Consider the following 53,378-nt stretch of genomic DNA (forward strand, 5'->3'; position numbering starts at 1 on the left):
GCGCGACGGCATCACCGTCAGCGAGCTGGCCGCGGCCGAAGAGCTCAAGGCGCTGCCCCAGTTCCAGGTGGACGGCAAATACAGCCCGGAAAGCTACCGCGTGACGCTGGCGGGGCAGGGCACCAACCACGCCCAGTTCATGGCCGGCATGCGTGCCGACATGGCGCGCCGCACGGTGCCGGCCCAGATCATCGACACCGCGCTGACCAGCGACGCCGAGCTCGAGGCTTTCCTCAAGCTCAGCCGCCAGACCCGCGACGTGTCCCTGCTGGACCTGCCCACGCCCTCGTTGCCCGCCGAAGCGCCGTCGGACGCCGACCTGCAGGCCTGGTACGACGCCAACGCCTCGCGCTACCGCAGCGAGGAGCAGGTCGCGCTGGAGTACGTGGAAATCGACGGCGCCACGCTCGAGGTGCCCACCACGGTGGACGAGGCGACGCTGCGCGGCCGTTACGAGGATCAGAAGGCGCGCTACACCACCGCCGCCAAGCGCGTGGCCTCGCACCTGCTGGTGGCGGTGCCGGCCGATGCCGACGCAGCCGCCGAGGCGGCTGCGCGCGAGCGCATCGACCGCCTGGCCGAACAGGCACGCCTGCCCGGCGCCGACTTCGCGGCGCTGGCGCGAGAGAATTCCGACGACCTGGGCTCCAAGGCCGAGGGCGGCGACCTGGGTGAGATCCAGCCGGGCGTGTTCCCGGCCGAATTCGAGGCCGCGCTGAACAAGCTCGACCAGGCGGGCCAGGTTTCCGAGCCCGTGCGCACGCCGGACGGCTGGCACCTGGTGCAGCTGCGCGAGTTCACGCCCGGCACCGGCCGCAGCTTCGAAGAGGTGCGCGGCGAACTCGAGACCGAGTACCTGGCCAACGAACGCGACCGCGTCTTCAGCGACCTCACCGGCGAGCTGATCGACCTGGTCTACCAGGACCCGACCGCACTGGCACCCGCCGCCGAGAAGTTGGGTCTGCCGCTGCAGCGCACGGGCCTGTTCAGCCGACGCGAGGCCACCGGCATCGCCGCCCTGCCGGCGGTTCGCGAGGCCGCCTTCAGCGAGGCCCAGCGCGTCGACCGCCAGGTGAGCGACACCATCGAAATCGGGCCGAACCAGGTCGTGGTCATCCATGTCGTGGACGTGAAGCCCGAGGCCGCCATCCCGCTGGCTGACGTGCGAGACCGCGTGCTGTCGGACTACAACGCCGATCGCCTGGCCAAGGCGTCCAAGGCCCAGGCCGAGGCGCTGCTCGCGCGTGCCGAGAAGGGCGAGACGCTGGACGCGCTGGCCACCGAAGTGGGCCGCACCGTGGCCACGCTTCCGGGCGTGAACCGCGAGGCGCAGCTGCCGCCCTCGCTGATCGCCGGCGTGTTTCGCCTGCCGGCGCCGGAAGCGGGCAAGCCCAGTCTCGGCGTGGTCGAGCTGGCGCCTGACCGCCACGCCCTGGTCTCCGTCACCGCGGTGACCCCGGGCGACCTGGCCCTGCTGGACGACCAGACGCGCCTGCTGCTGCGCGGGCAGTTCGCCCAGGCCCGCGGCCTGGTCGAGTACCAGGATTTCATCAAGTCGCTGCGCAAGACCTACACCATCACCGTCGCCGAAGACCGGCTCTGAGGCCATCGCGCGGATGAAGAAAGGCCCGGGATTCCCGGGCCTTTTCCATTTAGGAACTGCGTCGTGGGGCAGGCATCAGTCGGTGCTGATGCCGGTCATGCCCAGGATGTTGTAGCCGCAGTCCACGTAGGTGACCTCGCCGGTGACGCCGGCGGCCAGGTCCGAGCAGAGGAAGGCGCCGACATTGCCCACATCCTCGATGGTGACGTTGCGGCGCAGCGGCGCCGTTTCGGCGACGTGGCTGAGCATCTTGCGCAGGTTGCCCACGCCCGACGCCGCCAGCGTCTTGATCGGGCCGGCGGATACGCAGTTCACGCGCGTGCCTTCCGGGCCCAGGTTCATCGCCAGGTAGCGCACGTTGGCCTCCAGGCTGGCCTTGGCCAGGCCCATCACGTTGTAGCTGGCCAGCGCACGTTCGGCGCCCAGGTAGCTCAGCGTCAGGATGCTGCCGTTGCGGCCCTTCATCATCGGCCGCGCCGCCTTGGCAAGCGCCGCCAGCGAATAGCTGGAGATGTCGTGGGCGATGCGGAAATTCTCGCGCGTGAGGTTGTCCAGGAAGCCGCCCTCCAGCGCCTCGCGCGGCGCGAAACCGACCGAATGCACCAGGATGTCCAGCCCGTCCCAGTGCTTGCCCAGTTCGGCGAACACGCTGTCGATCTGGGCGTCGTCGCCGACGTCCAGCGGCATCACCAGGGACGAGCCGCACTCCTTCGCCGCGTCTTCGACCCGGGACTTGAGCTTGTCGGTCTGGTAGGTGAAGGCCAGCTCGGCGCCTTCGCGGTGCATCGCTTCGGCGATGCCGCTGGCGATGGAACGCTGGCTGGCCACGCCCACCACGAGGGCACGCTTGCCGCTGAGGAAACCCATGATCTTCTCCCTTGGCCGCCAACGCGGCGGCACCCTTGGCCCTTAGTTTGAACCGCGCCGGGCCATACCGCCAAGCATGGACGCCGCGCGCCTCAGGGATCGATACGGATCACCTGTCCCACGCGGAGTACCGACTTGCCGCTCAGGCGATTGAGCCGGAACAGCTGCTGCAGGTCCACGTCGTAGCGCGCCGCCAGGCGCGACAGCGTGTCGCCGCGCTCGATGCGGTGCGTCCGCGGTTCGCCGGTGTCGGCACCGGACGGCGTGGCCTCGGCCCGCGCCGTCGCCAGCGTGGCCAGTGCCGTCACCGGCACCAGCACGTCGCGCGGCGCGCCTGCGACCACGCGGCCCTGCCGGTAGGCGGGATTGAGCTCGCGCAGCTTCGCCGCGTCCACGCCCATGCGCACGGCGGCCTGGTCCAGCGAGGTGACGCCCTCGGGCAGCGTGCGCCGGGCCAGCGGCACGAAGCGCGCCTCGCGCGGAAGCACCAGGCCGTGGCGCTCGGGTTTGGCGAACAGGCACGCCAGCGCATGGATCTTGGCCACATAGTCGTAGGTGGTGCGCGACAGCCCGCGCGGCAGGTGGCTCTCGCCCGACACCCGATGGTCCTTGCTGCTGCGGAAGGCGCGCAGGATGCGGTACTCGCCGGCGTTGTAGCCCATCGACATTGCCCGCCACTCGCCGTCGAACATGCCGTCCAGGGTCTGCAGGTAGTCCAGCGCCGCGTCGGTGGATTCCACCGGCGAGAGCCGGCCGTCGTAACCGGACTGGATGCGGATGCCGTGGTTGCGTGCCGTGCTTGAAATCATCTGCCACATGCCGGCGGGGCCGCCCGGACCGATCGCCGCAGGGCGGTACCAGCTCTCGACGATCGGCAGCAGCGCAAACTCGCCGGGCAGGTCGCGCCGTTCGAGCTCTTCGACCACATAGCCCATCAGCGGCAGGATCTGCTCGACGTGGCGGGCGAAGCTGGCCGGGTAGCCCGCATAGCGCTTGCGCCAGGCGCGGTTGTGCTGGCCCTTGACGCAGATCGGCGGCGAGAAGCGCGCCACCATCCGGTCGATCACTTCGGCACCGGTATCGATGGGGTCTGGAGCCGCCAGGTCCGGCTGCGCCACTGGCTTCGGCGGGGCAGGCACGCTTGCGGCAGGGCGCGGCGTGATGGTGACAGGCGTGGCCGGTTCGGCGGGCTCCTCCACGTCCGGTTTCACCGGAACCTGGCAGGCGGACAGCAGCAGTACCAGCAGGAAGCCGGCGAGCAAGTGGAAACGGGAGGCATTCATGCGGCGAACGTGTCCTTCCAGTGGCGCAGCGTGGCGAAGGCCTCGATGCGGTCGGCGGGCGCACGGCCCAGTCGGTGGCTCAGGCTGGCCTGCACGCCCGGCTGGTCCAGGCGCAGGAAAGGATTGCAGTCGCGTTCGCTCGACAGCGAGACGGGCAGGCTGGGTTGCTGACGGGCACGGCGGGCACGGACCTCGTCGAGCCGGTGGTCGCGGGTCGCGTTGTCCGGTTCCACCGCCCGGGCGAAACGGCCGTTGGCTTCGGTGTACTCGTGGCCACAGCACACCTGCAGGTCGCCGGGCAGGGCGGCCAGCCGGTCGAGCGAATCCAGCATCTGCGCCGGCTGGCCCTCGAACATGCGGCCGCAGCCGAGGCTGAAGAGGGCATCGCCACAGAACAGGTGTCCGCCGCCGTGGAAGGCGACGTGGCTGCGGGTGTGGCCATGCACCTGCATCACCTGCAGCTGCAGCGACAGCGCCGGGAAATCCAGGCGGTCTCCCTCGGCCACGCGCACCTCCGCGTCGGGGATGCGCTCCTCGAACGGCGCGTGGCGCGGGATGCCCAGGCGGCGGGCCAGCTCGGCCGCGCCGCCCTGGTGGTCGGGATGGTGGTGCGTGATCAGGATGGCGAGCGGCCGCAGTCCCTCGGCCACCGCCTGCAGCACCGGTCCCGCCTCGCCGGGATCCACGACCAGCGCCGCGCCATCGCTTCCGGCGAGCAGCCAGATGTAGTTGTCCTGGAGGGCAGGCAGGGCGTGAACGCGCAGCACGGGGTGACCAGGGGCGCGCCAATGACGCAGAATCGCGACCATGCCCCCGGCTCCCGCCCGCCGTCAACCCGATCTGCCCGCCGACGCCTGGTTCCGACGCGAGGCCACCCTGCGGCTGGTGCAGGAGGTCCAGCGCCAGGCGGTGCCCGAGCTGACCCGGGTCTTCGGCCACACCGGCCTGTACCTGCGGCCGTGCGCGGCCCTGGCTCCGACGCTCTCCGGCAACCTGCTGGCCAGCGTGCTCAGCCTGCATCGCGAGCAGGACGGCCTGGCCGGTGAGCTGCGCTGCCGTGACGACCGGCTGCCCCTGGCCAGTGCCAGCCTGTCCCTGGTCTACGGGCTGTTCGTGTTCGAGAGTTCGCCCGACCCGCGCGCCCTGCTGGCCGAAGTGGCGCGCGTGCTCAAGCCCGACGGGGTCGCCCTGCTGGTCACGCTGAACCCCTACAGCCCGGCGCGATTCCGCTGGGCCTTCCGGGGCCTGCACAGCGTGGATCCGGCCGCCTTCGAAGCCCAGGTCCGCGACAGTGGCCTGGACGTGCAGCGCCGCCGCTACCTCGGCCCGCGATGGTCCCTGGCCAAGGCCGTCGACATCGATCCCCGCCGCGGCGGCGGACGCGGCTCGCGCCTGCGCATGGCCAGCCTGGTGGTGGCGCGCCGTCGCGACGCCGCGCTGACGCCCCTGCGCGCCACCGCGCCCGCCCTGAAGTTCCGCCCCGGCATGAGTGCCGGTTGAGTCAGCCCCAAGCATGGATGCCCTGATGAACCCAGATTCCCCGCCCCTCCGAAAATCCGTTGAAATCCACACCGACGGCGCCTGCCTGGGCAATCCCGGCCCTGGCGGCTGGGGCGCGCTGCTGCGCCATGCCGGCACCGAGCGCGAGCTGGCCGGCGGCGAAGCCAACACCACCAACAACCGGATGGAGCTGCTGGCGGCGATCATGGCCCTGGAAGCGCTGAAAACGCCCTGCGACGTGGTGCTGTCGACCGACTCGCAGTACGTGCAGAAGGGTATCGGCGAATGGCTGCCCAACTGGATCCGCCGCGGCTGGAAGACCGCCGGCGGGGAACCGGTCAAGAACAAGGACCTCTGGGAACGGCTGCAGGCCGCGGCGCAGCCGCACCGCGTGCAGTGGAAGTGGGTCAAGGGCCATGCCGGCCACGTCGAGAACGAGCGCGTGGACCGGCTTGCCCGCGCCGCCGCCGAACGTTTCAGGAGCTGAGGCCGCCATGCGCCAGATCGTGCTGGACACCGAAACCACCGGCCTGTCCTGGGAAAAGGGCAACCGCATCGTCGAGGTCGGCTGCATCGAGCTGCTGGAGCGGCGCCCCACCGGCCGCCAGTTCCAGCGCTACTTCAACCCGGGCCGCGAGATGGAGCCCGGCGCGCAGGAAGTGACCGGGCTGAGCCTGGACTTCCTGCGCGACAAGCCGCGTTTCGAAGACGTGCTGGACGAACTGCTCGACTTCATCCGCGGCGCCGAGCTGATCATCCACAACGCCAGCTTCGACGTCGGCTTCCTCAACTACGAACTGTCACTGGCCGGCGCGCACTACGGCCGGCTGGACCAGCACGCCAGCGTGCTCGACACCCTGGCGATGGCGCGCGAGCGCTACCCGGGACAGCGCAACTCGCTCGATGCGCTGTGCAAGCGGCTGGGCGTGGACAACGGCCATCGCAAGCTGCACGGGGCCCTGCTCGACGCCGAACTGCTGGCCGAGGTCTACCTGGGCATGACCGCGGGGCAGGGCGACCTGGGCCTGGCGCCGGCGGGCGGCCCGCGCGCGGCCGCGGCCACGTCGCTGCGCATCGAGGCCGGCAGCGGCCAACGCCGGGTGCTGCGCGCCAGCGAGACCGAACTGGCGGCACACGAAGCGCGCCTGGCCCGGATCGCGGCCAAGGCCGGCAAGCGGCTCTGGCCGGAAACGGCAGCCTGAGCGGCCTTGGTGGATAATCGGCCCCGATCACCGGTCATGAGGTTGCCTTGAACGCCACCGTCCTGCTCACCTCGGTCGACATCAACATCCCGGGCTATCGCATCGTGCGCCCGATCGGCGAGGGCGGCATGGCCTCGGTGTTCCTGGCCGTGCAGCAATCGCTGGACCGCGAGGTGGCGCTGAAGGTGATGTCGCCGGTGCTGGCGGCCAATGCCGAATTCGCCAGCCGTTTCGTGGTCGAAGGCAAGATCACCGCCAAGCTGCAGCACCCGAACCTGGTGACGGTGTACGACATCGGCAGCCACAACGGCGTCTATTACCTGGCCGCCGAATACATCCCCGCCGGCACGCTGAAGGAACGCATCCACGACGGCGGGCTGAGCGTCGCGCACATCCTCGACATCGCCAGCGACATCGCCCAGGGCCTGGACTTCGCGCACCAGAAGGGCTTCGTGCATCGCGACGTGAAGCCCGGCAACGTGCTGTTCCGCGACGATGGCCGCGTGGTGCTGGCCGACTTCGGCATCGCCAAGGCGATGGACGGCAGCAACAGTTCCACCGTGGCCGGTGCGTCCATCGGCACGCCCGACTACATGAGCCCCGAGCAGGCGCGCGGCGAGCCGGTGGACGGACGCTCCGACCTCTACAGCCTGGGCACCGTGCTGTTCGAGATGCTCACCGGGCACGCGCCCTACCAGGCCAGCGATCCGTTCACCGTGGCCCTGATGCACGTCACCCATCCGGTGCCGGAACTGCCGGAAGAGTTTGCCTGGCTGCAGCCGCTGATCAGCGGCCTGATGGCCAAGGAGGCGGGCAAGCGCTTCAATACGGGCGCGGCCTTCGTCGAGGCGCTCAACCGGCTGGTGGCCAGCGCGCCGCAGGGCGCCGTGCTGCAGGAAACCAGCGTGCGCAAGCAGGGCGGCGGCAACCGCCATTCCGGTGGCGCCGCCACGCAGCAGCGCACGCGCATCAGCGTCAAGCAGCAGAAGGACCGTCCGGCCTGGCTTTGGCCGGTGCTGGGGGGCGGCGGCGCGTTCGCGCTGGCGCTGGCCGCCTGGTGGGCGCTGTCGCCCGCGCCGGAACCGACGCCTCCCGTCGTCGCCGGACCGGCGGTCACCACGCCGTCCTCGGATCCGGGGACGGCGGCCGATGAACCCGTCCCGGCCGGCTTCGAACTGCCCAAGCCCGTGGATGCGCCCGACAGCGACGAAGTGGAACGCCTGCTCAACGCCGGCGACCAGCTGTTCGAATACGGCACCCAGGTCGAACTCAGCCGCAAGCTGACCCTTCCCGACGACGACAGTGCGCTGGGCTACTACCGCCGCGTGCTGGCGCTGGATCCGGACAACGCGCGTGCGCATGCCGGCATCGCCGGCATCGTCGCGTTTTACCGCGGCTTCGCCTACCAGGCCTGTTCGGCCGGCAAGTGGGTGCAGTGCGGCGTGCTGGCACGCGCGGGACTGGCGGTGGATGGCAGCGATGCCTACCTGCTGCAGCTGCAGGACGCGGTCACGGCGGCGGAGTCCGGACCGGCGCCGACGCTGCCGCCGCCACCGCCCAAATCCTGAGCCGGCTCAGGCGCGACGCAGCAACAGCACGGTGACGTTGTCCGATCCGCCGCCGTCGAGCGCGGCGGACACCAGGTGGTCCACGCACTCCTGCGCCGACAGCTCGGCGCGGCCGAGCAGGGCGGCGATGCCGGCGTCGTCGACTTCCTCGGTCAGGCCGTCGCTGCACAGCAGCAGCTGCTGGCCGGGACGCAGCTCGCCCGCCAGCGTTTCCACCTTCAGGTTCTGCGGGTCGGTGACGCCCAGGGCCTGGGTGACCACGTTGCGGTGCGGGTGCGCACGCGCCTGCTCGGCGGTGATCGCGCCCTGGTCGATCAGTTCCTGCACGTAGCTGTGGTCGGACGACAGCTGGCGCAGCTGGCCGTTCCACAGGTAGGCACGGCTGTCGCCGACCCAGGCCAGTTCGAACCGGTGGTCGTGGATGCGCAGCGCGACCACGGTGGTGCCCATGGGCAGGCTTTCGGCCCGCTGACGGCTGTGGCGGATGATGTCCTCGTCGGCGCGCCGGATCGCGTCCACCAGCGGACGGCCGGCGCGCACCTCGCGCACCACCGCATCGCGGGCCAGGGCGCTGGCGACTTCGCCGAACTCATGGCCGCCCATGCCGTCGGCGACCAGCCACAGGCCCAGTTCGGCATCCCCGTAGTAGGTGTCCTCGTTGAGCTCGCGGCGCAGGCCCACGTGGCTGAGGTGGCCGAATTCGATCATGCGGGCGACCTGGTCGGCCGGGGCGGGGGAAGGCACATGGCACGCATCATGCGTTCGGCCCCGTGCGGCCCGCAAGCGCCGCCCGGCGCCAGTGGCGCACCGGGGGCGACAGGCGGGCGGCTGGGAGGGGCAGGTCAGAACTCCAGCCGCAGGCCCAGCGCCAGGCTGTACTGGGACATGCCGTCCCGGCCCAGCAGGTGCTCGTAGTACAGGAAGCCGGAGCGGCCGCGGCTGAGCACCATCGACAGGCCCAGGCCCAGGCGGAAGTAGTCGGTGTCCAGCGGGTCGCCGCGCACCAGCATCGCGCTGCCGGTCGGATCGTTGAGGAAGCGTGCCTCGATCGCCTGCGGGTCGTCGCGGAACTCGTGTTCCCATTCCAGCTGCAGGTGCGGCATCAGCACGCCCCAGTCGGTGCTGTGGGTGTACGTGAACTTGGTGCCCAGCACCGAGGCCAGCGAGCTCAGGCTGCGTTCTTCCACCCGCAGGCCCAGGCCGCTGCCGGGCAGGCCGGGAAGCAGCTCCTCGTTGATGCTGTCGAAATCAAGGCGCGTGTACAGCACGCGGGCATAGGGGCCGATGCCGAGCGCGCCGCGGTTGAAGTCGCGGCCCACGGTGAAGGCCGTGGACAGCAGGTCGCCGTCGGAATCCGAGCCGGCTTCCTGGTCGATCGTTCGGGTGCCACCGCCGGCCGTCGGCACCGTGTAGGTGATCCGGCGCAGCATCTCGAAGTTGTTGCGGCCCCAGGTCAGCACGCCATCGGCATACCAGCTGTCCTGCTGGTAGAAGGTGGAGTAGGCCGACACGCTGAAGCCGCGCGTTTCGACGCCGCCGCGGCCATCGGGCAGGTCGGTGTCCTGGCGCGTGTAGCCCAGCGAGCCGCCGATGATCCACTTGTCGCTCTGGCGATAGTCCACGCCCAGGGTGATGCCGTCGATGTCGTAGTCGTAAGCGGGATTGATGTCGCCCGGGTCCATTTCGCCGCGACCGATGGTGCCGGCGGCGAAGAAGCCCCAGCGGCTGAAGTCGGTGCCGACCTCGGTGGCGCTGGACTCGGGCGCCAGCGCGCCGGCCAGCATGCCCAGCGAGATCGGGCCGGCGGACGTGTTGAACGCCAGCCCACCGAAGTCGGTGCCGTTGGTGCCACTGCGCAGCGCGGCGATGCGGGTCTTGAGGTTCTGGAACTGGGACTGCGCGGCGCTCATCGAGGCATTGCCCTGGGCCAGGGCCACGTCGGTCATCAGCTGGTTGATGGCGTTCACCGCGGCCCCGGGATCGAGTCCGGCGGCGACGATCAGCTCCTGGCAGCGGGCGTACAGGTCCTGCTGGCCTGCGGTACGCGTGGGCAGCGCCGCCAGCGCCGGACAGGCGCTGTCGATGGCTTCGGCGATGCTCTGCTGTTCCGGCGTGAGGCCGCTGAGGCTGGACAGTTCGCCGTTGAGCGCGAACACCGCGGGCGCCGTGGACAGCGGCGAGCTGGCCGTGACCTGCAGCGAGCCGGCACTGGTGGTGGTCACGGTGTTGCTGGCGATGCCGGCGGCATTGGTGGTGCTGGTGGCGCTGGCCAGGGTGCCGCCGCTGGTGGTCCAGCTGACCACGGCGCCGGCGACGGGATTGCCCGCGGCGTTTTCCAGCGCGACCTGCAGCGGCGCCGACGTGACGCCGGCCCCGAGCAGCTGGTTGTCGCCACCGACGATGGTCAGCGAGCCCAGTGCTTCCACGGTCAGCGTGAACGTGACGGTGGCGGCGGGATCGTCCTGCCGCGTCGCGGTGATGGTGAGCGGGCCCGGGGTGGCGCCTGACGTGACGGTGATGTTCGCGGCGCCGGTGGCGCTGGTCACGGTCGCGTTGGAGGACAGCGTGCCGGCGCCGCCGGTGATGGCCCAGTTGATCGTGACGCCCGGGGCCGCGATACCGCTGTTGAGCGCGGTGACCTGCAGCGGCAGGGCATACGCGGTGTTGACCAGCGCGTTCTGGTTGTTGCCGCCGGTGATGCCGAGGCTGGCGACGAAGGCGATGTTGGCGTCGTAGCTGACCGTCAGTTCGTCGCCGCTGGCGGGGATGCCGTCGGGATCGAACAGCGCGGTGATCGCATTGGTGAAGTTGCCGAAAGTGGAGGGCGTGAAGCTGGCGGTCGCATCGCCGTTGGCGGCGTTGGTCAGCGAGGTGGTCGCGGCCGGCGCGAACGGCGCCGTGGCCGTCCACTGGATGGTCGCACCCGCGACGGGCGCGCCGCCCTGTTCGAGCCGCACCGTCAGCGGCATCGGCACGCCCGCCGTGCCGCTGGCGGGGCTGGCGGTGACGGGCGTCAGCACGAACGGCGGCGCCGTGACATTGATCGTGAAGATCTGCGAGCCGGGTGCGCAGAAGGTGCAGCCGCTGTTGGCGAACACGGTGTAGGTGCCGGGCACGGTCGCCGAGAACGTCGCGGTGGCCTGGCCGGCACCGCCGGCCACGGGATTGCCGGTCAGCACGCCGTCCGAGCCCGAGGGGCCGCTGAGCGTCCAGGTGATGTTGCTGCCGTTGGGTGCAGGAATGCTGGCGCTGCCGTAACGCACGATGACGTTGACGGGGGTGCCGGAGGTCGTGTTCGCCGTCAGCGGCGAGATCGCCTGCAGCGATACCGGTTCGACCACCACGGTGAAGTCGATCGGCGGCACCGCGGCGCAGCCTTGAAGCACGAATGCCGTCGGGCAGACGACGCTGCCCCGGACCGTGTAGGTGCCCGCAATCGCACTGCTCTGTGTGGTGGTGGCGGTGCCGGCGGCATCCGGGGTCGAGGTGCCGTAGTTGGCGCCGTTGCTCAGGTTGTTGAAGGCAATGCCCAGTCCGGCCGGACCGCCGTTCAACTGCAGGTTGGTGCCTACCGTGAATGGCGTGATCTGGTTGGCGGTGATGTTCACCGGCGTGGCGGCGGTATGCACGAACTGGTTGTTGGTGTTGAAGGTGTAGACGATGGTGTCGCCGGTGCAGCCGCCGGTGAGGCAGGTGACGGTGACCGTGCCGGTGCCGCCCGGCGTCGGGCCCAGCGTCAGCGTGAACGATTCATCGGTGTCCAGCGTGGCGGTGAACGTGGTCGGTGCCGTCGCGCCGCCGGTGGTGTCGGAGGTGATCGCGATCGTACCTGTCACCGTGGGCGAGCAGGCGGTCTGCGCCTGGAAGGTGTAGGTAAGCGTGCCGCCCGCGGGACCCGACTGGCTCAGCGAAGGATCGACGTTGACGAAGTCGCAACTCTGCGCGAGCGACTGGCCGCTCCACGCCATGCCGAACAGTGCGAGCACGACCAGCGCGACGAGGTTGAACCACCGCGACGCGACGGTGGAAACCGCCCGTCGGCCGATTGCCGCGTTGCTGCTGCACGTCATCGCTTTTCCCCTGGATTACGGCTATAACTCCGGCTCGAGTATAGCGGCTGGCGCGCCGCTGCAAGGGCCTTGGCGCGGGCCGCATGCTCCCAATGGAGCCATGCCAATGATCGCGCGCAAAACATGTCCGGTTCGTTCCCGACTTCTCGTTAGTGTTTCATCTTGCCTGGTGGTGCTGGCGGCCGGTTGGCCCGTCGAAACCCCGCTTGCTGCGGTGCGCAACGCCGAAGACCTGATGATCGTGGACTGCCTGTTGCCGGGCCAGATCCGCAAGCTCGGACGCCAGGCCACTTACCTCAGCGCGCGCCGTCCGGTGCGCACCACGCAGGCCGACTGCGAGATCCGCGGCGGCGAATTCGTCGCCTACGATCGCGCGAACTACCAGACCGCGCTCAAGGTGTGGCTGGAAGGCGCGATGGGCGGCAGCGCCGAGGCGCAGAACAACGTCGGCGAAATCTACGCCAAGGGACTGGGCACCGAGCCCGATTACGGCATGGCTTTCCAGTGGTTCAAGAAGGCGGCCGACCAGGGCTACGGTCGCGCCAAGATCAACCTGGGTTTCCTGTACGAGCAGGGCCTGGGCGTGGCGCAGGACCAGGCCGCCGCACTGAACCTGTATCGCGAAGCCTCCGGCATCCAGGACGAGCTGCTGTATGCCTCGGTGGTGCAGGTGCAGATCAAGGCCCGCGACGAACAGATCAGCGGGCTGCAGCAGGAAGTGGCCGAAGGCGAGGCGCAGCAGGCCGAGCTGCGCGAGCAGGTGCAGCAGCTGCAGCGTGAACTCGCGCAGCGGCGCAGCGCGCTGCAGGCCGCCAGCCGCGAGCTGGCCGACACCCGCGCGAAGCTGGTGCAGGCGCAGCAGCAGCAGGACAACGACCTGGCCAAGGTGCTGGAGAACCAGCTGCTGGCGCAGGAAGAACAGATCAACAGCCAGCGCACGCAGCTGGCGTCGCTCGAGCAGCGCGCGGGCGCGGGTGCCGGGGGCAGCTATGCCGCGGTGCCCACGCTCGAGATCCTGGATCCGGTGTTCGTCGCCACGCGCGGCCGCAACACCGCCGTCTATCGCGGCGGCCCCGGCAAGCGCCAGGTGGTGGGTCGCGTGACCTCGCCGCAGCTCGTCAGCGCGATCACCGTCAACGGCCAGCCGGCGCCGCTCAATGCCAACGGCGGCTTCAGCGCGCAGGTCGACGTGCCGGCGGCAGGCGCGCAGGTCCAGGTGGCCGCGGTGGACCGCAAGGGCGGTCGCGCGCAGCTGGACTTCACGCTGCTGCCGCAGGCGGCGTCGGCGTCCGCGTCGGCCAGTTCGCCGGCCGGCGGCGATGGACGCCTTCCGGGCGGCGTGAAGCTGGGCAAGTACTACGCGGTGGTGATCGGCAACAACGCCTATCGCGATGCCGCGTATCCGGCGCTCAAGAGCGCGGCCAACGACGCCAATGCAGTCGCGGCCATGCTCAAGTCGCGCTACGGCTACCAGACCACCCTGGTGCTCAACGGCGGCCGGCTGGAGATCCTCACCGCGCTCAACGAGATGCGCGAGAACCTCAAGCCCGAGGACAACCTGCTGATCTACTACGCCGGCCACGGCGAGATAGACAGCCGCGGCCAGGGCTACTGGGTGCCGACCGACGGTGCGGCCAACGCCGAGAAGACCTGGATCTCCAACGCCGCCATCAGCGACATCCTCAACACCGTGCCGGCCCGGCACGTGCTGGTGGTCGCCGATTCCTGCTACTCGGGCACCATGACCCGGGCCTCGGCGCCCACCTTCGACGCGGGGGCGATGGCCGGCGACAAGTGGGCGGGCTGGGTCAAGGCCATGGTCAACGGCCGTTCGCGCACCGCCCTGACCTCGGGCGGGGTGCAGCCGGTGCCCGATACCGGTACCGGCAAGCACAGCTATTTCGCCCGGGCCTTCCTGAACGTGCTGCAGGACAACAACAAGCTGCTCGAGGCCCAGCGCCTGTTCCGGGAAGTCTCGACCTCGCTGGCCCTGGGGGCGATGGACTCCCCGGTGCCGCAGGTGCCCGAATACTCGCCGATCCGCTATGCCGGCCACGAAAGCGGCGAGTTCTTCTTCATGCCGCGGGGGGCGGGCGCCGCGACCGGGCCCTGAGGCTGGCGGAGCGGCGCGGGGCCGCCTATAATTCGCGGCCCCGGCGGTGCGACCGCTACGCCGGGGTCCGGAGAGGTGGCAGAGTGGTCGAATGTACCTGACTCGAAATCAGGCGTAGGTGTGAGCCTACCGTGGGTTCGAATCCCACCCTCTCCGCCATACCGATGCAAAAAGGGGACCCCGGCGGGGTCCCCTTTTTCTTGGCGGGCCAAGGCCTTCCCGGCCCGCGCTAGACTTGGCCCACCCCGAAGCGAGCCGCCCCATGTCCGAAATCCACGCCCCCGTGTCCTTTGGCGAGTTCCTCGACAAGATCGCCATCCTGCAGATCAAGTCCGAGCGAATGAGCGACCCGGCCAAGCTGGCCAACGTGCGCAACGAGCTCAACGCGCTCGAGGCCCTGTGGCTGGCCCATCCGCTGGCGTCAAAGGACATCGTGCGGCTGCGCGCCGAGCTGAAGGCCGTCAACGAACGGCTCTGGGTGATCGAGGACGACATCCGGCTCAAGGAAAAGGCCCAGGCCTTCGACGCCGAGTTCGTTCGCCTGGCGCGCGCGGTCTATTTCGAGAACGACGAGCGGGCCCGCATCAAGAAGGACATCAACCTGGCGCTGGGCTCGGCCTACGTCGAGGAAAAGTCCTACGAGGACTATCGCGCCAAGCCCGGCGCCTGAGCGCCGGGCCTGGCCGAATGCCTTACTTGCCGCCGCCGATCAGGCGCCGGTCGAAGTCCACTTCATTGAGCAGGCGGTTGCTGCTGGCCAGCATCGGCAGGTAGTCGGCGCCGGTGCCGAAGTTGCGCAGGTTGGGGAAGATCTCCATCGCATCGCCGTAGCGCAGTCCGAACCAGCGCGCCATCGTGCTGCCCAGCTGCTCGATCGCGGTGGTCGGGATCATGCGGCCGCGGCCCACGTCCAGGTCGCTGCCCAGCCGCATCTCGGCCACCTGGCCGTAGATCTTCCGGCCCACCACGTCGCCGCCCAGCATCCAGCTGTGGCCGCCCCAGCCGTGGTCGCTGCCGTCGCCATTGTTATTGAGCGTGCGGCCGAAGTCGGACAGGGTGAAGGTGGTGACCTGTTCGGACACCCCCAGCTCGACCGTGGCGCGGTAGAAGGCGGCCATGGCGGCGCTCAGGGTGCCGAGCAGGCGCTCATGGTCCACGATCAGGTTGTCGTGCGTGTCCCAACCGCCCAGGCCCACGAAGAAGACCTGGCGCTTCTGGCCCAGCGCCTGCCGTGCCGCGATGGTGCGGGCCACGGTGCGCAGCGGATCGGACAGCCGGTTGCTGCTGGGCGTGGGGAAGGCGGTGGTGATCGCCGGCGCGCTGTTGATCGCGTTGTACGCGAACTCGCTGAACTCGATCGCACGCCGGCTGGTGCGTGCGTGCTCGCGCGTGAACACCGAGGCGTCGCGCTGGGCCGAATCGAGCAGTTTGTAGAAGGCCTCGCGGCGCGGGATCGTGCGGGTCCAGGTGGAGTCGCGCAGGGTGTCGTTGATGCGCGACGGGCCGGTGCTGCCCATCGTGTAGATGCCCTGGCCGGCACCGGCCTGCCACATGTTCGAACCCGACAGCGAGATGCTGGCCGGCAGGCCTTCGCCCGACACGAGGCCGTAGTCGCCCAGGCGGTCGGCGATGCGCGCCCCCCAGCCGGTCTTGGCGGCGGTCTCGCTGCCCATGGACAGGCTGTAGGCCTGCTGGTCCACGTGCGAGAACAGCTCCGGCGGGAGCGGCACGCTGCGGTTCTGGTAAGTGGCCTTGGTGGTCGGCGCCACCAGCGGCCCGACGTTGGCCAGCAGCGCGGCCTGGCCGCCGTTGAACAGGGCCTGCATCTCGGCCATCGCCGGGTGCAGCCCCCAGTCCACGCCGCCGGTACCGCTGAGTGCATTGAGCGGCAGCAGCGAGGCCTGCGGGATCGACAGCGCCGGCCGGGCGGCCTGGTATTGCGTGTACGCGCTGGCGGTACGGGGCACCAGCATGTTGAAGCTGTCGTTGCCGCCGAACAGGTAGATGCAGACCATGGCCCGGAAATCGTCGGGCTGCGGGCGGGTGGCCGCCTGCACCAGCTGCAGCTGGCCCATCGTGGCCCAGGCGGCGGCGCTGCCCAGGGCGATCTGTGCGGACTGCGCCAGGAAGCGGCGGCGCGACGGAGAAGGATGTTCGCTCATGGCCTACCTCTGCGCCGCAAATTGGGAGGACGAGGCGATCAGGAAGATCATGTCTTCCACCCGATCGCCGCCGCCGTCGTTGAGCGGCGTGGCATAGGCCGCGTCCACCAGGATCTGCCGCATGGCCGGGGTCATGCGGCCCGCCATCAGCAGCAGGTTCAGGCGGTCGGCCAGCGCGCCCGGCGACACCGCCAGGCCCTTCTCGACCGACAGGTTCAGGCGCATGCGCGCGGTGTAGAAGCGCGGATCGCTGACCGTCGCCGCGAGGCTGGTGTCATCGCGGTCCATCTGGAAGAGGCGCCCGTGCCAGTGGTTGTAGGTCGACATGGCCGAGGCTTCGTTGAGGATCTGCAGCTCGGGGGCGTACAGGCCGCGCCGGCGCATCTCACCGGGCGGCTGGTAGTTGGGCCGGTAGAAGTTGAATACCGACGGCGAGGACATCACCGTCTGGCCCATCTCCGGGCCGGCGCCGCGATTGCGCAGGAAGGCGCGCGTGGTGGCGCCGGCGGGCGTGGCCACCGCCTGGCCCTCGGTGGGGAAGGCGCGCCAGATGGCGGTCTGGCGCAGCATCGGCTCCTTCACCTTGCCGAAGTCGTCGCGGGCCGCGATGGTCATGTCGCGCGCCTCGGTGTCGAGCAGGATGGCCCGCACGACCGCGCGCAGGTCGCCGCGCACGCCCGAGCCATTGTTGTTGAACACGGTCGCCACGCGCTGGATGTAAGCCGGGGACGGGTTGCTGGTCACCAGCCGCTGGATCAGGTGCCGCGCCACGAAGGGGCCGACGTTGGGATGGTTGGCCAGGTTGTCCAGCGCCGCCTTCAGGTCAGCCTGCGCGGTGCCGCCGGCCGGCACGCTGGCACCGTTGAGCAGGGTCTTGGCGCCGGTGTCGTGGTAGTTGGCCCAGGGCGTCATGGACTGGATCAGGCCGGGCAGCTTCACCGTGTCTTCCCATGCCCACCAGCTGGTGGCCCCGCCGAAGTTCCATCCGGTCAGCGCGCGCGCCATGTTGGTGATGACGGCGTTGTTGTAGGTCGGGATCGGATTGCCGGCCGGGTCCAGCCGCGGCGTGCCGTTGGTGTTGAGTTCGACCAGGCCGATCGAGAACAGCTGCATCACTTCGCGCGCGAAGTTTTCGTCGGGCTCGGTGTTCTGGCTGGCATTGGCCTTTTCGTTCTGCAGCATGCCCAGGTAGCGGCCCATCAGCGGGTGCAGCGTCACTTCCTCCAGCAGCGTGCGGTAGTTGCCGAAGGCATTCACCGCCAGGGTGTCGTAGTAGTCGCTGACCGCCAGGTGCGAATAACCCACGTTGTCGCTGACGTCGGAGATCACGAACAGCTGGCTCAGCGCGAACGCCACGCGCTGGCGCAGCTGGTCCTCGCCGGTCACCGCGATCTGCATCCAGGCGTCGTGGCGGCTCAGGTTGCAGCCCCAGGAGAAGGTGCAGGTCCGGTCGCTGGCATCGGTGTAGTGCGGCATCAGCTCGTTCTGCATCGCCGTGTGCACGGCCAGGTGCAGGGTGGCGGGTCGCGTGAACTGGTTGTCGATCCAGCCGGCATACCCCAGCGACACCACGCGCTGGATCTCGGCCGGGGTGGCACCGTAGGTGGCCTGCTGCAGGAAGCGCGAGGCCTCGGCCTGGTTCGCCGGCACCGGCAGGCTGGTGGTGAAGCCGCCTGCGCTGGCGCCGCCCATGCCCCAGTTCTGGTTGCGGCCCGACGTCGGCGACTGGCAGTCCCAAAGTTGCACGCGGCCACCGGCCTGCTGCGAGCTGCCGCTGATTTCCATGCAGCGGCCCGAACTCATGTGCCGCAGCCGGTACGTGGTGGACGCGTTGATGGCCTCGAGGCGGAAGTTCTGCTCGGCGCCGGCGCTGCAGGCCTGCTGGACGAGGGCGGTGCCGTTGGCGGTGGCGGCCGCACGCGGTCCGACGCAGGCATTGGTCGACGTACGCAGTTTGACGCCCTGCACCACGCCGGAGACGGGCTCGAAGCGGAATCCCTGCTCGGGGCGGCCATTGCAGGTGTTCTGCACCAGCTGGATGTCCAGGGTGGCCACGGCACCCGGCAGCTCCATGCAGCGGCCACTGTGCTGGGCGACCGCCGTGCTGGCGAAGGTACGCAAGGCAGGCAAGGTCTGGGCGGAAGCCGGGACGCAGGCCAGCGCCAGGGGGAAGGCCAGGCACAAGACTAGGTGTAGGGGGCGCATGCCAGCGACTCCAGGTACCGCAGTGGGGGGGGGGCGCCGTTGGGGAAGCGGCGTTCAGCGGAAATTTACACTAAGGCCAAGGGCAAACTGTGCAGCCGGTCACGTTTCCGCAGTGCGGGGCGCCGGGTGTCAGGCCGGTTGCCAGCCTGGCAGCCGTCCTCGGCGGTCGGCCGCCGCGGCATAGGCCTCGAACAGGCCGATCACTTCGTCCACCTCGATCAGGTCCATCACCCCGGGAAATTCGATGCGACGGCCCCAGCGGACCTCGTTGACCGGCTTGTGCAGGAAGCGCTGCGCCGCCTGGGCATAGTGGTTGGTGCACCAGCGGCGGTCCCGGTAGGGACCCGAGCGCTCGGCATCGGTGCAGGCGTGCAGTCCCAGCACCGAGCTGCCCATGGCGTCGGCCAGGTGGGTGGGGCCGGCGTCGGGGGTCAGCACCAGGCTGGCCCGTGCAAGCAGGGCCAGCAGCTGCTTGAGCGTGTCCTTGCCGACCAGGTCCAGGGCCGGCGCGCGCATCGCCGCCAGGATGCGGTCCGTGGTCTCCCGTTCGATCCGGCTGCGCCCGCCACACAGCACGACCCGCCAACCGCGCGCGGCCGCGTGGTCGGCCACGGCGGCATAGCGTTCGGGCCGCCAGTTGCGCAGCGCATGGCTGGAGCAGGGCGACACCAGCAGGGTGGGCTGGTCACCGGGCAGCTGCGCGGCCGCCCAGTCGTGCGCATCCTGCGGCACCGGAAAACGCCAGGGCGCAGGCGGGCCGGCGATGCCCAGCGGCGCCAGGAACTGCAGAAAGGCGTCGAGCACGTGATGTCCGCCCGGCGCGATGCGTTCGTTGATGAACAGCGAATGGCCTTCCTTGCTGCGCGCGCGGTCGTAGCCGATGCGCCGGTCGGCGCTGACCAGGGTCGAAAGCAGGCCGGCGCGCAGCGCCAGCTGCAGGTTCAGCAGCACGTCGAAGCGGCGTCCGGCCAGCTGCGCCCGCAGGGCCCGCAATCCCGCCAGCCCGGACTTCTTGTCGTAGACGACGAACTCCACGCCCTCCAGGCCCTCGAGCAGCCGGGCCTCGCCTTTGCCGATGATCCAGGTGATCGGCAGCCCCGGGCGATGCTGCTGCAGCGTGCGCACCAGGGCCAGGGCGTGGGAGGCGTCGCCCAGCGCCGACAACCGGAGCAGGCAGAGCGATTGCGGCGCGGGCTTCACGGGCATTGGTTAAACTGGCCTGGAATGGGAGTCAGTGCCGCCGCCGTCGAGCGCCAACAGCAATTCCGCGATGCCCGCGGTCCGGGGGCGATTGTGTTCGACCCGGTCCGACTGCGGCAAGCAGACGCGCGTCTGCTGGATCCGGCGCACTACGGCGCCGCGGCGCAGCCGGTGCAGCAAGGCGGCCGCGGCTCGGCCTGGTTCGTTCGCGGCGAGTTCGGCGAAGGCGTTCTTCGGCACTATCGGCGCGGCGGCCTGGTGGCGCGGATCAGCCGCGACGGGTACGTCTGGACCGGCGAGGCCGGCGTGCGCAGCGTGGCCGAGTTCCGGCTGCTCTCGGCGCTGCGTGCCGAGGGCCTGCCGGTACCGGTGCCGCTGGCGGCCGGCTATTGGCGGCAAGGCCTGGTCTATCGCGCCGCCTTGCTGGTCGAGCGCATTCCGGACGTGCGCACGCTGGCCCAGTGCCTTCAGGCCGATGTGGCGACGGCGCCCTGGGAAGCCGTGGGCCGCATGCTGGCCGGCTTCCATGCGGCCGGGGTGGACCACGCGGACCTCAACGCCGACAACATCCTGATCGATGCCCAGGGCGCGCCGTGGCTGATCGATTTCGACCGCAGCCGCCGGCGCCGTACCGGCGAGGCCTGGCGTCGTGCCAACCTCGCCAGGCTGTCGCGCTCGCTGGCCAAGCTGTCCCCGGTCGGCGTGGATTGGCGCGGCGGCATGTCACGCCTGGTGGAGGCCTACCAGGCGCGCCTGCAGGCGCGTTCTACATGAGCTGGGCCCTGCGGTTCCTCGGCGTGGGCAACGCGCAGGCGGCGGTCGAGCTGGGCTCGGCCTCCGCGGTGATCGAGCGCGACGGCCGACCGGAGCTGATGATCGACTGCGGGCAGGAAGCCCTGACCGCGTACGAACATCGCTACGGCGCCCGCCCCGAGGCGCTGTTCATCACTCACGTGCACATGGACCACGTGGCGGGGCTGGAGCGGCTTTTCTTCGCCACGTACTTCGCCCCGGAACGGCGCGGCAAGGTCAGGCTGTACGTGCCCGTCACCGTGCTGCCGCACCTGCAGTCGCGGCTGGCCGATTACCCGGGCGTGGTCGCCGAGGGCGACGCCAACTGGTGGGACGCCTTCCACCTGGTGCCGGTCACCCGCGGCTTCTGGCATCGGCAGCATGCCTACGAAGTGTTTCCTGTCCGGCACCACCTGCCCGACACGGCCTTCGGCCTGCGCCTGCCCGGCAGCGTGGTGTGGACCGGCGACACCCGGCCCATCCCTGAGATGTTGGCGCGCCATGCCGATGCCGGCGAAGTCATCGCGCACGACTGCGCGCTGCACGGCAACCCCTCGCACAGCGGCATCGACGACCTGGAACGCGAGTATCCGCCGGCGCTGCTGTCGCGCTGCGTGCTCTACCACTACGCCTCGCTGCAGGACGGTGAACAGCTGCGCGCGCGCGGCTACACGGTGGCGCGCGCCGGCGACGCGCTGGTGTTGCCGCCGCCCAACGGTCCGCGCGTGACGGAGTCGACGTGAACACGGCCGCGATGCCCGGCGCGACGCAGCCGCTCGATCGCCTGGGCCGTCCGCTGCACGACCTGCGCGTCTCGGTGATCGAGACCTGCAACTTCCGCTGCCCCTACTGCATGCCCGATGGGCTGACGCCGGAAGAGAGCACGCTCGACCGCGCCCGCCGGCTGGATTTCGACGAGATCGAAACCGCCGTGCGCGCCTTCGCGCGCCTGGGCGTCAGCAAGCTGCGCCTCACCGGCGGCGAGCCGCTGCTGCGCAAGGGCCTGCCGCTGCTCGTGCGACGGCTGGCGGCCATCCCCGGCATCGACGACCTGGCGTTGACCACCAACGGCTCCCTGCTGGCGGGCCAAGCCCAGGCCCTGCGCGAGGCGGGGTTGCACCGGCTGACGATCAGCCTGGACTCGCTGGATCCGGCGCAGTTCCGCGCGCTGTCCGGCGGACGGGGCGACCTGGCCGACGTGATGGCGGGCATCGCCGCGGCCGAAGCCGCGGGCTTCGCTTCGCTCAAGATCAACTGCGTGGTGCAGCGGGGCGTGAACGAAGACCAGGCCCTGGCTCTGGTCGAACGGTTCCGCGGCACTCCACACGTGCCGCGCTTCATCGAATACATGGACGTGGGCAACTGCAACGGCTGGCGCCGGGAAGGCGTGGTGCCCTCGGCCGAGCTGCGCGACCGGATCAGCGCGCGCTGGCCACTGCGGCCGCTGGTGCCCACGTACCGGGGCGAAGTGGCGGCGCGTTACGGCCACGCCGATGGCGCCGGCGAGGTCGGCTTCGTCAGCTCCGTCAGCGCGCCGTTCTGCGGCGACTGCCACCGGGCGCGGCTGTCGGCCGACGGCCAGGTCTACACCTGCCTGTTCGCCGCGCGTGGCCAGCCGCTGCGCGCGCAGATCGCACAGGGCGAGCTCGCCCTGGCCGGTCACCTGGCCCAGCTCTGGCGCCAGCGCGGCGACCGCTACAGCGAACAGCGCGCGGAAACGAGCCCGGACCGGCGCAAGATCGAAATGTTCTACATCGGAGGCTGAATGGCGAAGGCGAAGCTGACCCACCTGGATGCCCGGGGCCGACCGGCCATGGTGGACGTGTCGGCCAAGCCGGTGACGGCGCGCCAGGCCGTGGCCGAATGCCGGCTCAAGTTTCCGCCGGCGGTGGCCGCGGCCTTGCGCAAATCGGGCATGAGCACGGCCAAAGGAGCGGTGGTGGATACCGCCATCATCGCCGGCACGATGGCGGTCAAGCGCACGCACGAGCTGATTCCCTTCTGCCATCCGCTGCCGATCGACGGCTGCCGCTTCGACGTGGCCTGGTCGGGCGAGGCCACCCTGCGCATCGAGTGCGCGGTGCGCACCACCCACCGCACCGGCGTCGAGATGGAGGCCCTGACCGGCGCCACGGTCGCCGCGCTCACCGTCTACGACATGTGCAAGGCGCTGTCGCATGCGATGGTGATCGGGCCGGCCCGGCTGCTGGCCAAACGCGGCGGCAAGCGCGACGTCGGCAAGGCGGCGCCATGAGCATCACCGTGCTTTATTTCGCCAGCCTGCGCGATGCCGCCGGCTGCAGCAGCGAACAGTGGCCGCTGCCCGAATCGCTGGCGTCGCTGTACGAGCAACTGCGTGCGCGCCACGGCTTTCCGCTGTCTGCGTCGCGACTGCGCGTGGCGATCGATGGCGACTTCGCCGACTGGGCCAGCCCCCTGAGGGACGGCTGCGAGGTGGCCTTCATCCCGCCGGTGTCGGGCGGATGAAGTCCTTCTCGATCAGCCCGGTGCCGTTCGACATCGCGCCCTTGCGCGAGCGTTTGCTGGACGCCCACGCCGGCGCCTACGCCAGCTTCGAGGGCTGGGTGCGCGACCACAACGAAGGGCAGCCGGTGCGCGGCCTGGCCTATGAAGCCTACGTGGCCCTGGCCGAGGCGGAAGGGGAACGCATCCTGGCCGAAGCCAGGCAGCGGTTCGCGATCACCGCCGCCGCCTGCGTGCATCGCACCGGTGAACTGGCGATCGGCGACCTGGCTGTCTGGGTCGGCGCCAGCGCCGCGCACCGCGGCGCCGCCTTCGACGCCTGCCGCTGGATCATCGACGAGGTCAAGGCGCGCGTCCCGATCTGGAAACACGAACGGTATGCCACCGGCGCGGCCGACTGGTTGCATCCGGGAGGGTGATTGTTTTCGACGAAGCCTTTGCCGCGGATCAGCGCGGATGAAAACGCGGAAAGAGCCGATAGGACAACGTCCAACGATTGACCCGGCGTGACCAGCCCACCACGCAATGTTCTACTCTCCGGAGACAATCCTCACTGCGCAGCCCACCTTGTTAGGGGGGCGCCCCGACAGGGGCAGGCGATCGGGAGTCCGGACAGGGACCCATGGTTTGCGAAGCAAACTATGGGCGTCGCTCGGGCGCAGCCCGAGGAAGGGGCGGTAGCCCCGCCGACGGTCCCCGGCGCCCGCATCATCCAATACCGTTGCTGCCTTCCGGCCCTGGCGGAGTTTTCGGACTAGCGTCGCGGGGGGCCGACGGGGCCACCATTGAAACCAACGTCGCACCGGGGCGCGCCGTCTTGAACGGGCCGGGCCGCGAGGCGCCGGGACGGCCGCACCGGCAGGGCCGATGCGGACGGTGGTGCGAATAAGTGGCGGAGAGAGAGGGATTCGAACCCTCGATACGGGGTTTAGCCGTATACACACTTTCCAGGCGTGCTCCTTCAACCGCTCGGACATCTCTCCGCAGAGATAACCGCCTGAAACAAGCCGGAAATCATACCTGTCGCCGGGCCCAGCGACAAGCGCGGCGATTCACGCTGGCCCGGGGGCGGGGGGGTTGGCACAATGGCCTGTCGGTCCCGACCTGCCCCGAGTCCCCGCATGTCCTACCTCGTGCTAGCCCGCAAATGGCGCCCCCGGCGCTTCGCCGAACTGGTGGGGCAGGAGCACGTGGTGCGCGCGCTGAGCAATGCGCTGGAAACCGGCAAGGTCCACCACGCCTTCCTGTTCACCGGCACCCGCGGCGTCGGCAAGACCACCATCGCCCGCATCTTCGCCAAGTCGCTCAACTGCGAGCGCGGCACCAGCGCCGAGCCCTGCGGCGAGTGCGGCGCCTGCCGCGATATCGACGCCGGCCGCTACGTGGACCTGCTGGAGATCGATGCCGCCAGCAACACCGGCGTGGACGACGTGCGCGAGCTGATCGACAACGCGCAGTACATGCCCTCGCGCGGCAAGACCAAGGTCTACCTGATCGACGAAGTGCACATGCTGTCCAAGGCGGCGTTCAACGCGCTGCTCAAGACGCTCGAGGAGCCGCCGGGCCACGTCAAGTTCCTGCTGGCCACCACCGACCCGCAGAAGCTGCCGGTGACCGTGCTCTCCCGTTGCCTGCAGTTCAACCTGCGGCGCCTGGACGAGGGCCAGATAGGCGGCCAGATCAGCCGCATCCTGGAGGCCGAAGGCATCGCCTCCGAGCCCGGCGCGGTCTCCCTGCTGGCGCGCGCGGCCGACGGCAGCCTGCGTGACGGCCTGTCCCTGCTCGACCAGGCCATCGCCTACACCGGCGGCCAGCTGAACCAGGCCGCGGTGAACGCCATGCTCGGCACCGTGGACCGCAGCCAGATCGCGGCCCTGCTCGACGCGCTGGCCGCGGGCGACGGCGGCGCGCTGCTGGCCTGCATCCAGGACCTGGCTTCGTTCTCGCCCGACTTCGGCCACGTGCTCGAAGACCTGGCCACCACGCTGCATCGCATCCAGCTGCGCCAGATGGTGCCGGGCTTCGCCGGCGACGCCGAGCCGCCGGGCATCGAGGCCTGGGCCGCGGCCCTGTCGCCCGACGTGGTGCAGCTCTGGTACCAGATGGCCGTCACCGGGCGTCGCGACCTGGGCCTGGCGCCCAGCCCGCGCACCGGCTTCGAAATGGCGCTGCTGCGCATGCTGGCCTTCCGGCCGGCGGGGCCGGGCGGCGCAGCCACCGTGCTGCCGCCCGCTGCGGGCGCAGGCGCGGCGGGAAGATCCACCTCCGGTTCGCAGGCAGCGGGCTCCACGGCATCGCCTCCGGCACGTGAGGCAGCGGTCACCTTGTCCGCACCGAAGGCGACCCCGCACGCGGTCGCGGCGCGCGCTGCGCCGTCGCTGCCGTCCATCCCTGAAGCGATCGCTCCGTCGCCCCCGGCCGTATCGCGGACGCCGTCGCCCGAACCGGCCAGGTCGCCGACCGGCATGTCGTCTCCGGCAGGCGCGGTGCTGGCAACGGTGGACGATTGGCTTTCGCTGGTGGCCGGCGTCGGCCTGAAGGGGCCGGTGCGCGAGTTGGCGGCGCACAGCGCGTTCTGCGGCCATGCCGACGGCGTGCTGCAGCTTTCCCTGCCCGACAGCTTCGACCACCTGCGCAGCGACAGCCTGGTGCGACAGCTGGCCCAGGCACTGGGCGGTCCGCTCGGTGCTCCGCCCGTCATCCGCTTCGAATCGGCGCGCAACACCGCGTCGGAAACCCTGCACTCGCGCACCCAGCGCGAGCGCGGCGAGCGCCAGGCCGGCGCCGAATCCGACTTCCTGGCCGACCCGGTGGTTAGCCGGCTGGTGCAGCAGGGCGCCACCGTGCTGACCGAAACCATCCGTCCCCTCGACGATCACTGACAGAAGGAAACGACCATGCGAGGCAACATCGCGCAACTCATGCAGCAAGCCCAGCGCATGCAGGAAAACCTGAAGAAGGCCCAGGACGAGCTGGCCACGGTCGAAGTGCTGGGGCAGTCCGGCGGCGGCATGGTCAAGGTCACGCTCACCGGCAAGATGGAGTGCCGCAGCGTGCGAATCGATCCGTCGGTGTTCGCCGACGCGGAGATGGCCGAGGACCTGATCGCCGCAGCCTTCAACGACGCGGTCAACAAGGCCAACGAGGAGAGCGGCAAGCGCATGTCCGCCGCCACCGCCGGCATGCCGATCCCGCCGGGCATGAAGCTGCCGGGCATGTTCTGAACAGGACCGCATGAGCGCCTCGCCCCTGCTCGAACAGCTGATCGAGGCGCTGCGCTGCCTGCCTGGCGTGGGCCAGAAATCGGCGCAGCGCATGGCCTACCACCTGCTTGAACGCGAACGCGAGGGCGGCCTGCGCCTGGCCGCCGCGCTGGCCGAGGCGGTGGAGCGCGTGGGCCACTGCGAATCCTGCCGCGACTTCAGCGAAATGCCGATCTGCGCGCTGTGCGCCAGCGGCTCGCGTGACCGCAGCCTGCTGTGCGTGATCGAGTCACCGGCCGACCGGCTGGTGATCGAGCAGGCCACGGGCTACCGCGGCCTCTATTTCGTGCTGCAGGGCCGGCTGTCGCCGCTGGATGGCATCGGTCCGCGCGAGCTGGGCCTGGACAAGCTGGCCGATCGCCTGGCCACCGGCGAGGCGCGCGAGCTGATCATCGCCACCAACCCCACGGTCGAGGGCGAAGCCACGGCGCATTACCTGGCGCAGCTGGCGCACCAGGCCAAGGTGAAGCCGACCCGGCTGGCGCATGGCGTGCCGCTGGGCGGCGAACTGGAATACGTGGACCGCGGCACCCTGGCGCACGCCTTCGGTTCGCGCATCGACCTGTCGACCTGAGGACACCCGCATGCCCGGCACCATCTTCGACAAGATCATCGCCCGCGAGATCCCCGCCGACATCGTGTTCGAGGACGAGCACGTGCTGGCCTTCCGCGACATCCATCCGCAGGCGCCGGTGCACGTGCTGTTCATTCCCAAACAGCCGGTGGCCACGCTCAACGACCTGGTTCCCGGCGATGAGGCCGTGGTGGGCCGCCTGGCGATGGCCGCGGCGGCCTACGCGAAGCGGGAAGGCTTCGCGGACGACGGCTACCGCGTGGTGATGAACTGCAACCGCGACGGCGGGCAGACCGTGTTCCACATCCACCTGCACCTGCTGGCCGGACGCCCGCTGACCTGGCCGCCGGGCTGAGCCGCGGTCACCAGTAGAACGGCGCGCGCTCCACGATCACGTCCACCTGCCGGCGTTCGGGCCAGAGGTAGACCACGTCGGCGGCAAGTCGCGGGTAGCGGTAGTCGTAGTCGCCGACCTTGCGCTGCTCGAAGCCTTCGATCACGCCGGTGAGCGTGACTTCGCGGCCCGGCTGGAAGATTTCGGGTTCGTAGAAGCCGGAGCGGCAGGCCAGGAAACGGCCCTGGCTGTGATCGCGCGCCAACGGACGGCCATCCGCGGCCAGGCGCACGCCCACGACTTCGAAACAGCTCTGCGTCGCCAGCGGCTCGACCTTGACGATGCGTCCGCCCCAGCGCACGCGTTCGCCCGCGGCACCTGCCTTTGCAGCCTGGCCGGGTCCCAGATCGGCGTACTCGCCCTGCAAGGCCTTGGGCGCAGTGACGCAGCCGGCCAGGCAAAGCAGGGCGGACAGGGCAAGAAACGTCTTCATGGCGAAACTCCTGCAGGTGCGGTGTTCGCGGGTTGCGGTTTGCCGGGCCGGTAGGCGCGCAGCTCGGACGCGAGGGCGGCCTTGGCGCGCGCGTCCAGGGGCACGCCAGCGTAGCGCCAGGCGGCGTAACGCCGGCTGAGTGCGCGCACCTGGTCCGCCTGTGCGGGCAGGGCGGAGGCGACGCGTTCCCCGAAGCTCAACGGCGCCTCGGACGGTGCCTTGGCCAACCCCACGCGGCGCAGGCGGCGCGTGAACAGCTGCCAGGCCCGCTCCAGCGGATCGCGTGATCGGGGTCGGCCGCGCATCAGGATCGCCAAGGTCAGAACCAGCGCCAGTCCGGCGCCGATCGCGAACGCTGCCGCCAACTGGCCCGCGCTTGCCTGCTCGATGCCGAGCGGACGCAGCAAGCTCGCCTGCCGGGCGGCGTTGAAGCCCAGAACCATGTCGTTCCAGCCGCGCCGGGCCCAGTCGCCGAAGTCGCGCAACGGGGTGAAGGCATCGGGTAGCAGGGCCTCGGCACGGGCCAAGTCCTGCACCGTGTCGAGCACGCGCTCGGGCGCCACTGCAGCGGTGGGGTCCACCCGGATCCAGCCCCGACCTCGCAGCCAGACTTCGCTCCAGGCATGCGCGTCCATCTTGCGCACTACCCAGTACTCGCCATACGGGTTTCGATAGCCGCCGGCGTAGCCCACCACGACCCGTGACGGGATGCCCGCCGCGCGCATCAGGTTGGTGAACGCGGAACTGTAGTGTTGGCAGAAGCCGACCCGGGTATCGAACAGGAAATCGTCCACCGCGTGGCGTCCGCTTGGCGGCACCGTGAGGCTGTAGCTGAAATCCTCCCCGATCCAGGCCAAGGCTCGCCGGACGACGGCGACGTCGTCGCCGGCGGCCTCGTTGCGCCATTGAAGGGCCAACGCCCGCATGCGCGGGTTGAGATCGCGCGGCAGCGACAGCGCGGCGCGTTCTTCCTCCGGCGCCAGCGGAAACACCTGCCGCGCATTCGACACCGATCTGCCCGAGTAACGTACCAGCGCGACCACCGGCGCGGGCGTTGACACGGTGAGGTCATGCGCCAGCTGCCCACCCTCCGGCGCGGCCACGGGCTGGTCCAACGTCACGAGGTAACGCAGGTCGGTCGGCTCCATCGTCACTTCGTAATCCAGCACGTCGGCGGCCTCGAACCGGCGCTCGGGCGCTGCCTGGGCCGGCTCCGCGCCGCGGCTCCAGGTCCTGCCATCGAACCAGGTCAGCACCTGTGCACGCCAGTACAAGTCGTCGCTTCGCGGCTGCCTGGCGGTGAAGCGGGCGCGAAGGACGGGGGCGTCGTCGGCGAATAGCTCCACCCACTCATCCGGCGTCATGCGGTCACTGAGGCCGCTGCGGCCCAGCGCGTTTTCCGGCAGGCCCCACATCGGGCTGCCGAGGCGCGGGAACAGCCAGAAACCCGCCAGCGCCAGTGGCACGGCCAGCGTCACGGCCAGTGCGATGTCGCGTGCGCGGCCCCGGTCAACGCGGGTCGGTGGCGCACCCGGCACCTGCTCGGCCAGCACCGCCAGCGCCAGCAGCCACAGCGCCATTGCCGGCAGTGCCAGGGCCAGGACCAGCGGACCCTGGTCCTGCAGGAAGGCGGCGAACGGCGCGAACAGCGAGAAGCCCAGCAGGCTGCGCGCATCGCGCAGGCGGTGCGTTTCGAAGGGCTTGAGCGCCAGCAACGTCGCCAGCATCGCGCAACCGGTGTCGCGGCCCAGGCTGAATCCGTGGCTGACCAGGACGTAGCTGCCCAGCAGGGCCAGCAGGGTCAGCCTCGAGAACACCGGCCACTGCCGCGCGGCCGATACGCCGACCGCCGCCACGGCAACCAGGCCCCATGCCAATCCCGTGGGCAACTGCAGCAGCAGCGGCAGCAGGCAGGCCCCCGCGGCCGCGAGGGACAGCAGCCGCACCCGGCGCGGCAGGACCTCAGCCACGGGGCAGCAGCGCCAGCGCGCGCAGGCAGGCGTGGCGATGTTCGGCGCCGCTGCCGGGTCCGACCAGCGCGGCCGGCAGGCGCAGCCGGTAGCGGCTGCCCTGGCGTTCGGCGTCCAGCACCCAGCGCGTCAGCCGCCGTATGCGTGCCTCATAGGCCAGCGTGCCCAAGGCGTACCAGTCCAGCTCGATCTCGCGCTGCGCGCTGGCTTCATATTCGCGCACCATCATGCGGTCGGCACGCGCGGAGGCCTTCCACGCGATCTGCCGAAGCGCATCGCCGGCACGGTAGTCGCGCAGGTGGTGCGGCTGTTCCCCATGCGAACGGGTGCGCGTGGACTGGCCATCGCCGCCCAGGTCGGGCAGGGCCACGCCCTCCGGTTCGGGCGCGGGATAAACCAGCAGGCGCAGGTCCGGGCGCAGCCAGGACCAGGCGCGCGCCAGTCCGAACGGGCGCACGGTCGCCACCCGCAGTCGCCCGGGGCTCAACCAGCCCCGCTGCTCGGTGGGCAGGGCCAGCACCACTTCGCGGCGCTCGCCGGGAGCCAGGTCGAAGAAGGCTTCCTGGTGCATCGCGCGAAGTTCAAGTCCCCCACGCTGCCGGTTGCCGCCGGCTTCGAAGGCGGCGCGCAGCAGGAGGGGCCGGCCGGCATGCACCGGCTCGGCATGCAGGGCTACCAGCCGCAGCCCCGACAGCGTCAGGTGCGCATGCACCAGGCTGTTGTGCGCCACCGCGATCATCACGAAGGCCAGCAGCAGCGCCGGATTGTTGTTGTAGTTGAGTCCGCCCAGCAGCATGGTCGCCAGCATGCCCGCCAGGAACAGCCCGAAGGCGGTCGGCAGTACATACACCCGGCGACGGTCGATGTGGATGGGCAGCGTTTCGGTGGCGCGCGGCCGCACCAGCGGCAGGTTCGCCAGCCGGTCGCTGAAGCGTTCGATCATGTCGCGCGGGCGGGCCACCGCCGTCAGTCCACGGCCACCGTGCGAAGGATGCTTTCGGCCAGCGCGTCGCGGCCGGCCGATTCCGATTCCGGTACCAGCCGGTGCGCCGCCACCTGCGCGAACAGCGCCTGCACGTCCTCGGGCTGCACATGGCTGCGCCCGTCCAGCAGGGCATGCGCGCGCGCACCGCGCAGCAGGCCCAGGCCCGCGCGCGGCGACAGGCCGACCTGCACGCCCGGATGCCGGCGGCTTTCCTGCAGCAGCGCCTGCACGTAGTTCACCAGCGCGGGACTGGCATGCAGTTTTTCGACCGCGGACCGCAGCGACAGCACGTCGTCGCCGCCCAGCCGCGGAAGGCTCTGCGCGATCAGGTCGCGCCGGTCCTCGCCGGCCAGCATCTCGCGCTCGGCGGTGGCATCGGGATAGCCCAGCTTGATGCGCAGCAGGAACCGGTCCATCTGCGAATCGGGCAGCGGGAAGGTGCCGGCCAGGTCTACCGGGTTCTGGGTGGCCACGACGAAGAAGGGCTGGGGCAGGGAATGGCTGACGCCGTCCACCGTCACCTGGTGTTCGGCCATGGCCTCGAGCAGGGCGCTCTGCGTGCGCGGCGGCGCGCGGTTGATCTCGTCGGCCAGCAGCAGCTGGGTGAACACCGGGCCGGCGTGGAAGCGGAACTCGCGCGCGGTCTGGTCGAAGATGGACACGCCGATGATGTCCGAGGGCAGCAGGTCGGACGTGAACTGCATGCGCTGGAAATCCAGGCCCAGGCTGGCCGCCATCGCGCGCGCCAGCGTGGTCTTGCCCAGGCCCGGCAGGTCTTCGATCAGCAGGTGGCCGCCGGCCAGCAGCGTGGTGAAGGCCAGGCGCACTTCGCGCGGCTTGCCCAGCACCAGGCGGTTGACCTGGTCCAGGGCATCGCCCAGGGCCTGCCGCGTGCGGTCGGTTACGATGGCGGCGTCGATGGCCTGCGCGTGCATGGCGTGCATCCGGATAATGGTGAGTCGAAGTCTAACCCTCGCGGATGCTGGCATGGCCCCAAGTTCGTTGCGCGTGAAATTCATCGTGGCCTGGGGCCTGCTGCTCCTGGCCAAGCTGTGGCTGGCGATGACGCTGCAGCCCTTCGGCGACGAAGCCTTCTACGCGCTCGAGAGTCGTCGCCTGGCCTGGGCCTATTCCGACCTGCCGGGCCTGACCGCGTGGATGATCCGCGTCGGCACCGAAGTGGGCGGGCAGCATCCGCTGGCGATGCGCTCGATGTTCCTGCTGTTGGGCTCGGCGCTGCCGTGGCTCGTGGTGCGGATCGCGCGACGCTGGTTCGGAAACGACATGGGCTGGCGTGCGGGCCTGCTGGCCCTGTTGATGCCGCTGTCGGGGCTGATGGGTGTGCTGGCCCTGCCCGACGTGCCGATGCTGTTGGCCTCGCTGCTGTGCCTGGATGCGTTCGCGCGGCTGCTCGAACGCGTCGGCCCCGCAGGCTGGGCGCAGTTGGCGCTGGGCCTGGCGCTGGGTGCGTTCTCGCACTATCGCTTCGTGCTGGTGATCGCGGCCGGGCTGGTGGGCCTGCTTTGTGTGGCCCGCGGGCGGGCGCTGCTGCGCGAGCCCGGCCTGTGGCTGGCGGTGGCGCTGGGCGCGGCCGCCTGGCTGCCGCTGCTGGCCTGGAACCTGGGGCATGCGGGTGCGGGACTGGAGTTCCAGTTCGTGGACCGGCATCCCTGGGGCCAGCTGCAGCCGGCGGGCCTGTGGTGGCCGCTGGTGCAGGCCCTGGTGGTGACGCCGGGCCTGTTCGTGCTGCTGCTGGCCACGCTGGTGGCCTGTGGCCGGCGGCGCGCGGCCGCCCCGGCCTGGGCGCTGCTGCTGGGGCTGGGCCTGGTGTCGGTGGTCGGCTATTTCGCTCTGGGCTTCCTCGCCGACAGCGAGCGCGTGAGTTTCCACTGGCCGCTGGCGGGATGGCTGGCCCTAGCCTGTGCCGCGCCGGTCGTGCTGGACGGCTGGCGGCCGTGGGCCCGGCGCCTTGTGTACGGCGGTGCGGCGCTGGGGCTGGTGGCGATGATCGTTTACCTCGTCCTGGTCGCGCTGCCGCAAGGACGGAGCTGGCTCGCGTCGGGGCCGGCGTATGCCGACAATTTTTCCGGCTGGCAGGAGGTGGCGCAGGCGGTCGACGAGGAGCTGGCCACGCTGCCCGACGACACGCGGCTGGTGGCCGACAATTTCATGCTCGGCGCGCAGCTGGCGTTCGCGCGCGACCAGGGCGACATTGCCGTGCTCGAGCACCCGCTCAATGCCAAGCACGGGCGCGCGGTGCAGCTGTCCGATTGGGGCCTGCTCAGCCGCGGGCGCGCGGACTGGGGCGCGGGCCCCGTGCTGCTGGTGGTCGAGGACAGCGCGCGGCCGCTCAAGTCCCGCCTGCAGGCCTACCGCGATCTCTGCGACCGGACGGGCGGCCTGCCTGCCGCCCGCGTGCTGCCGGTGGACCAGGGCCGCAAGCGCTTCCTGCTGTTCCGGCTCGATGCCCCGGGGCAGGCCTGCGTGATGCCCGCGCTGGCGTGGCTGGACGCGCCCTTGCCCGGGCAGGCTGTTGCCGGTGAGATCACGCTGCGTGGCTGGGCGTTGGCGGAAGGCAGCGACGTGGTGCGGGTGGACGTCACCCTGGACGGCACGGTCGTGGCGGTCGCGGACTACGGGAAGCCGCGGCCCGACGTGCTCGACTACTGGGGCATCCGGGACGCGGATGCGGGCGTCGGATTCGAGGCACAGGTGGACCTGTCGGGGCGTGCGCCCGGCCGGGCATGGCTGGGCCTGGTCCTGCACACCGCGGACGGCCGCCGCGAGCCGTGGCCGGCGCAGGCGGTGACGATCCGCTAGGGCAGGACGAAGCCGGCCTCGCGCAGCGATTGCGACAGGGCGATCAGCGGCAGGCCGACCAGCGCGGTCGGGTCGGTGCTGCGGATCGCCCGGAACAGGCTGATGCCCAGGCCTTCGCACTTGAAGCTGCCGGCGCAGTCGTAGGGCTGCTCGGCGTCGAGATAGCGGCTGATTTCAACGGGGTCCAGCTCGCGGAACACCACCGACGTCAGGTCCTGCCCGGCGATCGCGGGCAGGCCATCGCGTACGAGGCAATACGCGGTATGGAAGTGCAGCTCACGGCCGGATGCCGCCAGCAGCTGCGCCTGGGCCGCGGGCTGGGTGCCGGGCTTTCCCAGCGGTTGGCCATCAAGCTCGGCCACCTGGTCCGAGCCCAGCACCCAGCGTCCCGGGTGGCGTGCCGAGACCGCGCGGGCCTTGGCTTCGGCCAGGCGCCGGGCCAGGTGGGACGGGGCTTCGCCGGGCAGGGCTGCCTCGTCCACGTCGGGCCGGTCGACCTCGAAGGGCAGCTGCAGCCGCGCCAGCAGCTCGCGACGGTAGGGCGAGGTGGAAGCGAGGACCAGCATGGCCAGGCTCAGCCCGGGTCGCGGCGCAGGGTCGGGGGCTCGCGGCGCGCGGCTTCGGCGCTGGCCTCGGTGGCTTCCGCCAGTTCGGCACCGGCGCGCTCCAGCTCGGTGAGCTGTGCAGACAGCCGGGTGCGGGCCCGGTCCAGCGCGGCGCAGGCGGTGTCCAGCTCGGCCTGGGTGGCGGTGTCGCCATGTTTCTGGATCCAGAGACGGTGCTGCAGCACGTCGCGCTTGGCCTCGCGGATCGGCAGGGTGCTGTCGAGCGAGGCATGGGCCACCGCAGCGATGTCGGCCGGCACCCGGCCCACCACCGACTGCATGGCCTGCATGCGCTCCTGGCTGCGGTCGAGCAGGGCCTGCATCTCGTCGGCCAGGTCCAGCAGGCGCTCCAGGCTGCGGTCGCGGCGGCGGCTGCGCAGCAGGTACCAGAGCAGGGGAAGGGCCAGCGCCAGGGCGATCAGCCCGGCCAGCACGATGGGATTGGGCATTCAGGCGGGTTCCGGACAGAGGCAGGCAGTCTGCACCAGGGCTGGCGAGGCCGGCAAACCCCAGCCCCCGCAAAGGCTTAGGTTTGACATGACGGGGTCTGGCGCCTATCATTTCGCTCTTATGTCCGCGTCCCTGCCTCCTGTGCTCGATGCCTGGCGCATGGTCGTGGCCAAGCGGCGCTTCGATGGCGTGTTGCCGCTGTCGGGGATGACCCGGCTGCGCGACGGCCTGGTGGATGCCGAGGGCGAGGTCCGTTTCGAGATGGAATTCGGCCGTGATGCGGTGCTCGACATGCGTTATGTCGACCTGCGCATCGAGGCCGAGCTCCCGCTGCAGTGCCAGCGTACGCTGGAGCGCTTCCTGCATCCGGTCACGCTGTCCCAGCGCCTCGGGCTGATCACCGACGAGGCGCAGGAGTCGGCACTGCCCGAGGGCGTGGAGCCGATCCTGCTGGGCGCCGATGGCGAGCTGCATCCGGCCGAGCTGGTCGAGGACGAACTCATCCTCGCCATCCCGGTGGTACCGATAGATCCACGCTCCACTGAGGTCACGGCCGAATGGCCCGCCGACGTGGAGGTTGAAGAAAAACCGAACCCTTTCGCCGCGCTCGCCGCGTTGAAGGCACACAAGAAGTAGTTGGAGACAGACCATGGCCGTCCAGAAATCCCGTGTCACCCCGTCCCGCCGCGGCCAGCGCCGCTCGCACGACGCGCTCACCGCCAAGCAGCTCTCGACCGACCCGACCTCGGGCGAGACGCACATCCGCCACCACGTGACCAAGGACGGCTACTACCGTGGCAAGAAGGTCATCGCGACCAAGTCCTCGGTGGTTGCCGAAGACTGAGTCCAGGCCTCGCCCCACCGGGGCGGAATGGATTTATGCTGAACACGGCGGGCCTGGTCCCGCCGTGTGCATTTGTGGACTCGGGTCCGCGCGCGCCGTCGCCGGCGCACCGGACCGCCGGCAGGGAAGGGATGAAGATGACCACGTACGCGCGTATCGCCGGCACCGGCAGCGGCCTGCCGGACAAGATCCTGACCAACAAGGACCTCGAGCAGTTCGTCGAGACCAGCGACGAGTGGATCACTTCGCGCACCGGCATCCGCCAGCGCCACGTCGTGGTCGAGGGCGAGACCACCTGCGACCTGGCCGAGCGCGCCTCGATCGCCGCGATGCAGGCCGCCGGCGTCACCGCCGCCGACCTGGACATGATCGTCGTGGGCACCACCACGCCCGACCTGATCTTCCCGTCCACCGCCTGCCTGCTGCAGCACCGCCTGGGTGCCAACGGCTGCGCGGCGTTCGACGTCAACGCCGCCTGCTCGGGCTTCATCTATGCGCTCAGCGTCGGCAATGCCTACATCCGCTCCGGCGTGGCGAAGACCGTGCTGGTGGTCGGCGCCGAGACGCTGACCCGCATGCTCGACTGGTCCGACCGCAACACCTGCGTGCTGTTCGGCGACGGCGCCGGCGCGGTGGTGCTCAAGGCCGACACCGAGACCGGCATCCTGTCCACGCACCTGCACGCCGACGGCGGCAAGAAGGAACTGCTGTACAACCCGGTCGGCGTCTCGGTGGGCTTCAAGCCCGAGGAGAAAAACGCCGGCGTGCGCGTGCTGATGACCGGCAACGAGGTCTTCAAGCATGCCGTCAAGGCGCTGGATTCGTTGGTGGACGAAACGCTCGCCGCCAACGGCCTGGACAAGGCCGACCTGGACTGGCTGATTCCGCACCAGGCCAACCTTCGCATCATCGAGGCCACCGCCAAGCGCCTGCAGATGCCGATGGACCGCGTCATCGTAACCGTGCACAAGCACGGCAACACCTCGGCCGGTTCGGTGCCGCTGGCGCTGGACGAGGCCATCCGCTCGGGCAAGGTGCAGCGCGGCCAGCTGCTGCTGCTCGAGGCCTTCGGCGGTGGTTTCACCTGGGGTTCGGCGCTGCTGCGCTACTGAGGCGCGGCACGCACCCTACGCGGCGGTACAGACGCCCGGCGCGGGCGCTGGCTTATGATTCCCGAATCGCCGGGGCCAGGGCCCGGGCGTCCCGCCCTTGAACGAGTCTTCCGCATGAGCCCATCGCTCGCCTTCGTCTTTCCCGGCCAGGGATCCCAGTCGCTGGGCATGCTGGCCGACCTCGCCGCGGCCCACCCCGAAGTGCGCGAAACCTTCGACGAAGCGTCGGCAGGCGCCGGGGTGGACCTGTGGACGCTGTCGCAGTCCGGGCCCGAGGAGCAGCTCAACCAGACCGAGTTCACCCAGCCCGCCCTGCTTGCGGCCGGCGTGGCCGTCTGGCGCACCTGGCAGGCGCGCGGCGGCGAGACCCCCGGGCTGCTGGCCGGTCACAGCCTCGGCGAGTACGCGGCGCTGGTCGCGGCCGGCGCGCTGAGCCTGGGCGACGGCGCGCGGCTGGTGCGCGAACGGGGCCGCCTGATGCAGCTGGCGGTGCCGGCCGGCACCGGTGCCATGGCCGCCGTGCTCGGCACCGAGGACGCGCTGGTGGCCGAGGTCTGCGGGTTCGTCTCCGCCGACGACGTGGTCGTCCCCGCCAACTACAACTCGCCGGGCCAGGTGGTGATCGGCGGCCACGCCACCGCCGTGGATCGCGCCCTGGCCGAGCTGGCGGCGCGCGGTGTGCGCAAGACCGTCAAGCTGGCGGTGTCGGTGCCCTCGCACACGCCGCTGATGCGCGAAGCGGCCAACCGCCTGTCCGAAGTGATGGCGGCGATGGCCTGGCAGGAGGCGCGCATCCCGGTGGTGCAGAACGTCGACGGCGAAGTGCACGCAGGCAGCCAGGCGGTGCGCGATGCCCTGGTCCGCCAGCTCTACCTGCCGGTGCGCTGGACCGACTGCGTGCAGTCCCTCGCGGCCCGCGGCGCCACCCGCCTGGCCGAATGCGGCCCCGGCAAAGTGCTGTCCGGCCTCGCCAAGCGCATCGACAAGTCCCTGGAAGCCCGCGCCCTGGGTGCCGCCGCCGATTTCGATGCCGCACTGGCCGACTGGTAGTAGCATTTCTGGCCGCGGATTCACGCGGATGGGCGCGGATCAAGAGCGAATCTTCAGCGAACTGCGGATGACCGCGCGATCAGGCCACTTTTTTGTTGCGGACCTCACGACCCTTTTCCCACCAATGGCTCAATCCGCGTTCATCCGCGTAAATCCGTGGCCAGAATGCCCTTGAACAGGAACCCCCATGAACGATGTACTGAAGGGTGAAATCGCGCTGGTCACCGGCGCCAGCCGCGGCATCGGCGCCGCCATCGCCGACGAGCTGGCGGCCCAGGGCGCCCGCGTGATCGGCACGGCCACCACCGAGTCCGGCGCGGCGGCCATCCACGAGCGGCTCTCGGCCAGCGGCGGCGCGGGGCGCCTGCTCAACGTCACCGACAGCGCCGCGGTGGATGCGCTAGTAGACGCCATCGGCAGCGAATTCGGACCGGTTTCGATCCTGGTCAACAACGCTGGCATCACCCGGGACAACCTGCTGATGCGGATGAAGGAAGAGGACTGGCAGGCCATCCTCGACACCAACCTCAGCTCGGTATTCCGCACCAGCAAGGCGGTGATGCGCGGCATGATGAAGGCGCGCCGCGGCCGCATCATCAACATCGCCTCGGTGATCGGCGTCACCGGCAATGCCGGGCAGGCCAACTACGCGGCGGCCAAGGCCGGCATCATCGCCTTCAGCAAGTCGCTGGCCAAGGAGATCGGCAGCCGCGGCGTCACCGTCAACGTGGTCGCGCCGGGCTTCATCCAGACCGACATGACCAAGGGCCTGCCCGAGGCGTCCCGCGAGGCGTTGGTCGGGCAGATCGCCCTGGGCCGCCTGGGCGAGCCGGCCGACATCGCCCGCGCCGTGGCCTTCCTGGCCGGCCCCTCGGCGGCCTACATCACCGGCGAGACCCTGCACGTCAACGGCGGCATGTACATGCCCTAAGCCCTTGCAATGGCTGGAATTGCGCTAGAATCCCGGCACCCCATACCGGTCGCGGCCGCATCGGCGCCCGCCGCGACCAGCATTTGATTACAATGCGCCCGAAAACAAACGCTCCGGGAGGAGAACGATCCATGAGCAGCATCGAAGAACGCGTCAAGAAAATCGTCATCGAGCAGTTGGGCGTGAAGGAAGAGGAAGTCACCGTGAACGCCTCGTTCGTGGACGACCTCGGCGCCGACTCGCTGGACACCGTCGAGCTGGTCATGGCCCTCGAGGAAGAGTTCGAGTGCGAGATCCCGGACGAAGAGGCCGAGAAGATCACTTCGGTGCAGCAGGCCATCGATTACATCAAGGCCCACGTCAAGGCCTGATCGCCTGACGGGTACCACGCCGGGGCCGCGCTTGCGCGGCCCTGCGCGTTTCAGGCGCCGGTGCAGTACGCCGGCGCATGCGCGGCAAGGTCGCGCGCCAGTCCTGGATTGCGGAGCATCGCCATGAGCCAACGTCGTGTCGTCGTCACCGGTATGGGCATCGTCTCGCCCATCGGCAATACCCTGGCTTCGGCCTGGGACAGCATCCAGGCCGGCCGCTGCGGCATCGGCCCGATCACGCACTTCGACCCCGCCGCGTATGCCACCCGCATCGCCGGCGAAGTGCGCGACTTCGACGCCAAGTCCTTCCTGCCGCCGAAGGACGTCAAGAAGATGGACACCTTCATCCACTACGGTCTGGCCGCCAGCTTCGCGGCCATGGACGACGCCGGCCTGGTGGTGACCGACGACAACGCCGAGCGCATCGGCGCGCTGATCGGCGCCGGCATCGGCGGCGTGCGCGGCATCGAGGACACCGCCATCGACCTGCACGAGGGCGGCCCGCGCAAGGTGTCGCCCTTCTACGTGCCCAGCACCATCATCAACATGCTTCCGGGCCAGCTGACCATCATCAAGGGCATCAAGGGGCCGAACTTCTCGGCCGTGTCGGCCTGCGCCACCTCCAACCATTCCATCGGCATGGCCATGCGCATGATCCAGTACGGCGACGCCGACATCATGGTGGCCGGTGGCGCCGAGCACGGCACCACGCCGACCTCGGTGGCCGGCTTCTGCTCGATGAAGGCCATGTCCACCCGCAACGACGATCCGCTGCGCGCCTCGCGCCCCTGGGACAAGGACCGCGACGGCTTCGTGCTCGGCGACGGCGCCGGCATCCTGATCCTGGAGGAGTACGAGCACGCCAAGGCCCGCGGCGCCCGCATCTACTGCGAGCTCGCCGGCTTCGGCGCCAGTTCCGACGCCAACCACATGACCGCGCCCAGCGAGAACGGCGACGGTCCCGCGCGCTGCATGGCGATGGCGCTGCGCGATGCCAGGGTCAACCCGGACCAGGTCGGCTACCTCAACGCGCACGGCACCTCCACGCCGCTGGGCGACCTGGCCGAGACGCTGGCGGTGAAGCGCGCCTTCGGCGACCACGCCTACAAGACGATGGTCAGCTCCACCAAGTCCATGACCGGCCACCTGCTGGGCGCGGCCGGCGGCGTCGAGGCCATCTTCACCGTGCTGGCCCTGCACACCGGCGTGATTCCGCCCACCATCAACCTGGACAACCCGGGCGAAGGCTGCGACCTGGACTACGTGCCCAATACCGCGCGCCAGGCGCAGGTGGACGTGGCGGTGTCCAACGGCTTCGGCTTCGGCGGCACCAACGGCACCCTCGTGTTCCGGAAGATCTGATCGTCCCCCGGGCCACGCCGCGATGCTGACCCGCGCGCTGGCCGACGGCACCGACCTGCTGCGCCTGCAGTCCTCGGATCCCGCGCGCTTTCCGCTGCTGCTGGAAAGCGTCGCCGGCGGCAATTCGCTGTCGCGCTGGGACCTGCTGCTGATGGCCGATGGCAATGGTCTGGAACTGGGCGCGGATGGCGTCACGCGTGACCTGCAGGGCAGGCCCCTGGCAGGCGACTTCCTGACTGCACTGGACGCAGGCTGGCGTGCCGAAGCCTTGCCCGAGGACGCCTCCGGACTGCCTTTCCGCGGCGGCTGGGCGCTGTTCCTGGCCTATGAACTGGCGGCGCAGGTGGAGCCACACCTGGCCCTGCCCGCCGCGCCGGGGCCCTTGCCGGTGGCCCTGGCCTTGCGCTGTCGGGCGGCCGTGCTGCGCGACCGCAGCTCGGGACGCTGCCTGGCCGTGGCCGAGGCCGCGGCGGCCGATGCGCTGGATGACCTGGAAGCAAGGTGCGGTGCAGCGCATCCGGCCCCGGCCCCGTTCGCGCCGCCAACCCTGCGCGAAGATCCGCCGGAACGTTTCCTGCAGGGCGTGGCCCGCATCCACGACTACCTGCGCGCGGGCGACGTGTTCCAGGTCAACCTGTCGCGCGCCTGGCGCGCGCGGTTCGACGCGGCGCCCGATCCCGCCGCGGTCTACGAGCAGCTGCGGCGCGCGAACCCCGCGCCGTTCGCCGGCCTGATGCGATGGGGCGACGCGGCGCTGCTCAGCTCTTCGCCCGAGCGCCTGGTGTCGGTGCGCGGCCGCCGAGCCGACACCCGCCCGATCGCCGGCACGCGCCCGCGTTTCCCCGGCGACGACGAGGCCGCGCGCATCCGCGACCTGGTCGGCAATCCGAAGGAGCGCGCCGAACACGTGATGCTGATCGACCTCGAGCGCAACGACCTGGGCCGCGTCTGCGTGCCCGGCAGCGTGCGGGTGGATGAACTGATGACGGTGGAGAGCTACGCCCACGTGCACCACATCGTGTCCAACGTGTCGGGTACCCTGCGCGAGGGTGCCACGCCGGGCGACGTGATCCGCGCGGTGTTCCCCGGCGGCACCATCACCGGCGCCCCAAAGGTGCGCTGCATGCAGATCATCGCCGAGCTCGAGGGCGAAGGCCGCGGCCCTTACACGGGAGCACTGGGCTACCTCAACCGCGACGGCGACCTGGACCTCAACATCCTGATCCGAAGCGCCTGGCTGCAGGGCGATGCCCTGCAGTTCCGCACCGGCGCCGGCATCGTGGTGGACTCGGATGCCGCGCGCGAACTCGACGAAACCCGCGCCAAGGCGCGCGGGCTGCTGCGCGCCCTGGGAGCGGCCGGGTGAGCGCCCTGGCCACCGCGCTTTACCGGGGCCGCCAGCAAGTGGCCGCGCTGGATGCCGCCGACCGCGGCCTGGCCTACGGCGACGGCCTGTTCGAAACCCTGCTGGTGCACGAGCACCGCGCCACCTGGTGGCCGGCGCACTGGGCGCGGCTCGCGCGGGGTGCCCGGGCGCTGCGAATTCCCGTGCCCAACCGCCACTGGCTGGAAGCCGAGCTCGGCGTGCTGCTGCCGGCGGCGCCGCCGCGGGCGGTACTGAAGATCATCCTCAGTCGCGGCGTCGGCGGTCGCGGCTACGTCTCCGATGCCAGGGCCGAACCCACGCTGGCGCTGAGCGTGCACGAGGCGCCGCCGCCCTTGCCCGCAGCGATCAGCGTGCGCTGGTGCCAGACGCGCATGGCCATCCAGCCGGCGCTGGCGGGTCTGAAGCACCTCAACCGGCTCGAACAGGTGCTGGCCCGCGCCGAGTGGCGCGATTCGCGCATCCACGAGGGACTGATGCTCGACACCGACGGCCGCGTCGCCTGCGCGACCGCGGCCAACGTCTTTGCCCTCGTACGCGGCCGGTGGCTGACGCCGCCCGTGGATCGTCGCGGCGTGGCCGGCGTCGCGCGCGCCTGGGTGCTGGCGCATGAACCCCGCGCGGTCGAAGCCGAGCTGACGCCGGCGCAGGTCGAGTCGGCCGAGGCGGTTTTCCTGTGCAATGCCGTGCGCGGTATCCTGCCGGTCGGATCCCTGGGTGCGCGCCGCTGGCCCCTGCATCCGGCGCTGCAGGACCTGCAGCGACGCCTGGGCCGGTCCAAGCCGGCCTTCAAACCCGGGAGCTAGTCTTGGCGAAGAAGTCGTCCCACCGCGTGCTCAAGGCCGTGATCGCCCTGATGCTGCTGGCCATCGTCACCGTCGGTGGCTGGGCCTGGCAGCGTTACCAGGGCTTCGCGGACACGCCGATCGCGCTGGCCGGCAGCGAGCGCGTCGTCACCGTGGAGCGCGGCGACGGTTTCCACGACATCCTGGCCAAACTGCGTGCGGCCGGCATCGAGGAAGGCCACGACCTGGAGTGGCAGGCGCTGGCGCACGAGATGCAGGTGATCGCACGGCTGCAGGTGGGTGACTACGCCATCCGCCATGGCATCACGCCGCGCGAGCTGCTGGAGAAACTGGAAAGCGGCAAGGTGATCCAGCACCGCTTCACGATGGTGGAGGGCTGGAGTTTCCGCGAGCTGCGCGCGGCCCTGGCGCGCGACGAGGTGCTGGAGAAGAAGGCCGGCACCTTGGATGACGCCGCGCTGATGGCGGCGCTGGAGCGCCCGGGCCAGCATCCCGAAGGCCGCTTCCTGCCCGAGACCTACCACTACACGCGCGGCATGAGCGACCTGGACCTGCTGCGCCGCGCCGCACTGGCCATGGACAAGGCCGTGGCCGATGCCTGGGCCGCGCGCGCGCAGGGCGTGCCGCTGGAAACGCCGGAACAGCTGCTGGTGCTGGCCTCGATCATCGAGAAGGAAACCGGCAAGGCTTCGGAACGTCCGCAGATCGCCGGGGTCTTCAGCCGCCGGCTGAAGCTGGGCATGCGCCTGCAGACCGACCCGACCGTGATCTACGGCATGGGCAGCGCCTACGCCGGCAACATCCGCCGCAGCGACCTCACCACCGACACGCCCTACAACACCTACACACGCGCGGGCCTGCCGCCCACGCCGATCGCGATGCCGGGGCGCCACGCGCTGATGGCGGCCGCCAACCCCGCTGACGGCGACGCGCTCTATTTCGTGTCCCGCGGTGATGGCAGCCACGTGTTCTCGGCCACGCTGGCCGAACACAACCGCGCGGTGGCCTGCCACCAGCTGGGACGCTGCCGGTGAGCGCACGCACTGGCATCTTCATCAGCCTGGAGGGCGGCGAGGGCGCGGGCAAGTCCACCGTGATCACGGCCCTGCGCGAGGCGCTGGCGGCGACCGGCCGCGAAGTGGTGCTGACCCGCGAACCCGGCGGCACGCCGGAGGGCGAAGCCATCCGCGCGCTGCTGCTCGACCCTGCCAACCACCTGTTGCCGGACACCGAGCTGCTGCTGATGTTCGCCGCCCGCGCGCAGCTGGTGCGCCAGGTGGTGCGGCCGGCGCTGGAACGCGGCGCCGCGGTCATCAGCGATCGCTTCACCGATGCCAGCTTCGCCTACCAGGGCGGCGGCCGCGGCCTGGACATGGCGCGCATCGCCGAGCTCGAGCGCTGGGCCGCCGGCCTCAAGCCGGACCTGACCTTCCTGCTGGACGTGGGCGTGGCCCAGGGACTGGCCCGCGCCCGCGCGCGCGGCGGCGAGCCGGACCGGATCGAACGCGAGCGCGAGGATTTCTTCGATCGCGTGCGGGCCACCTACCTGGCCCGCGCGGCCGCCGAGCCGGCGCGCTTCCGCGTGATCGATGCCGGCCAGCCCGCGGCCGCCGTGCTGGCGCAGGTACTGGCCGAGCTGTCGGCATGGCTGGCGGACGCCCCATGAGCCCGCTGGCCCCCTGGCAGCAGCGCATCCTTGACGCGGCGCTGGCGTCGCTTGCAGAAGGCCGGCTGGGCCATGCACTGCTGTTCACCGGCGCGCCGCGCATGGGCAAGCTGGAGGTGGCGCAGGTGCTGGTGAGGCGCTTGCTCTGTGCGACGCCCGGCGCCGACGGCTTGGCCTGCGGCCGCTGCCGCGGCTGCGAACTGGCCGCCGCCGGCACCCATCCCGATTTCCGCAACGTCAGCTTCATCCCGGTCGAGAAGGGCGACAAGCTGCGCAGCGAGATCATCGTGGACCAGATGCGCGAGCTGGGACCGTGGTTCGCACTGACCCCGCAGATGGGCGGCGCCCAGGTGGCCCTGATCTCGCCGGCGCACGCGCTCAACCTCAATGCCGCCAACGCCCTGCTCAAGACGCTGGAAGAGCCGGCCACCAACCGCTACCTGATCCTGGTCACCGATCGCCCCGGCCGGCTGCCCGCCACCATCCGCAGCCGCTGCCAGCGGCTGGAATTCAGGCCGCCCGCGCGCGACGAGGCCGTGGCCTGGCTGCGCGCCCGCGGCCATGCCGACGCGGTGCTCGGTCCGGCGCTGGATGCCGCGCGCGGCCACCCGGGCCTGGCCGAAGACTGGCTGGCCAACGGCGGGCTGGCCCTGCGCCGCGAGGTGCAGGCCGACCTCAATGCCCTGGCTACCGGCCGGCAGTCGCCGGTGCCGCTGGCCCAGCGCTGGCTCGGCGACGAGCAGGCCGAGCTGCGCCTGCGCTTCGCCGCCGAACTGGTGCTGGACGGGATCTCGCAGCGGCTGGCGGCCGGTCCGGCCTCGGGCTTGACCCTGCCGGCGGATTTCCAGAAGCTCTCGACGTGGTTCGACGGCGTGAACCGCGCGCGCGAGCAGCTGGCGGTGCCGGTGCTGCGCCACGACCTCGCGCTGGCCGGACTGCTGCTTGAATGGCGTAGCATGTTCAGTGAACCGGCAATGCAGGGAGCTAGGCGATGATGGGTGGCGCAGGCGCAAGGCAGGGCATCCTCTCCCTGGCGATCAAGGACAAGGCGGCGCTGTACAACGCCTACATGCCTTTCGTGAAGGGCGGCGGCATCTTCGTTCCAACCACCAAGCGCTATGCCCTGGGTGACGAGGTCTTCATCCTGCTGTCGCTGATGGAGGAGAAGGACCGGCTGCCGGTGGCGGGCAAGGTGGTCTGGGTCACGCCCGCCGGCGCGCAGGGCAACCGCAGCGCCGGCATCGGCGTGCAGTTCGCCGACACCGCCGAGGCCGAGCAGGTGAAGGGCAAGATCGAAACCTTCCTGGCCGGTACGCTCGAAGCCGACAAGCCCACGCACACCATGTGATCTTTGCCGCGCCGGGGTTCCGGCGCGTCCATGAAGGCCCCGGCATGCCCGGGGCCTTCATCGTTCCGGGGCTCAGCCCATGCGCCCGCTGATCCAGAATGCGAACAGCAGGCTCGCGATGGCCAGGCCCAGGCCCAGGCTGGCGAACCGCCTGCCGCGGCGCTGCTGCACCGCGTGTCGGTGGGCGGCGGACGGGTCCCTGGCAATCTCGTCGGCCCTTCGGCGCGACAGGATGCGCGGCAACCACACCGCGCACGCCCAGCCGATGCCGACCATGAACCCGACCGACAGCGCCAGGTGGGGAATCCAGCCCCCCACCCGGGTCAGCGCAACGATGCCCAGGCTGAAGCCTACCGTCAGCAGGCTGGTGAACACGGCATAGGCGAGGACCTCGCGTTTTTCGCGGGCGTCGAAGGGTTCACGCAGCAGCTTGTGCACGCCGAACCAGATGCCCCACAGGCCGCCCGCCAGGCCCGCGAACATGCCCGCCAGCGCGCCGCCGGTGGCGCCCAGGCCCAACTTGGCCAGGCCATTGGCCGCGCCCAGCGTGCCGGTACCGAGCACGGCCGCGGCCGCGGTGGGCGGTGCTCCCACCATCAGCATCGCGGCCACGGCCGCCGTGAAGCCGGCGCCCGGCGCCGTCGCCCTGGCGAACTCGCCCAAACGCGTCAGCAGCTCATCGCGCACCGACTGGCGCGCGCGCGACAGGCGCTTGCGCACCGCCGCGTCCTGCAGACCCAGCAGGCTGGCCACCTGGCGCGAGCTCTGGCCCTCGCGGTAATACAGCAGCAGAACTTCGCGCGACTCTTCCGGAAGGCTGTCGATCACCGCCGCCGCAATCGCGTGCTCCTGCTGTTCGGCCAGGCTTTCGGACGGGCCCGGCCGCGGGTCGGCGATGGAGGCGATCAGCGCCTCCACGTCCGCGACCGGCGCGACGCGATGGCCCTGCGCGCGCAGGTGGTCGCGGGCCAGGTTGCGGGTGATCTGGCGCAGCCAGGGCAGGAAGCTGGCGCGGTTGTTCAGCTTGCGCAGGTTCTGCCAGGCCGACAGGAAGGCCTCCTGGGCGATGTCCTCGCTGGCCGGCACGTCGCGCACGATCGCCAGCGCGATGCTGGTCACGGTGCCCTGGCAGCCCGAAACGATGCGGCCGTAGGCCTCCCGGTCACCGCCGGCGGCGGCGGGCAGGTGGGTATCGATCAGGGACTCGAGGACTTCGGTGTTCATGGCGCGCTCCTGGGGCGATGGTATCCCCAAGACGCGACCGGGCGGCCGATGTGACCGATCTACTCCGGCGCGGTGGCGTACTTGGAGCGCATGAAGTTCACGTACAGCCAGCCGTAGCGCTCGTACCAGTCGCGCTCGCCGAAATGCTCGGCCTCGCACTGGCCCAGCTTCTTCATGGACCGGTCGATCTCGGTCAGGTAGTCGCGTGCCTTGCGGGTGTAGGTACGCTTGAGGCCAGCCACGGCCTGCTCCACCTGCGGCTTGCCGGCCAGGGACCACGACAGCCCCGTGACGCCGTGCACGCCCGAGCTGGAATCACCGAAGGCCATGGCAGAGTTGGCCATGCGCACATTGGCGGCGGTGATGCAGCGCGCGCGCTCGATGTAGAACCGGTTGAAATCGATCGCCCGCACCGCGTCGCCGAAGCACTGCTGGCACTCGCGCGAGTCGCCGCACTGCGACGGCACACTGGGGCCGGCATCGGCGGTGAAGTTGCTGCCGCAGTCGGCCTCGCGCTCGTCCAGCGATTCCCAGTCCTCCCAGGCGTCGCGGGCATCCTCGTAGATCTGGTAGCCGTCGTTGAGCTGCTCGGCTAGGTCGTCGAGGTCTTCGTTGGCGTCGGAGTCGTCATCCCCGTCGTCATCGTCGTCATTGCCTTCTTCGCCGTCGTCGCCGAAATCAGCGGCGGTGCCGCCGGACTGCGCGTACGCCGCCGGGGCGGGCAGCAGGCAGGCCAGGGCCACGGCCAACAGCCAGGGTCTCAGGTTCATCCCTTCTTCCTCCGCAGCAGGAACACCAGGAGCAGGGCGATCACGGCCAGCAGCAGCACGGCCACCCCAGCCAGCACCATCGTCAGCCAGGACAGGCCCTGGCCGCCGTCGAATTCGCTGGCCTTGACCACGATGGGCGCCATGTCGGGCTTCACCTCGTCGCCCACCCACACCAGCAGGCGGTAGTCGGTGCCCGGCTCGGGGGCGCTGACCGTGATCTGGAATTCGGACTCGGTCCGGATGCGGAACTTGAGCGTGTCGCCGTCGGTACTGTCTTCCCGCAGCGGCTGGTTCCAGGCGTATTTGCTCAGGGTGATCGCCACGTCCTCGCCGCGCGAGACCGGACGAACCAGCACCGTCACCGGCATCAGGGCGGTGAGGCCATCGAGCATGAAGCGGTGGCCCTCGGGACCGGTCTCGCCTTTCACCACCACGGCGCGGCCGGTCTTGATGCCTTCCATCGGCTGCGGGTCAAGGCGGATGACCCGCGGCGCGTCCGGATCCGGCTCGGGGGGTTCCTGCGAGAAGGCGGGCAGGGCCAGCAGGCCGACGAGCAGGCAGGGCCAGAGCCAGCGGAGGCAAGCGCAGGTCATCGGCAACTCCCGGGCAGGGATGGCGACAAAGCGGAGCCACCGGCATCGGCGGCCGCCCCAGTCTACGCCGGCTGCCGATGGCCGCAACCGGCGCTCAGGCCAGGAAGACCCGCGCCATCATGATTGCCGCGCCCAGCGCCACCAGCCCCAGCAGCACCATCCGCATCCGGGCCATGCGGGCCATCGGGCCGGCCGGCGGAGGTTCGCGGAACTGCAGCGCCTCGGGCAGGTAGGAGCTGTCGCGCGTGGCCTCCAGCAGGCCGGCCGCGTGCAGGATCTCGCGCGCCTGCTTGAAGTCGTCGGGCTTGAGCACCCACAGCGCCGGCTGCTGGCTGGGGTCGTGGTTCTTGTTGCTGTAGCTGAACTCGCGCCGGCTCACGCCTTTCCAGCTGCGGCCGCCGGTGATCTTGGTGGCGATGCCGGCCTCGTCGAGCATGCGCTGCACGTTCTCGACGTTTTCCAGCCGCACCGAAGTGAAGACCTGACGCATCAGCGGGCCTCCCGCGTTTCGGGCAGCACGCGGATCAGGCCTTCCTGCGCGGTGGACGCCACCAGCCGGCCTTCGCGCGTGTAGATCATGCCGCGCGACAGGCCGCGCGCGCCCTGGGCGCTGGGACTGTCGATGGAATACAGCAGCCAGTCGTCGGCGCGGAACGGGCGGTGGAACCACATCGCGTGGTCGAGCGAGGCCATCTGCACGTCGGGTTGGTAGTAGCTGATGCCGTGCGGGAAGGTGGCCGTGCCCAGCAGGTGGAAGTCGGAGGCGTAGGCCAGCAGCGCCTGGTGCAGCACCGGCGAATCGCCGACTTCGCCATTGAGCTTGAACCACACCTGCTGGAACGGCGGCCGCTTGGGCGGACGCAGCTCGTCGCGCGGATAGACCGGGCGGATCTCGAACGGCCCCATGCGCGAGAGCCAGCGCTGCGCCTTGGGCGGCAGCTGCGCCATCTGCTCGGCGCTGGGCGCCGCGACCGGCTCGATGTCTTCCGGGCGCGGCACCTCGGGCATGGACAGCTGGTGCTCGTTGCCCGGCTCGGGGTCCTGGAACGAGGAAGCGAAGACGAAGATCGGCTTGCCGTGCTGGATGGCGGTGACGCGGCGCACCGAAAAGCTGTTGCCGTCGCGCGAACGGTCCACGTCGTAGACGATCGGGTGCTCGACATCGCCGGCGCGCAGGAAGTAGGCATGGATGGAGTGCACGTGGCGCGCCGGATCAACGGTCTGCTGCGCGGCCGACAGGGCCTGCCCCAGCACCTGGCCACCGAACACGTACTTGGTGCCGATGTCGCGGCTCTGGCCGCGGAAGAGGTTGTCCTCCAGCCGTTCCAGGCGCAGCAGGTCAACCAGTTCGGCAACGACGGATGCGGTCATGGGAACTCCGGGGTACAAGCCGGCAATTATACCGGCAGCCGGGACCGGTCCGGCCGCGTGATGGTTCAGGGTCGGATGCGGACCAGCGTGCAGGCATCGAGCACGCGCGACCACGGAAACCGCGGGCCGGGATCGCGCTTGCGGAACACCAGCTGGTGCAGGTTGTCGCTCGACGGCACCCGATCCTGGTCCAGGTCCTCGTGGCCGGCGATGAACTCCAGCGACGGCAGTTCCCGCTGCAGGTGGCCCAGCAGGCCCAGCAGCGCGTCGATCTGCGGGTCGGTGTAGGGCTCGTCCAGGGTCTGGCGGCGCGAATCGAACCAGTCCGGGTAACGGCCGGCATTGACCAGCTCGATGCCGATCGAGCGCTCGTTGTAGCCGCGCGTGTGGTGCGCCACCCGGTCCGGCGTGACGAACACATGGGTGCTGCCGTCGCGGTCGATGTAGTAGTGGCCGCTGTTGCCGGTGCCGCTGGCGTGGATCTCGCGCTCGCCGTATTCCCGGGCCAGGGCCAGGTCGGGCAGCTCGGTGCAGTGGATCACCACCAGGTCCACGTTTCCCAGGGGACGCGACTGCAGCCGATGCGCGTAGGGCAGGGGCCAGGCCTGCAGGCGGGGGGCGGGCAAGGGGTCCGTGTGCATGCCGCATGTTAACATCGCGGCCCTTCCGGAGCCTTCCGATGCCCTTTCCCGCCGACTCCGCGCTTGGTGTGCTGATGGCCACGCTGCCGCGTCCCGGCCGGGTGCGCTGGATCGGGCTGCGTCCTGCGCGCGACGTGCCGATGCTTGCCGTGGACCGCGCCGAGGCGCACGCCGGCAAGGGCCTGGTGGGCGACCGTTATGCCAGCGGCAGCGGCAAGCGCGGCCTGACCCTGATCCAGGCCGAACACCTGCCGGTGATCGCCGCGCTCAGCGGTCACGCCGCGGTGTCGCCCGACCTGCTGCGCCGGAACCTGGTGGTCTCGGGCCTTCCGCTGGTGGCGCTCAAGGGACGCCGCTTCCGCATAGGCAGCGTGCTGCTGGAAGGCACCGGCGACTGCGATCCGTGTTCACGCATGGAGGCGGCCCTCGGCCCCGGCGGCTACAACGCGATGCGCGGCCATGGCGGCCTGTGCGCGCGCGTCCTGGAATCGGGCGTGATTGCCGTCGGCGATGCCGTGGTGCCGGAGCCGGCATGAGCGGCCACGTCATCATTTCCCACGGGCTCGAAAGCGGGCCGGAGGCCAGCAAGGCCGCCGCGCTGGCGCGCGTGGCCGGTCAGCTGGGCTGGACCCACGAACGGCCCGACTACCGCGACCTCGACGTGCTGGGCCCGCTGGGCGACGTGCAGGCGCGCATCCTGCGGCTGGGCGCACGCGCGCACCTGGCCACGCGCCGGCCGCTGGTGCTGGCCGGTTCCAGCATGGGCGCCTACATTTCCGCGCACGTCTCGCGCGAGCTGCCGGTGGCCGGGCTGTTCCTGATGGCGCCGCCGGTGGCGCTGGACGTCGAGCCGCGTTATCTCAAGGCCGCGATGGTGCCCACGCGCATCATCCACGGCTGGGAGGACGAACTGATCCCGGCGATGGACGTGGCGCGCTGGGCCCAGCGACGGCACGACACCCTGGTGATGGTGCCCGACAGCCACCGGCTGGCGGCGCACGTCGAGTTCTGCGCCGAAGAGTTCGGGCGCTTCCTGCAGATGCTGGCGCCGTGAGGTTCTTCGCCGCGTGCGCGAAGGGCCTGGAGTACCTGCTGGCCGATGAGCTGGTGGCGCTGGGCGCGCAGCGCGCCACCGCGGCGCTGGCCGGCGCCAACGCCGAAGGCGATGCCGCGGCGGCCTACCGTGCGGTGATGCATTCGCGCCTGGCCAGCCGCGTGCTCTGGCCGCTGGCGGAGTTCGACTGCGCCAACGAGAACGACCTCTACCAGGGCGTGCACGCGATCGACTGGAGCCTGCACCTGGATCCGGAGGGCACCCTGGCGGTGGACGCGCACGTGTCCGGCCCGGCGCTGACCCACGAACGCTACGCCGCGCAGCGCACCAAGGACGCCATCGTCGACCGCCTGCGTGCGGCGCACGGCAGCCGGCCGTCGGTGGACACCGAGGCGCCCGACCTGCGCATCAGCCTGGTGGTTCGCAAGGGCCGCGCCATCGTGTCCGTCGACATCGGCGGCGGCCCGCTGCACCGGCGCGGCTGGCGCCAGTCGCAGGGCGATGCGCCGCTGAAGGAAAACCTGGCCGCGGCCATGCTGCTGCGCGGCGGCTGGCCCAGGCTGCATGCCGAGGGCGGCGCCCTGCTGGATCCGATGTGCGGCAGCGGCACCCTGCTGATCGAAGGTGCACTGATGGCGGCCGACGTGGCGCCCGGTCTGCATCGCCTGCAGGGCGCACTGCCCACGCGCTGGCGCCAGTTCGACGAGGACCTGTGGCAGCGCATCGAGGCCGAGGCGCGCGAGCGCGCGCAGGCGGGTCGTGCCGCGCTGCAGCCGGTGTTCCATGGCGCCGACCTGGACCCACAGGCGCTGCATTCGGCGATCGCCAATGCCGAACGCGCGGGGGTGTCCGAGCTGATCCGCTTCGATCGCGCCGCCATTGCATCGCTCAAGCCTCCAGGACCCGCGCGTGGTCTGGTGGTCTGCAATCCGCCCTACGACGCGCGACTGGCCGCAGACGCGGCGCTGTATCGTGATCTGGGCGATGCGCTCAAACGTGCGGTGCCCGGCTGGCGCGCGGTGCTGCTGTGCGGCAGCGACGAGCTGGCGCAGGCCACCGGACTGCGCGCGTCCAAGCGCTACGCCTTCTTCAACGGCGCGCTTGAATGCACGCTGGTGGTCTGCGATCCGGTGCAGCCGCCGCCGCGCGAGCCGCGCGAGGCCAAGCCGCTGTCGGAGGGCGCGCAGATGGTGGCCAACCGCCTGCGCAAGAACCTCAAACGCCTGCGCAGCTGGCGCGAGCGCGAAGGCGTGCAGGCCTGGCGCGCCTACGACGCCGACCTGCCCGAGTACTCGGCGGCGGTGGACCTGTACCAGGAGGACGGCGGCGACGCGCGCCTGTTCGTGCACGTGCAGGAGTACGAAGCCCCGGCGACCATCCCCGAGGCCGACAGCCGGCGCCGGTTCGGCGAGCTGCTGGACGCGGTGCGCGAGGTGTTCGCGGTGCCGCCGGCGCAGGTGTCCATCAAGACCCGCGCCCGCGGCAAGGGCGGCAGCAAGTACGGCCAGATGGACCGCCGCGGCGAGCTGGTGACGGTGCGCGAGGGCGCGGCGCGGTTGCGCGTGAACCTGTTCGATTATCTCGACACGGGCCTGTTCCTGGACCACCGCCCGCTGCGGCTGCGCATCGGCCGCGAGTCGCGCGGCAAGCGTGTGCTCAACCTGTTCGCCTACACCGGTGCGGCCAGCGTGCACGCGGCGGTGGGGGGCGCCACCAGTACCACCAGCGTGGACCTGTCGGCCACCTACCTGGAATGGGCGGGTCAGAACCTGGCGCTGAACGGCGCCACCGGCCCACAGCACCAGTTGGTGCAGGCCGACGTGATGGCCTGGCTGCAGGCCGACCGCGGGCGCTACGACCTGATCTTCTGCGATCCGCCGACGTTCTCGAATTCGGCGCGCGCGCAGGACTTCGATGCCCAGGCCGACCACGTGCGGCTGCTGCGTGCCTGCCTGTCGCGGCTGGCGCCCGACGGCCTGCTGCTGTTCTCCAACAACTTCCGGCGCTTCAAGCTGGACGAGGCAGCGGTGTCCGAGTTCGCCCGTTTCCGCGAGATCAGCCCCAGCACGATCGCGCCCGACTTCGAGCGCAACCCGCGCATCCATCGCTGCTGGGAGCTGCGGCCGCTCTAGGGGGGGGTGGACGCGGGCCGGCGGTTTGGTCCCGCCGGCGCCGCTCCCGCTCACTTCACCGATTCGCTGGTCGTGACGCTGCCGGAGCGGCGCTCGGTGGCCGCGCGATAGGTTTCGGCATCGATCAGCTCCACGCGATCGATGCGGCAGCTGGCGATGCCAAATTCGATGCGCTC

Annotated in this window: 55 protein-coding genes, 2 tRNA genes and 1 other RNA gene (2 of these 58 cut by a window edge); 35 read left to right on the forward strand and 23 right to left on the reverse strand. The window is 70.5% G+C overall.

Features of this window, described 5'->3' with window-relative positions; genetic code table 11:
• On the forward strand, positions 1-1,603 hold the 3' portion of the coding sequence (locus ACOQFR_RS10050) for a SurA N-terminal domain-containing protein (RefSeq protein ID WP_421381457.1). It extends 335 nt beyond the left edge of the window; only the last 1,603 of its 1,938 coding nucleotides appear in the window; its start codon lies beyond the left edge, outside the window; the stop codon is at positions 1,601-1,603.
• Positions 1,604-1,678: 75 nt separating this feature from the next.
• On the opposite strand, the gene ACOQFR_RS10055 is transcribed toward ACOQFR_RS10050, so the two are convergent.
• The 3 genes from ACOQFR_RS10055 to gloB form a co-directional block, all read right to left on the reverse strand.
• Positions 1,679-2,470, reverse strand: coding sequence for an enoyl-ACP reductase FabI (locus ACOQFR_RS10055; RefSeq protein WP_421381459.1), 792 nt, complete (start codon positions 2,468-2,470; stop codon positions 1,679-1,681).
• 92 nt (positions 2,471-2,562) lie between these two features.
• A complete protein-coding gene (locus ACOQFR_RS10060) occupies positions 2,563-3,753 on the reverse strand; it encodes a transglycosylase SLT domain-containing protein (protein WP_421381461.1) in 1,191 nt (396 codons plus the stop codon).
• Positions 3,750-4,517 (reverse strand): hydroxyacylglutathione hydrolase, encoded by a 768-nt coding sequence (gloB, locus tag ACOQFR_RS10065; RefSeq protein WP_421383263.1) that lies wholly within the window; start codon positions 4,515-4,517, stop codon positions 3,750-3,752. The genes ACOQFR_RS10060 and gloB overlap by 4 nt, the downstream gene beginning before the upstream one ends.
• Positions 4,518-4,560: 43 nt before the next feature.
• Between gloB and ACOQFR_RS10070 the strand changes: the two genes are divergently transcribed.
• Genes ACOQFR_RS10070 through ACOQFR_RS10085 form a run of 4 tightly spaced genes read left to right on the forward strand, consistent with a single transcriptional unit; the run spans position 4,561 to position 8,023 of the window.
• Positions 4,561-5,253 (forward strand): class I SAM-dependent methyltransferase, encoded by a 693-nt coding sequence (locus tag ACOQFR_RS10070; protein ID WP_421381463.1) that lies wholly within the window; start codon positions 4,561-4,563, stop codon positions 5,251-5,253.
• A 25-nt stretch (positions 5,254-5,278) separates the two neighbouring features.
• A complete protein-coding gene (rnhA, locus tag ACOQFR_RS10075) occupies positions 5,279-5,740 on the forward strand; it encodes a ribonuclease HI (RefSeq protein ID WP_421381465.1) in 462 nt (153 codons plus the stop codon).
• Positions 5,741-5,747: 7 nt separating this feature from the next.
• Entirely contained in the window at positions 5,748-6,455 is a 708-nt protein-coding gene (gene dnaQ, locus ACOQFR_RS10080) for a DNA polymerase III subunit epsilon (protein WP_421381467.1), read from the forward strand.
• Between the two features lie 47 nt (positions 6,456-6,502).
• Positions 6,503-8,023 (forward strand): serine/threonine-protein kinase, encoded by a 1,521-nt coding sequence (locus ACOQFR_RS10085; RefSeq protein ID WP_421381469.1) that lies wholly within the window; start codon positions 6,503-6,505, stop codon positions 8,021-8,023.
• A gap of 6 nt (positions 8,024-8,029) precedes the next feature.
• On the opposite strand, the gene ACOQFR_RS10090 is transcribed toward ACOQFR_RS10085, so the two are convergent.
• A complete protein-coding gene (locus ACOQFR_RS10090) occupies positions 8,030-8,731 on the reverse strand; it encodes a PP2C family protein-serine/threonine phosphatase (RefSeq protein WP_421383265.1) in 702 nt (233 codons plus the stop codon).
• Between the two features lie 134 nt (positions 8,732-8,865).
• On the reverse strand, positions 8,866-12,093 hold the full coding sequence (locus tag ACOQFR_RS10095; RefSeq protein ID WP_421381471.1) for an autotransporter domain-containing protein: 3,228 nt from the start codon (positions 12,091-12,093) through the stop codon (positions 8,866-8,868).
• 214 nt (positions 12,094-12,307) lie between these two features.
• Here ACOQFR_RS10095 and ACOQFR_RS10100 point away from each other — a divergent pair, with 214 nt between their 5' ends.
• From ACOQFR_RS10100 to ACOQFR_RS10110, 3 genes are all read left to right on the forward strand, one after another.
• The gene (locus ACOQFR_RS10100; RefSeq protein WP_421381473.1) at positions 12,308-14,206 is read left to right on the forward strand and encodes a caspase family protein; all 1,899 of its coding nucleotides are present in this window, start codon (positions 12,308-12,310) and stop codon (positions 14,204-14,206) included.
• A gap of 69 nt (positions 14,207-14,275) precedes the next feature.
• A tRNA-Ser gene (locus tag ACOQFR_RS10105) sits at positions 14,276-14,365 on the forward strand.
• A 103-nt stretch (positions 14,366-14,468) separates the two neighbouring features.
• Positions 14,469-14,876: a DUF6165 family protein gene (locus ACOQFR_RS10110; RefSeq protein ID WP_421381475.1), complete on the forward strand. Its 408-nt coding sequence runs from the start codon at positions 14,469-14,471 to the stop codon at positions 14,874-14,876.
• Positions 14,877-14,898: 22 nt separating this feature from the next.
• Here the strand turns inward: ACOQFR_RS10110 and ACOQFR_RS10115 are convergent, their stop codons facing one another.
• From ACOQFR_RS10115 to ACOQFR_RS10125, 3 genes are all read right to left on the reverse strand, one after another.
• Positions 14,899-16,368 (reverse strand): DUF1501 domain-containing protein, encoded by a 1,470-nt coding sequence (locus ACOQFR_RS10115; RefSeq protein WP_421381477.1) that lies wholly within the window; start codon positions 16,366-16,368, stop codon positions 14,899-14,901.
• 3 nt (positions 16,369-16,371) lie between these two features.
• Positions 16,372-18,573, reverse strand: a complete 2,202-nt coding sequence (locus tag ACOQFR_RS10120) for a DUF1800 family protein (protein WP_421381479.1) — start codon at positions 18,571-18,573, stop codon at positions 16,372-16,374.
• A 129-nt stretch (positions 18,574-18,702) separates the two neighbouring features.
• On the reverse strand, positions 18,703-19,773 hold the full coding sequence (locus tag ACOQFR_RS10125; protein ID WP_421383267.1) for a glycosyltransferase family 9 protein: 1,071 nt from the start codon (positions 19,771-19,773) through the stop codon (positions 18,703-18,705).
• 24 nt (positions 19,774-19,797) lie between these two features.
• Between ACOQFR_RS10125 and ACOQFR_RS10130 the strand changes: the two genes are divergently transcribed.
• The 6 genes from ACOQFR_RS10130 to ACOQFR_RS10155 are packed head-to-tail and all read left to right on the forward strand — an operon-like array spanning position 19,798 to position 23,468.
• Entirely contained in the window at positions 19,798-20,547 is a 750-nt protein-coding gene (locus ACOQFR_RS10130; RefSeq protein WP_421381481.1) for a 3-deoxy-D-manno-octulosonic acid kinase, read from the forward strand.
• Entirely contained in the window at positions 20,544-21,308 is a 765-nt protein-coding gene (locus ACOQFR_RS10135) for an MBL fold metallo-hydrolase (RefSeq protein ID WP_421381483.1), read from the forward strand. Before ACOQFR_RS10130 ends, ACOQFR_RS10135 begins: the two co-directional genes overlap by 4 nt.
• A gap of 11 nt (positions 21,309-21,319) precedes the next feature.
• Positions 21,320-22,330: a GTP 3',8-cyclase MoaA gene (gene moaA / locus ACOQFR_RS10140; RefSeq protein ID WP_421383269.1), complete on the forward strand. Its 1,011-nt coding sequence runs from the start codon at positions 21,320-21,322 to the stop codon at positions 22,328-22,330.
• Positions 22,331-22,819, forward strand: coding sequence for a cyclic pyranopterin monophosphate synthase MoaC (gene moaC / locus ACOQFR_RS10145; protein ID WP_421381485.1), 489 nt, complete (start codon positions 22,331-22,333; stop codon positions 22,817-22,819).
• Positions 22,816-23,052, forward strand: a complete 237-nt coding sequence (locus ACOQFR_RS10150; protein ID WP_421381487.1) for a MoaD/ThiS family protein — start codon at positions 22,816-22,818, stop codon at positions 23,050-23,052. Before moaC ends, ACOQFR_RS10150 begins: the two co-directional genes overlap by 4 nt.
• Complete coding sequence (locus ACOQFR_RS10155) at positions 23,049-23,468, forward strand: molybdenum cofactor biosynthesis protein MoaE (protein ID WP_421381489.1); 420 nt, start codon at positions 23,049-23,051, stop codon at positions 23,466-23,468. Before ACOQFR_RS10150 ends, ACOQFR_RS10155 begins: the two co-directional genes overlap by 4 nt.
• Positions 23,469-23,729: 261 nt before the next feature.
• Here ACOQFR_RS10155 and ffs read toward each other — a convergent pair.
• Both ffs and ACOQFR_RS10165 read right to left on the reverse strand, forming a co-directional pair.
• An RNA gene (gene ffs / locus ACOQFR_RS10160) (signal recognition particle sRNA small type) lies at positions 23,730-23,826 on the reverse strand.
• A 113-nt stretch (positions 23,827-23,939) separates the two neighbouring features.
• A tRNA-Ser gene (locus ACOQFR_RS10165) sits at positions 23,940-24,032 on the reverse strand.
• A 138-nt stretch (positions 24,033-24,170) separates the two neighbouring features.
• On the opposite strand from ACOQFR_RS10165, the gene dnaX reads away from it, so the two are divergent.
• The 4 genes from dnaX to ACOQFR_RS10185 are packed head-to-tail and all read left to right on the forward strand — an operon-like array spanning position 24,171 to position 27,241.
• Positions 24,171-25,931, forward strand: coding sequence for a DNA polymerase III subunit gamma/tau (gene dnaX, locus ACOQFR_RS10170; protein ID WP_421381491.1), 1,761 nt, complete (start codon positions 24,171-24,173; stop codon positions 25,929-25,931).
• 15 nt (positions 25,932-25,946) lie between these two features.
• Positions 25,947-26,273, forward strand: a complete 327-nt coding sequence (locus tag ACOQFR_RS10175; RefSeq protein ID WP_421381493.1) for a YbaB/EbfC family nucleoid-associated protein — start codon at positions 25,947-25,949, stop codon at positions 26,271-26,273.
• Between the two features lie 10 nt (positions 26,274-26,283).
• Complete coding sequence (gene recR, locus ACOQFR_RS10180; protein WP_421381495.1) at positions 26,284-26,886, forward strand: recombination mediator RecR; 603 nt, start codon at positions 26,284-26,286, stop codon at positions 26,884-26,886.
• A gap of 10 nt (positions 26,887-26,896) precedes the next feature.
• Positions 26,897-27,241, forward strand: a complete 345-nt coding sequence (locus ACOQFR_RS10185; protein WP_421381497.1) for a histidine triad nucleotide-binding protein — start codon at positions 26,897-26,899, stop codon at positions 27,239-27,241.
• A 7-nt stretch (positions 27,242-27,248) separates the two neighbouring features.
• On the opposite strand, the gene ACOQFR_RS10190 is transcribed toward ACOQFR_RS10185, so the two are convergent.
• From ACOQFR_RS10190 to ACOQFR_RS10205, 4 genes are read right to left on the reverse strand one after another with little or no spacing between them, the layout of a single operon-like run.
• Positions 27,249-27,713: a Slp family lipoprotein gene (locus ACOQFR_RS10190; RefSeq protein ID WP_421381499.1), complete on the reverse strand. Its 465-nt coding sequence runs from the start codon at positions 27,711-27,713 to the stop codon at positions 27,249-27,251.
• A complete protein-coding gene (locus ACOQFR_RS10195; protein ID WP_421381501.1) occupies positions 27,710-29,683 on the reverse strand; it encodes a transglutaminase TgpA family protein in 1,974 nt (657 codons plus the stop codon). Before ACOQFR_RS10195 ends, ACOQFR_RS10190 begins: the two co-directional genes overlap by 4 nt.
• Positions 29,676-30,626, reverse strand: coding sequence for a DUF58 domain-containing protein (locus ACOQFR_RS10200; protein WP_421383271.1), 951 nt, complete (start codon positions 30,624-30,626; stop codon positions 29,676-29,678). The genes ACOQFR_RS10195 and ACOQFR_RS10200 overlap by 8 nt, the downstream gene beginning before the upstream one ends.
• A 23-nt stretch (positions 30,627-30,649) precedes the next feature.
• Positions 30,650-31,603 carry an AAA family ATPase gene (locus ACOQFR_RS10205; protein WP_421381503.1) on the reverse strand — a complete coding sequence of 318 codons (954 nt, stop codon included), beginning with the start codon at positions 31,601-31,603 and terminating at the stop codon, positions 30,650-30,652.
• 52 nt (positions 31,604-31,655) lie between these two features.
• Here ACOQFR_RS10205 and ACOQFR_RS10210 point away from each other — a divergent pair, with 52 nt between their 5' ends.
• Positions 31,656-33,488, forward strand: a complete 1,833-nt coding sequence (locus ACOQFR_RS10210; protein ID WP_421381505.1) for a glycosyltransferase family 39 protein — start codon at positions 31,656-31,658, stop codon at positions 33,486-33,488.
• On the opposite strand, the gene ACOQFR_RS10215 is transcribed toward ACOQFR_RS10210, so the two are convergent.
• Together ACOQFR_RS10215 and ACOQFR_RS10220 are read right to left on the reverse strand one after the other, a co-directional pair.
• Positions 33,485-34,054, reverse strand: coding sequence for a Maf family protein (locus tag ACOQFR_RS10215; protein WP_421381507.1), 570 nt, complete (start codon positions 34,052-34,054; stop codon positions 33,485-33,487). The two genes, ACOQFR_RS10210 and ACOQFR_RS10215, sit on opposite strands and share 4 nt — an antisense overlap.
• Before the next feature lie 8 nt (positions 34,055-34,062).
• Positions 34,063-34,542, reverse strand: a complete 480-nt coding sequence (locus tag ACOQFR_RS10220) for a hypothetical protein (protein WP_421381509.1) — start codon at positions 34,540-34,542, stop codon at positions 34,063-34,065.
• Between the two features lie 121 nt (positions 34,543-34,663).
• Between ACOQFR_RS10220 and ACOQFR_RS10225 the strand changes: the two genes are divergently transcribed.
• The 13 genes from ACOQFR_RS10225 to ACOQFR_RS10285 all read left to right on the forward strand — a co-directional run bounded on the left by ACOQFR_RS10225 (position 34,664) and on the right by ACOQFR_RS10285 (position 45,417).
• Entirely contained in the window at positions 34,664-35,179 is a 516-nt protein-coding gene (locus tag ACOQFR_RS10225; RefSeq protein WP_421381511.1) for a YceD family protein, read from the forward strand.
• A 13-nt stretch (positions 35,180-35,192) separates the two neighbouring features.
• Complete coding sequence (gene rpmF, locus ACOQFR_RS10230; protein ID WP_421381513.1) at positions 35,193-35,387, forward strand: 50S ribosomal protein L32; 195 nt, start codon at positions 35,193-35,195, stop codon at positions 35,385-35,387.
• 131 nt (positions 35,388-35,518) lie between these two features.
• Entirely contained in the window at positions 35,519-36,499 is a 981-nt protein-coding gene (locus ACOQFR_RS10235) for a beta-ketoacyl-ACP synthase III (protein WP_421381515.1), read from the forward strand.
• A gap of 114 nt (positions 36,500-36,613) precedes the next feature.
• Complete coding sequence (gene fabD, locus ACOQFR_RS10240; protein WP_421381517.1) at positions 36,614-37,549, forward strand: ACP S-malonyltransferase; 936 nt, start codon at positions 36,614-36,616, stop codon at positions 37,547-37,549.
• A gap of 187 nt (positions 37,550-37,736) precedes the next feature.
• Positions 37,737-38,480, forward strand: coding sequence for a 3-oxoacyl-ACP reductase FabG (gene fabG, locus ACOQFR_RS10245; protein ID WP_421381519.1), 744 nt, complete (start codon positions 37,737-37,739; stop codon positions 38,478-38,480).
• Positions 38,481-38,611: 131 nt separating this feature from the next.
• On the forward strand, positions 38,612-38,851 hold the full coding sequence (acpP, locus tag ACOQFR_RS10250; protein ID WP_034210536.1) for an acyl carrier protein: 240 nt from the start codon (positions 38,612-38,614) through the stop codon (positions 38,849-38,851).
• A gap of 123 nt (positions 38,852-38,974) precedes the next feature.
• The gene (gene fabF / locus ACOQFR_RS10255; protein ID WP_421381522.1) at positions 38,975-40,213 is read left to right on the forward strand and encodes a beta-ketoacyl-ACP synthase II; all 1,239 of its coding nucleotides are present in this window, start codon (positions 38,975-38,977) and stop codon (positions 40,211-40,213) included.
• Between the two features lie 22 nt (positions 40,214-40,235).
• On the forward strand, positions 40,236-41,579 hold the full coding sequence (locus ACOQFR_RS10260; RefSeq protein ID WP_421381524.1) for an aminodeoxychorismate synthase component I: 1,344 nt from the start codon (positions 40,236-40,238) through the stop codon (positions 41,577-41,579).
• Positions 41,576-42,403, forward strand: coding sequence for an aminodeoxychorismate lyase (pabC, locus tag ACOQFR_RS10265; protein WP_421381526.1), 828 nt, complete (start codon positions 41,576-41,578; stop codon positions 42,401-42,403). The genes ACOQFR_RS10260 and pabC overlap by 4 nt, the downstream gene beginning before the upstream one ends.
• A gap of 50 nt (positions 42,404-42,453) precedes the next feature.
• Positions 42,454-43,437, forward strand: a complete 984-nt coding sequence (gene mltG / locus ACOQFR_RS10270; RefSeq protein ID WP_421383273.1) for an endolytic transglycosylase MltG — start codon at positions 42,454-42,456, stop codon at positions 43,435-43,437.
• Complete coding sequence (tmk, locus tag ACOQFR_RS10275) at positions 43,434-44,069, forward strand: dTMP kinase (RefSeq protein ID WP_421381528.1); 636 nt, start codon at positions 43,434-43,436, stop codon at positions 44,067-44,069. Before mltG ends, tmk begins: the two co-directional genes overlap by 4 nt.
• A complete protein-coding gene (locus ACOQFR_RS10280; RefSeq protein ID WP_421381530.1) occupies positions 44,066-45,064 on the forward strand; it encodes a DNA polymerase III subunit delta' in 999 nt (332 codons plus the stop codon). Before tmk ends, ACOQFR_RS10280 begins: the two co-directional genes overlap by 4 nt.
• Positions 45,064-45,417: a PilZ domain-containing protein gene (locus ACOQFR_RS10285; protein ID WP_421383275.1), complete on the forward strand. Its 354-nt coding sequence runs from the start codon at positions 45,064-45,066 to the stop codon at positions 45,415-45,417. Before ACOQFR_RS10280 ends, ACOQFR_RS10285 begins: the two co-directional genes overlap by 1 nt.
• A gap of 72 nt (positions 45,418-45,489) precedes the next feature.
• Here the strand turns inward: ACOQFR_RS10285 and ACOQFR_RS10290 are convergent, their stop codons facing one another.
• The 6 genes from ACOQFR_RS10290 to ACOQFR_RS10315 all read right to left on the reverse strand — a co-directional run bounded on the left by ACOQFR_RS10290 (position 45,490) and on the right by ACOQFR_RS10315 (position 50,016).
• A complete protein-coding gene (locus ACOQFR_RS10290) occupies positions 45,490-46,641 on the reverse strand; it encodes an RNA polymerase sigma factor (protein ID WP_421381532.1) in 1,152 nt (383 codons plus the stop codon).
• Between the two features lie 59 nt (positions 46,642-46,700).
• The gene (locus tag ACOQFR_RS10295) at positions 46,701-47,411 is read right to left on the reverse strand and encodes a hypothetical protein (protein WP_421381534.1); all 711 of its coding nucleotides are present in this window, start codon (positions 47,409-47,411) and stop codon (positions 46,701-46,703) included.
• Positions 47,408-48,004 (reverse strand): hypothetical protein, encoded by a 597-nt coding sequence (locus ACOQFR_RS10300; protein ID WP_421381536.1) that lies wholly within the window; start codon positions 48,002-48,004, stop codon positions 47,408-47,410. The genes ACOQFR_RS10295 and ACOQFR_RS10300 overlap by 4 nt, the downstream gene beginning before the upstream one ends.
• Positions 48,005-48,098: 94 nt before the next feature.
• Positions 48,099-48,494: a pathogenicity-like protein gene (locus ACOQFR_RS10305; protein ID WP_421381538.1), complete on the reverse strand. Its 396-nt coding sequence runs from the start codon at positions 48,492-48,494 to the stop codon at positions 48,099-48,101.
• A complete protein-coding gene (tesB, locus tag ACOQFR_RS10310; RefSeq protein WP_421381540.1) occupies positions 48,494-49,375 on the reverse strand; it encodes an acyl-CoA thioesterase II in 882 nt (293 codons plus the stop codon). Before tesB ends, ACOQFR_RS10305 begins: the two co-directional genes overlap by 1 nt.
• Positions 49,376-49,440: 65 nt before the next feature.
• Entirely contained in the window at positions 49,441-50,016 is a 576-nt protein-coding gene (locus ACOQFR_RS10315; protein WP_421381542.1) for an N-acetylmuramoyl-L-alanine amidase, read from the reverse strand.
• A gap of 38 nt (positions 50,017-50,054) precedes the next feature.
• Here ACOQFR_RS10315 and ACOQFR_RS10320 point away from each other — a divergent pair, with 38 nt between their 5' ends.
• From ACOQFR_RS10320 to rlmKL, 3 genes are read left to right on the forward strand one after another with little or no spacing between them, the layout of a single operon-like run.
• Complete coding sequence (locus tag ACOQFR_RS10320) at positions 50,055-50,552, forward strand: MOSC domain-containing protein (RefSeq protein WP_421381544.1); 498 nt, start codon at positions 50,055-50,057, stop codon at positions 50,550-50,552.
• Positions 50,549-51,070, forward strand: coding sequence for a hypothetical protein (locus ACOQFR_RS10325; RefSeq protein WP_421381546.1), 522 nt, complete (start codon positions 50,549-50,551; stop codon positions 51,068-51,070). The genes ACOQFR_RS10320 and ACOQFR_RS10325 overlap by 4 nt, the downstream gene beginning before the upstream one ends.
• Complete coding sequence (gene rlmKL / locus ACOQFR_RS10330; protein ID WP_421381548.1) at positions 51,067-53,202, forward strand: bifunctional 23S rRNA (guanine(2069)-N(7))-methyltransferase RlmK/23S rRNA (guanine(2445)-N(2))-methyltransferase RlmL; 2,136 nt, start codon at positions 51,067-51,069, stop codon at positions 53,200-53,202. Before ACOQFR_RS10325 ends, rlmKL begins: the two co-directional genes overlap by 4 nt.
• 50 nt (positions 53,203-53,252) lie before the next feature.
• On the opposite strand, the gene ACOQFR_RS10335 is transcribed toward rlmKL, so the two are convergent.
• Positions 53,253-53,378 carry the 3' end of a DUF6491 family protein gene (locus ACOQFR_RS10335; protein WP_421381550.1) on the reverse strand. 315 nt of this gene lie beyond the right edge of the window, so only the last 126 of its 441 coding nucleotides appear in the window; the start codon falls outside the window, past its right edge — the gene reads right to left on this strand; its stop codon occupies positions 53,253-53,255.

The sequence above is a fragment of the Arenimonas sp. MALMAid1274 genome (genome assembly GCF_049195245.1).
Lineage (GTDB): Bacteria > Pseudomonadota > Gammaproteobacteria > Xanthomonadales > Xanthomonadaceae > Arenimonas.

What these genes read in the sequence shown, in the direction of transcription:
- ACOQFR_RS10055 (WP_421381459.1), bottom strand. Translation starts at nt 2,470, where the DNA reads ATGGGTTTCCTCAGCGGCAAGCGTGCCCTCGTGGTGGGCGTGGCCAGC.
- ACOQFR_RS10060 (WP_421381461.1), bottom strand. Translation starts at nt 3,753, where the DNA reads ATGAATGCCTCCCGTTTCCACTTGCTCGCCGGCTTCCTGCTGGTACTG.
- ACOQFR_RS10070 (WP_421381463.1), top strand. Translation starts at nt 4,561, where the DNA reads ATGCCCCCGGCTCCCGCCCGCCGTCAACCCGATCTGCCCGCCGACGCC.
- rnhA (WP_421381465.1), top strand. Translation starts at nt 5,279, where the DNA reads ATGAACCCAGATTCCCCGCCCCTCCGAAAATCCGTTGAAATCCACACC.
- dnaQ (WP_421381467.1), top strand. Translation starts at nt 5,748, where the DNA reads ATGCGCCAGATCGTGCTGGACACCGAAACCACCGGCCTGTCCTGGGAA.
- ACOQFR_RS10090 (WP_421383265.1), bottom strand. Translation starts at nt 8,731, where the DNA reads ATGATCGAATTCGGCCACCTCAGCCACGTGGGCCTGCGCCGCGAGCTC.
- ACOQFR_RS10095 (WP_421381471.1), bottom strand. Translation starts at nt 12,093, where the DNA reads ATGACGTGCAGCAGCAACGCGGCAATCGGCCGACGGGCGGTTTCCACC.
- ACOQFR_RS10110 (WP_421381475.1), top strand. Translation starts at nt 14,469, where the DNA reads ATGTCCGAAATCCACGCCCCCGTGTCCTTTGGCGAGTTCCTCGACAAG.
- ACOQFR_RS10115 (WP_421381477.1), bottom strand. Translation starts at nt 16,368, where the DNA reads ATGAGCGAACATCCTTCTCCGTCGCGCCGCCGCTTCCTGGCGCAGTCC.
- ACOQFR_RS10120 (WP_421381479.1), bottom strand. Translation starts at nt 18,573, where the DNA reads ATGCGCCCCCTACACCTAGTCTTGTGCCTGGCCTTCCCCCTGGCGCTG.
- ACOQFR_RS10130 (WP_421381481.1), top strand. Translation starts at nt 19,798, where the DNA reads ATGGGAGTCAGTGCCGCCGCCGTCGAGCGCCAACAGCAATTCCGCGAT.
- ACOQFR_RS10135 (WP_421381483.1), top strand. Translation starts at nt 20,544, where the DNA reads ATGAGCTGGGCCCTGCGGTTCCTCGGCGTGGGCAACGCGCAGGCGGCG.
- moaA (WP_421383269.1), top strand. Translation starts at nt 21,320, where the DNA reads ATGCCCGGCGCGACGCAGCCGCTCGATCGCCTGGGCCGTCCGCTGCAC.
- moaC (WP_421381485.1), top strand. Translation starts at nt 22,331, where the DNA reads ATGGCGAAGGCGAAGCTGACCCACCTGGATGCCCGGGGCCGACCGGCC.
- ACOQFR_RS10150 (WP_421381487.1), top strand. Translation starts at nt 22,816, where the DNA reads ATGAGCATCACCGTGCTTTATTTCGCCAGCCTGCGCGATGCCGCCGGC.
- ACOQFR_RS10155 (WP_421381489.1), top strand. Translation starts at nt 23,049, where the DNA reads ATGAAGTCCTTCTCGATCAGCCCGGTGCCGTTCGACATCGCGCCCTTG.
- dnaX (WP_421381491.1), top strand. Translation starts at nt 24,171, where the DNA reads ATGTCCTACCTCGTGCTAGCCCGCAAATGGCGCCCCCGGCGCTTCGCC.
- ACOQFR_RS10175 (WP_421381493.1), top strand. Translation starts at nt 25,947, where the DNA reads ATGCGAGGCAACATCGCGCAACTCATGCAGCAAGCCCAGCGCATGCAG.
- recR (WP_421381495.1), top strand. Translation starts at nt 26,284, where the DNA reads ATGAGCGCCTCGCCCCTGCTCGAACAGCTGATCGAGGCGCTGCGCTGC.
- ACOQFR_RS10185 (WP_421381497.1), top strand. Translation starts at nt 26,897, where the DNA reads ATGCCCGGCACCATCTTCGACAAGATCATCGCCCGCGAGATCCCCGCC.
- ACOQFR_RS10190 (WP_421381499.1), bottom strand. Translation starts at nt 27,713, where the DNA reads ATGAAGACGTTTCTTGCCCTGTCCGCCCTGCTTTGCCTGGCCGGCTGC.
- ACOQFR_RS10200 (WP_421383271.1), bottom strand. Translation starts at nt 30,626, where the DNA reads ATGATCGAACGCTTCAGCGACCGGCTGGCGAACCTGCCGCTGGTGCGG.
- ACOQFR_RS10205 (WP_421381503.1), bottom strand. Translation starts at nt 31,603, where the DNA reads ATGCACGCGCAGGCCATCGACGCCGCCATCGTAACCGACCGCACGCGG.
- ACOQFR_RS10210 (WP_421381505.1), top strand. Translation starts at nt 31,656, where the DNA reads ATGGCCCCAAGTTCGTTGCGCGTGAAATTCATCGTGGCCTGGGGCCTG.
- ACOQFR_RS10215 (WP_421381507.1), bottom strand. Translation starts at nt 34,054, where the DNA reads ATGCTGGTCCTCGCTTCCACCTCGCCCTACCGTCGCGAGCTGCTGGCG.
- ACOQFR_RS10220 (WP_421381509.1), bottom strand. Translation starts at nt 34,542, where the DNA reads ATGCCCAATCCCATCGTGCTGGCCGGGCTGATCGCCCTGGCGCTGGCC.
- ACOQFR_RS10225 (WP_421381511.1), top strand. Translation starts at nt 34,664, where the DNA reads ATGTCCGCGTCCCTGCCTCCTGTGCTCGATGCCTGGCGCATGGTCGTG.
- rpmF (WP_421381513.1), top strand. Translation starts at nt 35,193, where the DNA reads ATGGCCGTCCAGAAATCCCGTGTCACCCCGTCCCGCCGCGGCCAGCGC.
- ACOQFR_RS10235 (WP_421381515.1), top strand. Translation starts at nt 35,519, where the DNA reads ATGAAGATGACCACGTACGCGCGTATCGCCGGCACCGGCAGCGGCCTG.
- fabD (WP_421381517.1), top strand. Translation starts at nt 36,614, where the DNA reads ATGAGCCCATCGCTCGCCTTCGTCTTTCCCGGCCAGGGATCCCAGTCG.
- fabG (WP_421381519.1), top strand. Translation starts at nt 37,737, where the DNA reads ATGAACGATGTACTGAAGGGTGAAATCGCGCTGGTCACCGGCGCCAGC.
- acpP (WP_034210536.1), top strand. Translation starts at nt 38,612, where the DNA reads ATGAGCAGCATCGAAGAACGCGTCAAGAAAATCGTCATCGAGCAGTTG.
- fabF (WP_421381522.1), top strand. Translation starts at nt 38,975, where the DNA reads ATGAGCCAACGTCGTGTCGTCGTCACCGGTATGGGCATCGTCTCGCCC.
- ACOQFR_RS10260 (WP_421381524.1), top strand. Translation starts at nt 40,236, where the DNA reads ATGCTGACCCGCGCGCTGGCCGACGGCACCGACCTGCTGCGCCTGCAG.
- mltG (WP_421383273.1), top strand. Translation starts at nt 42,454, where the DNA reads ATGCTGCTGGCCATCGTCACCGTCGGTGGCTGGGCCTGGCAGCGTTAC.
- ACOQFR_RS10280 (WP_421381530.1), top strand. Translation starts at nt 44,066, where the DNA reads ATGAGCCCGCTGGCCCCCTGGCAGCAGCGCATCCTTGACGCGGCGCTG.
- ACOQFR_RS10285 (WP_421383275.1), top strand. Translation starts at nt 45,064, where the DNA reads ATGGGTGGCGCAGGCGCAAGGCAGGGCATCCTCTCCCTGGCGATCAAG.
- ACOQFR_RS10290 (WP_421381532.1), bottom strand. Translation starts at nt 46,641, where the DNA reads ATGAACACCGAAGTCCTCGAGTCCCTGATCGATACCCACCTGCCCGCC.
- ACOQFR_RS10295 (WP_421381534.1), bottom strand. Translation starts at nt 47,411, where the DNA reads ATGAACCTGAGACCCTGGCTGTTGGCCGTGGCCCTGGCCTGCCTGCTG.
- ACOQFR_RS10300 (WP_421381536.1), bottom strand. Translation starts at nt 48,004, where the DNA reads ATGACCTGCGCTTGCCTCCGCTGGCTCTGGCCCTGCCTGCTCGTCGGC.
- ACOQFR_RS10305 (WP_421381538.1), bottom strand. Translation starts at nt 48,494, where the DNA reads ATGCGTCAGGTCTTCACTTCGGTGCGGCTGGAAAACGTCGAGAACGTG.
- tesB (WP_421381540.1), bottom strand. Translation starts at nt 49,375, where the DNA reads ATGACCGCATCCGTCGTTGCCGAACTGGTTGACCTGCTGCGCCTGGAA.
- ACOQFR_RS10315 (WP_421381542.1), bottom strand. Translation starts at nt 50,016, where the DNA reads ATGCACACGGACCCCTTGCCCGCCCCCCGCCTGCAGGCCTGGCCCCTG.
- ACOQFR_RS10320 (WP_421381544.1), top strand. Translation starts at nt 50,055, where the DNA reads ATGCCCTTTCCCGCCGACTCCGCGCTTGGTGTGCTGATGGCCACGCTG.
- ACOQFR_RS10325 (WP_421381546.1), top strand. Translation starts at nt 50,549, where the DNA reads ATGAGCGGCCACGTCATCATTTCCCACGGGCTCGAAAGCGGGCCGGAG.